General features: G+C 65.6%; 55 protein-coding genes and 1 tRNA gene (1 of these 56 running past the window's edge). 32 read left to right on the top strand and 24 right to left on the bottom strand.

Annotated features, from left to right (window positions below):
* Positions 1-357: 357 nt before the first annotated feature.
* From JI664_RS18910 to pyrH, 7 genes are all read right to left on the bottom strand, one after another.
* A complete protein-coding gene (locus JI664_RS18910) occupies positions 358-525 on the bottom strand; it encodes a hypothetical protein (RefSeq protein ID WP_207015337.1) in 168 nt (55 codons plus the stop codon).
* A 126-nt stretch (positions 526-651) separates the two neighbouring features.
* Positions 652-1,989, bottom strand: coding sequence for an RIP metalloprotease RseP (gene rseP / locus JI664_RS18905; protein WP_207015336.1), 1,338 nt, complete (start codon positions 1,987-1,989; stop codon positions 652-654).
* 14 nt (positions 1,990-2,003) lie between these two features.
* Complete coding sequence (dxr, locus tag JI664_RS18900) at positions 2,004-3,176, bottom strand: 1-deoxy-D-xylulose-5-phosphate reductoisomerase (protein WP_207015335.1); 1,173 nt, start codon at positions 3,174-3,176, stop codon at positions 2,004-2,006.
* Positions 3,176-3,964 (bottom strand): phosphatidate cytidylyltransferase, encoded by a 789-nt coding sequence (locus JI664_RS18895; protein ID WP_207015334.1) that lies wholly within the window; start codon positions 3,962-3,964, stop codon positions 3,176-3,178. Before JI664_RS18895 ends, dxr begins: the two co-directional genes overlap by 1 nt.
* A complete protein-coding gene (uppS, locus tag JI664_RS18890) occupies positions 3,961-4,677 on the bottom strand; it encodes a polyprenyl diphosphate synthase (RefSeq protein WP_207015333.1) in 717 nt (238 codons plus the stop codon). The genes JI664_RS18895 and uppS overlap by 4 nt, the downstream gene beginning before the upstream one ends.
* A 43-nt stretch (positions 4,678-4,720) precedes the next feature.
* Positions 4,721-5,284 carry a ribosome recycling factor gene (gene frr / locus JI664_RS18885; RefSeq protein ID WP_207015332.1) on the bottom strand — a complete coding sequence of 188 codons (564 nt, stop codon included), beginning with the start codon at positions 5,282-5,284 and terminating at the stop codon, positions 4,721-4,723.
* A gap of 183 nt (positions 5,285-5,467) precedes the next feature.
* The gene (gene pyrH / locus JI664_RS18880) at positions 5,468-6,190 is read right to left on the bottom strand and encodes a UMP kinase (protein WP_207015331.1); all 723 of its coding nucleotides are present in this window, start codon (positions 6,188-6,190) and stop codon (positions 5,468-5,470) included.
* Positions 6,191-6,353: 163 nt separating this feature from the next.
* Between pyrH and miaA the strand changes: the two genes are divergently transcribed.
* Entirely contained in the window at positions 6,354-7,262 is a 909-nt protein-coding gene (miaA, locus tag JI664_RS18875) for a tRNA (adenosine(37)-N6)-dimethylallyltransferase MiaA (protein WP_207015330.1), read from the top strand.
* Positions 7,263-7,399: 137 nt separating this feature from the next.
* Positions 7,400-8,236 carry an AraC family transcriptional regulator gene (locus JI664_RS18870; protein WP_207015329.1) on the top strand — a complete coding sequence of 279 codons (837 nt, stop codon included), beginning with the start codon at positions 7,400-7,402 and terminating at the stop codon, positions 8,234-8,236.
* Positions 8,237-8,314: 78 nt separating this feature from the next.
* On the opposite strand, the gene JI664_RS18865 is transcribed toward JI664_RS18870, so the two are convergent.
* Complete coding sequence (locus JI664_RS18865) at positions 8,315-8,896, bottom strand: lytic transglycosylase domain-containing protein (protein WP_207015328.1); 582 nt, start codon at positions 8,894-8,896, stop codon at positions 8,315-8,317.
* Positions 8,897-9,083: 187 nt separating this feature from the next.
* On the opposite strand from JI664_RS18865, the gene ssb reads away from it, so the two are divergent.
* Positions 9,084-9,620 (top strand): single-stranded DNA-binding protein, encoded by a 537-nt coding sequence (gene ssb, locus JI664_RS18860; protein ID WP_207015327.1) that lies wholly within the window; start codon positions 9,084-9,086, stop codon positions 9,618-9,620.
* Positions 9,621-9,791: 171 nt separating this feature from the next.
* Positions 9,792-9,865: transfer RNA gene (locus JI664_RS18855), tRNA-Gly, on the top strand.
* Between the two features lie 316 nt (positions 9,866-10,181).
* On the opposite strand, the gene JI664_RS18850 is transcribed toward JI664_RS18855, so the two are convergent.
* Positions 10,182-10,463: a hypothetical protein gene (locus tag JI664_RS18850; RefSeq protein ID WP_207015326.1), complete on the bottom strand. Its 282-nt coding sequence runs from the start codon at positions 10,461-10,463 to the stop codon at positions 10,182-10,184.
* A 467-nt stretch (positions 10,464-10,930) separates the two neighbouring features.
* Between JI664_RS18850 and JI664_RS18845 the strand changes: the two genes are divergently transcribed.
* Positions 10,931-11,455 carry a GFA family protein gene (locus JI664_RS18845; protein ID WP_207015325.1) on the top strand — a complete coding sequence of 175 codons (525 nt, stop codon included), beginning with the start codon at positions 10,931-10,933 and terminating at the stop codon, positions 11,453-11,455.
* A gap of 263 nt (positions 11,456-11,718) precedes the next feature.
* Here JI664_RS18845 and JI664_RS24265 read toward each other — a convergent pair whose 3' ends face one another.
* Both JI664_RS24265 and JI664_RS18835 read right to left on the bottom strand, forming a co-directional pair.
* Positions 11,719-12,147: a glutathione S-transferase N-terminal domain-containing protein gene (locus JI664_RS24265; RefSeq protein ID WP_207015324.1), complete on the bottom strand. Its 429-nt coding sequence runs from the start codon at positions 12,145-12,147 to the stop codon at positions 11,719-11,721.
* Positions 12,148-12,493: 346 nt separating this feature from the next.
* A complete protein-coding gene (locus JI664_RS18835; protein WP_349768744.1) occupies positions 12,494-13,318 on the bottom strand; it encodes a class I SAM-dependent methyltransferase in 825 nt (274 codons plus the stop codon).
* 166 nt (positions 13,319-13,484) lie between these two features.
* Between JI664_RS18835 and JI664_RS18830 the strand changes: the two genes are divergently transcribed.
* The 3 genes from JI664_RS18830 to JI664_RS18820 all read left to right on the top strand — a co-directional run bounded on the left by JI664_RS18830 (position 13,485) and on the right by JI664_RS18820 (position 16,457).
* Positions 13,485-14,582 (top strand): alpha/beta fold hydrolase, encoded by a 1,098-nt coding sequence (locus JI664_RS18830; RefSeq protein ID WP_207015322.1) that lies wholly within the window; start codon positions 13,485-13,487, stop codon positions 14,580-14,582.
* 100 nt (positions 14,583-14,682) lie between these two features.
* A complete protein-coding gene (locus JI664_RS18825; RefSeq protein ID WP_207015321.1) occupies positions 14,683-15,579 on the top strand; it encodes a DMT family transporter in 897 nt (298 codons plus the stop codon).
* Positions 15,580-15,983: 404 nt separating this feature from the next.
* Positions 15,984-16,457, top strand: a complete 474-nt coding sequence (locus JI664_RS18820; RefSeq protein WP_207015320.1) for a cupin domain-containing protein — start codon at positions 15,984-15,986, stop codon at positions 16,455-16,457.
* Here JI664_RS18820 and JI664_RS18815 read toward each other — a convergent pair.
* Positions 16,428-17,615 (bottom strand): cytochrome P450, encoded by a 1,188-nt coding sequence (locus tag JI664_RS18815; RefSeq protein WP_207015319.1) that lies wholly within the window; start codon positions 17,613-17,615, stop codon positions 16,428-16,430. The genes JI664_RS18820 and JI664_RS18815 overlap by 30 nt on opposite strands.
* Before the next feature lie 73 nt (positions 17,616-17,688).
* On the opposite strand from JI664_RS18815, the gene JI664_RS18810 reads away from it, so the two are divergent.
* Positions 17,689-18,597: a LysR family transcriptional regulator gene (locus tag JI664_RS18810; RefSeq protein ID WP_207015318.1), complete on the top strand. Its 909-nt coding sequence runs from the start codon at positions 17,689-17,691 to the stop codon at positions 18,595-18,597.
* On the opposite strand, the gene JI664_RS18805 is transcribed toward JI664_RS18810, so the two are convergent.
* Positions 18,594-19,364: a 3-keto-5-aminohexanoate cleavage protein gene (locus JI664_RS18805; RefSeq protein ID WP_207015317.1), complete on the bottom strand. Its 771-nt coding sequence runs from the start codon at positions 19,362-19,364 to the stop codon at positions 18,594-18,596. The two genes, JI664_RS18810 and JI664_RS18805, sit on opposite strands and share 4 nt — an antisense overlap.
* Positions 19,365-19,463: 99 nt before the next feature.
* A complete protein-coding gene (locus JI664_RS18800) occupies positions 19,464-21,488 on the bottom strand; it encodes a TonB-dependent receptor plug domain-containing protein (protein WP_207015316.1) in 2,025 nt (674 codons plus the stop codon).
* A 300-nt stretch (positions 21,489-21,788) separates the two neighbouring features.
* Here JI664_RS18800 and JI664_RS18795 point away from each other — a divergent pair, with 300 nt between their 5' ends.
* From JI664_RS18795 to JI664_RS18785, 3 genes are all read left to right on the top strand, one after another.
* A complete protein-coding gene (locus JI664_RS18795) occupies positions 21,789-22,931 on the top strand; it encodes a PQQ-dependent sugar dehydrogenase (RefSeq protein ID WP_207015315.1) in 1,143 nt (380 codons plus the stop codon).
* 134 nt (positions 22,932-23,065) lie between these two features.
* Complete coding sequence (locus JI664_RS18790) at positions 23,066-23,725, top strand: SDR family NAD(P)-dependent oxidoreductase (protein ID WP_207015314.1); 660 nt, start codon at positions 23,066-23,068, stop codon at positions 23,723-23,725.
* The gene (locus JI664_RS18785; RefSeq protein WP_207015313.1) at positions 23,719-25,245 is read left to right on the top strand and encodes a cryptochrome/photolyase family protein; all 1,527 of its coding nucleotides are present in this window, start codon (positions 23,719-23,721) and stop codon (positions 25,243-25,245) included. The genes JI664_RS18790 and JI664_RS18785 overlap by 7 nt, the downstream gene beginning before the upstream one ends.
* Positions 25,246-25,254: 9 nt before the next feature.
* Here JI664_RS18785 and JI664_RS18780 read toward each other — a convergent pair whose 3' ends face one another.
* Positions 25,255-26,010 (bottom strand): siderophore-interacting protein, encoded by a 756-nt coding sequence (locus JI664_RS18780; protein WP_207015312.1) that lies wholly within the window; start codon positions 26,008-26,010, stop codon positions 25,255-25,257.
* 26 nt (positions 26,011-26,036) lie between these two features.
* A complete protein-coding gene (locus JI664_RS18775; protein ID WP_207015311.1) occupies positions 26,037-26,537 on the bottom strand; it encodes a PadR family transcriptional regulator in 501 nt (166 codons plus the stop codon).
* A 142-nt stretch (positions 26,538-26,679) separates the two neighbouring features.
* Between JI664_RS18775 and JI664_RS18770 the strand changes: the two genes are divergently transcribed.
* The 5 genes from JI664_RS18770 (at position 26,680) to JI664_RS18750 (ending at position 31,009) form a co-directional block, all read left to right on the top strand.
* Positions 26,680-27,450, top strand: a complete 771-nt coding sequence (locus tag JI664_RS18770; RefSeq protein WP_207015310.1) for a glutaredoxin family protein — start codon at positions 26,680-26,682, stop codon at positions 27,448-27,450.
* A 57-nt stretch (positions 27,451-27,507) separates the two neighbouring features.
* The gene (locus JI664_RS18765) at positions 27,508-28,263 is read left to right on the top strand and encodes a LamB/YcsF family protein (RefSeq protein WP_207015309.1); all 756 of its coding nucleotides are present in this window, start codon (positions 27,508-27,510) and stop codon (positions 28,261-28,263) included.
* The gene (locus tag JI664_RS18760; protein ID WP_207015308.1) at positions 28,260-28,955 is read left to right on the top strand and encodes a 5-oxoprolinase subunit B family protein; all 696 of its coding nucleotides are present in this window, start codon (positions 28,260-28,262) and stop codon (positions 28,953-28,955) included. The genes JI664_RS18765 and JI664_RS18760 overlap by 4 nt, the downstream gene beginning before the upstream one ends.
* The gene (locus tag JI664_RS18755; RefSeq protein ID WP_207015307.1) at positions 28,948-29,895 is read left to right on the top strand and encodes a biotin-dependent carboxyltransferase family protein; all 948 of its coding nucleotides are present in this window, start codon (positions 28,948-28,950) and stop codon (positions 29,893-29,895) included. Before JI664_RS18760 ends, JI664_RS18755 begins: the two co-directional genes overlap by 8 nt.
* A 115-nt stretch (positions 29,896-30,010) precedes the next feature.
* Positions 30,011-31,009, top strand: a complete 999-nt coding sequence (locus JI664_RS18750; RefSeq protein ID WP_207015306.1) for a serine hydrolase domain-containing protein — start codon at positions 30,011-30,013, stop codon at positions 31,007-31,009.
* Positions 31,010-31,064: 55 nt separating this feature from the next.
* Here JI664_RS18750 and JI664_RS18745 read toward each other — a convergent pair whose 3' ends face one another.
* The 5 genes from JI664_RS18745 to JI664_RS18725 are packed head-to-tail and all read right to left on the bottom strand — an operon-like array spanning position 31,065 to position 36,605.
* Positions 31,065-32,093: an extracellular solute-binding protein gene (locus tag JI664_RS18745; protein WP_207015305.1), complete on the bottom strand. Its 1,029-nt coding sequence runs from the start codon at positions 32,091-32,093 to the stop codon at positions 31,065-31,067.
* Between the two features lie 32 nt (positions 32,094-32,125).
* Positions 32,126-32,926: an ABC transporter permease gene (locus JI664_RS18740; protein WP_207015304.1), complete on the bottom strand. Its 801-nt coding sequence runs from the start codon at positions 32,924-32,926 to the stop codon at positions 32,126-32,128.
* Complete coding sequence (locus JI664_RS18735) at positions 32,919-33,857, bottom strand: ABC transporter permease (protein WP_207015303.1); 939 nt, start codon at positions 33,855-33,857, stop codon at positions 32,919-32,921. Before JI664_RS18735 ends, JI664_RS18740 begins: the two co-directional genes overlap by 8 nt.
* A 4-nt stretch (positions 33,858-33,861) precedes the next feature.
* Positions 33,862-34,947: an ABC transporter ATP-binding protein gene (locus JI664_RS18730; protein WP_207015302.1), complete on the bottom strand. Its 1,086-nt coding sequence runs from the start codon at positions 34,945-34,947 to the stop codon at positions 33,862-33,864.
* Positions 34,944-36,605: an amidohydrolase gene (locus JI664_RS18725; RefSeq protein ID WP_286174174.1), complete on the bottom strand. Its 1,662-nt coding sequence runs from the start codon at positions 36,603-36,605 to the stop codon at positions 34,944-34,946. Before JI664_RS18725 ends, JI664_RS18730 begins: the two co-directional genes overlap by 4 nt.
* Before the next feature lie 262 nt (positions 36,606-36,867).
* Between JI664_RS18725 and JI664_RS18720 the strand changes: the two genes are divergently transcribed.
* The 3 genes from JI664_RS18720 (at position 36,868) to JI664_RS18710 (ending at position 41,039) form a co-directional block, all read left to right on the top strand.
* Complete coding sequence (locus JI664_RS18720) at positions 36,868-37,752, top strand: galactose mutarotase (RefSeq protein ID WP_207015301.1); 885 nt, start codon at positions 36,868-36,870, stop codon at positions 37,750-37,752.
* 130 nt (positions 37,753-37,882) lie between these two features.
* Positions 37,883-38,464, top strand: coding sequence for a hypothetical protein (locus JI664_RS18715; protein ID WP_207015300.1), 582 nt, complete (start codon positions 37,883-37,885; stop codon positions 38,462-38,464).
* A 1-nt stretch (position 38,465) separates the two neighbouring features.
* Positions 38,466-41,039, top strand: a complete 2,574-nt coding sequence (locus tag JI664_RS18710; RefSeq protein ID WP_207015299.1) for an HWE histidine kinase domain-containing protein — start codon at positions 38,466-38,468, stop codon at positions 41,037-41,039.
* A gap of 74 nt (positions 41,040-41,113) precedes the next feature.
* Here the strand turns inward: JI664_RS18710 and JI664_RS18705 are convergent, their stop codons facing one another.
* Positions 41,114-41,788 carry a PAS domain-containing protein gene (locus JI664_RS18705; protein WP_207015298.1) on the bottom strand — a complete coding sequence of 225 codons (675 nt, stop codon included), beginning with the start codon at positions 41,786-41,788 and terminating at the stop codon, positions 41,114-41,116.
* 133 nt (positions 41,789-41,921) lie between these two features.
* Positions 41,922-42,545, bottom strand: coding sequence for a MarR family winged helix-turn-helix transcriptional regulator (locus JI664_RS18700; protein ID WP_207015297.1), 624 nt, complete (start codon positions 42,543-42,545; stop codon positions 41,922-41,924).
* Between the two features lie 99 nt (positions 42,546-42,644).
* On the opposite strand from JI664_RS18700, the gene JI664_RS18695 reads away from it, so the two are divergent.
* From JI664_RS18695 to JI664_RS18650, 10 genes are all read left to right on the top strand, one after another.
* Positions 42,645-43,532 carry a hypothetical protein gene (locus JI664_RS18695; RefSeq protein ID WP_207015296.1) on the top strand — a complete coding sequence of 296 codons (888 nt, stop codon included), beginning with the start codon at positions 42,645-42,647 and terminating at the stop codon, positions 43,530-43,532.
* Complete coding sequence (locus JI664_RS18690) at positions 43,529-44,803, top strand: 2-hydroxyacyl-CoA dehydratase family protein (RefSeq protein ID WP_207015295.1); 1,275 nt, start codon at positions 43,529-43,531, stop codon at positions 44,801-44,803. The genes JI664_RS18695 and JI664_RS18690 overlap by 4 nt, the downstream gene beginning before the upstream one ends.
* A 46-nt stretch (positions 44,804-44,849) precedes the next feature.
* Complete coding sequence (locus JI664_RS18685) at positions 44,850-45,992, top strand: CaiB/BaiF CoA transferase family protein (RefSeq protein WP_207015294.1); 1,143 nt, start codon at positions 44,850-44,852, stop codon at positions 45,990-45,992.
* Between the two features lie 23 nt (positions 45,993-46,015).
* The gene (gene dctP, locus JI664_RS18680) at positions 46,016-47,035 is read left to right on the top strand and encodes a TRAP transporter substrate-binding protein DctP (RefSeq protein WP_286174173.1); all 1,020 of its coding nucleotides are present in this window, start codon (positions 46,016-46,018) and stop codon (positions 47,033-47,035) included.
* A 76-nt stretch (positions 47,036-47,111) separates the two neighbouring features.
* Positions 47,112-47,642, top strand: a complete 531-nt coding sequence (locus JI664_RS18675) for a TRAP transporter small permease (protein WP_207015293.1) — start codon at positions 47,112-47,114, stop codon at positions 47,640-47,642.
* A 1-nt stretch (position 47,643) separates the two neighbouring features.
* Complete coding sequence (locus tag JI664_RS18670) at positions 47,644-48,924, top strand: TRAP transporter large permease (protein WP_207015292.1); 1,281 nt, start codon at positions 47,644-47,646, stop codon at positions 48,922-48,924.
* On the top strand, positions 48,894-50,096 hold the full coding sequence (locus JI664_RS18665; protein ID WP_207015291.1) for a cytochrome P450: 1,203 nt from the start codon (positions 48,894-48,896) through the stop codon (positions 50,094-50,096). Before JI664_RS18670 ends, JI664_RS18665 begins: the two co-directional genes overlap by 31 nt.
* Positions 50,093-51,271, top strand: coding sequence for a cytochrome P450 (locus JI664_RS18660; RefSeq protein ID WP_207015290.1), 1,179 nt, complete (start codon positions 50,093-50,095; stop codon positions 51,269-51,271). The genes JI664_RS18665 and JI664_RS18660 overlap by 4 nt, the downstream gene beginning before the upstream one ends.
* 30 nt (positions 51,272-51,301) lie before the next feature.
* Positions 51,302-52,567 (top strand): flavin-dependent oxidoreductase, encoded by a 1,266-nt coding sequence (locus tag JI664_RS18655; protein WP_207015289.1) that lies wholly within the window; start codon positions 51,302-51,304, stop codon positions 52,565-52,567.
* Positions 52,568-52,755: 188 nt separating this feature from the next.
* On the top strand, positions 52,756-54,039 hold the full coding sequence (locus JI664_RS18650) for a flavin-dependent oxidoreductase (RefSeq protein ID WP_207015288.1): 1,284 nt from the start codon (positions 52,756-52,758) through the stop codon (positions 54,037-54,039).
* 21 nt (positions 54,040-54,060) lie between these two features.
* Here the strand turns inward: JI664_RS18650 and JI664_RS18645 are convergent, their stop codons facing one another.
* A complete protein-coding gene (locus tag JI664_RS18645; RefSeq protein ID WP_207015287.1) occupies positions 54,061-54,531 on the bottom strand; it encodes a GbsR/MarR family transcriptional regulator in 471 nt (156 codons plus the stop codon).
* 160 nt (positions 54,532-54,691) lie between these two features.
* Here JI664_RS18645 and JI664_RS18640 point away from each other — a divergent pair, with 160 nt between their 5' ends.
* Positions 54,692-55,915 carry an efflux RND transporter periplasmic adaptor subunit gene (locus JI664_RS18640; protein WP_207015286.1) on the top strand — a complete coding sequence of 408 codons (1,224 nt, stop codon included), beginning with the start codon at positions 54,692-54,694 and terminating at the stop codon, positions 55,913-55,915.
* Positions 55,912-56,280: the beginning of an efflux RND transporter permease subunit gene (locus JI664_RS18635; protein WP_207015285.1), read on the top strand. Its footprint extends 2,691 nt past the window's final position; only the first 369 of its 3,060 coding nucleotides appear in the window; the start codon lies at positions 55,912-55,914; the stop codon falls past the right edge of the window. Before JI664_RS18640 ends, JI664_RS18635 begins: the two co-directional genes overlap by 4 nt.

The following is a 56,280-nucleotide window of genomic DNA, read 5'->3' as shown; positions in this document are numbered from 1 at the left end:
AACCCCCCCGAGAGCGCGCGCATGCATATCCACGTGCGAGATGCGCATCCCAAAGCCCCGTGTTTTACCGCCGTTTGTTTTGACTCTTGCTAGCGACGCGGACGTGGAATGTCAAAGCGTTGCGTGCACCCCTGCCCGTTTTCGCATCATGTGGGGATTCATTGCACCGGATTAGCCCGCTGCAGGCCGGAAACCGGGGGCCCGGCCCGGACGGATCACGGCAGAGGGCAGGGGTTGTCCCCTGCCCCGCATGCAACCGGCCCGTGCGATTCGCGAAAGGCCGGAACCCTCACGGTCCGGCCATCCAGCTAGCGTCTTCAGGGGGGCGGTGCCGCGCTTATCGGCCGCCGGGGCGCGTCAGTAGCCGAGCAGGTGCAGCTCTTGGATGCTGTGGGTCATCAGCGCGTCGATGGCCTTTTCCGCCAGCAGCAGCCCGCCAATCGTCGCCAGCGCGAACCACACGCGGTCCGAGGACAGGGTGTACAGGTTGCGAAGGCCTTTCGCGGCGGGAAGGACGTAATTCATGGCAGGCTCCCATCGTCTGAGAGCGTCTGGTTGCCGGAAAAATGTGGCAAGACCGAGGCATCCGCAGGGCGCCTTGGCGGCAAGGTTTCCCCTGCCGAACCAATACCTTACGAACCACAGAATTGTTCAGCAGAACAGGTCATTTCCGAGCGCGAAGAGCATCAAAGCGCCCAGCAGGACCAGCCCGGTCGTCATCAGCGCCCCCATCACCCGCTCGCTGGGCGGGCGCCCGCGCACGGCCTCGTAGGCGTGGAACACCAGATGGCCGCCATCGAGGATCGGAATCGGGAACAGGTTCAACAGCCCCACCGCCGTCGAAAGGACGGCAATGAACCACACGAAACTCGCCAGCCCGTCCGACGCCATCTCGCCCGACGTGGTCGCGATGCCGACCGGGCCCGACAGGTTGCAGGTGCTGATCGCGCCGGTGATCATGTGCCACAGGCCCGAAATCGAGTTCGAGATGATGTCGCCGATCTGGCCCACCGCCATCGGCACCGCCTCGGTCACGCCGACCGGGCGTGTCGGATGCTCGAAGAACGTGCCACTGGTCAGGCCGATCAGCCAGCGGGTTTCGTAACCGCCATCCGGCAGCGGCAGGTCTGTGCGGCGCGGGGTCAGCGCGACCTCGGCTTCGGACCCGCCCGTATCATCCGCGCGCCAATAGGTCAGATCGACGGGCGCGCCCTGCGCGTCGGCCACCAGCGGCGGCAATTGCGAGAAGGCATAAACCGGCGCGCCATCCACGCTGAGGATCACGTCGCCGGTCTGCAACTGGGCGTCGCGGGCAGCAGAGTTGAGCGCGATGCTCGCCGCGCGGGCGGGCAGCGGATGCGGGCCTTCGACGCTCATCACCTGCCCGTCGCGCTCGACCGTGTAGGTCACGCTGGGGGCGGGTTCGATCTCGGCCGCGACGTTGTAGAAATCCGACAATGCGGGTGTTTCCTGCCCGTCGACGGCGGTGATCAGATCGCCCTCGCGCAGCTCGACCACGCCGGGCATCGGATAAATCGGCCCGACGCGCGGCATGTCGGCAGGAAGACCCTGCACGGCCAGAAAACCCGCGAAGACGACGATGGAGAAAAGGAAATTGAAGGCCGGACCGGCAAAGATCGTCGCCGCCCGCGCCCAGAGCGGCGCACCATGCATGGTGTGACGGCGCTCGGCGGCGTCGAGATGGCTCATCACCTCGTCATCGGCCCCCGCCGAGGCGGCATTGGCATCGCCCAGAAACTTGACGTAGCCGCCAAAGGGCAAGGCGGCGATCTGCCACTGCGTGCCGCGCTTGTCGGTGCGCTTCAGCAGCACCGGACCGAAACCGACAGAGAAGACCTCGGCATGGATGCCCGACCAGCGGCCAACGATGTAATGGCCGTATTCGTGCACCGTGACGATGATCGACAACGCCACGACGAAGGCGCCGAGGGTAAAGAACAGATTGCCGAATTCGGGCAGCATCCCCATGGGTCTTCCTTTGATCAGGCGCGGTGGCGGGTGGCGGCAGCCTCGCCCGCAAGGTCGCGCGCCATGGTATCGATCGCCAGAACCTCGTCCAGCGTCCGCGGTGTCGCAGCGATATCGGCCCGCGCGGCAAAGGTGGCCAGCGTATCCTCAACGACCGAGGCCATATCAAGAAAACCGATATTGCGGGCAATGAAATGATCGAGAGCGACCTCTTTGGCGGCGTTGAACACGCAGCCCGAGGCGCCGCCCGTCTCCATCACCTTCCAGGCCAGCGCCAGCGCCGGGTAGCGGTTGAGATCGGGCGCCGCGAAATCCAGCCGCCCAGCGGCGGCAAGGTCGAGCCGCTGGATCGGCAGCGCATCGCGCTGCGGCCAGTTCAGCGCGTAACCGATCGGGTGGCGCATGTCGGGCGCGCCGAGATGCGCCATGACGGCGCCGTCGTTGAAGGCGACAAGCGCATGAACCAGCGATTGCGGGTGGATCAGCACCTTTACCTGATCGGGCGCGAGGCCGAAGAACTCATGCGCCTCGATCACCTCCATCGCCTTGTTGAACATCGACGCCGAATCGATGGTGATGCGCTGGCCCATATCCCAGTTGGGATGTTTGCCCGCCTCGTCCGGGGTGGCATGGGCCAGCTTTTCCAGCGGCCAGTCGCGCAAGCCCCCACCCGAGGCGGTCAGCGTCACGGTCTCGACCTGTGCGATATCCTCGCCGGCAAGCGCCTGGAACACCGCCGAATGCTCGCTGTCGACGGGAAGGATCGTGGCACCGTGGCTGCGCGCCTCGGCCAGCAGCAGCGGGCCCGCGGTGACAAGCGATTCCTTGTTCGCCAGCGCCAGCGTGCGGCCTTGCGACAAGGCCGCGAAACCGGGCGCAAGCCCCGCCGCGCCGACGATCGCCGACATCACCCAGTCGGCCGGGCGATGCGCAGCCTCGACCACGGCATGGCTGCCCGCCGCGACCTCGATCCCGGTGCCCTCCAGCGCGTCTTTCAGCGGCTGATAGCATTCATCGAACGCGGTCACGGCCAGCGCCGCGTTATGCGCCCGGGCCTGTTCGGCGAGCCGCCGGACATTGCGCCCGCCCGTCAGCGCCACGACCTCGATATCGTCGCGCCGCGCGAGAAGATCGAGCGTGCTTTCCCCGACCGAGCCGGTGGACCCGAAAACCGCAACCCGCCGCATCAGCCCTGCGCCCCCGAGAAAGCCCCGAAATAGGCAAGGATCAGCGCCAGCGCCGAGACCGCGATCATCGCGTCGAAACGGTCCAGCACGCCGCCATGACCGGGGATCAGGTTCGAGCTGTCCTTGACGCCGACATGCCGCTTGATCGCGCTTTCAGCAATGTCCCCCAGCTGCCCCGCGAAGGCCAGAAGTGCCGAGATCGGGATCAGGCCCCATGACAGGTTGAAGGTCGACATGAAGCCCACCCCCACCAGCCCGGCCAGAACCCAGCCCGCAACGGTGCCCGACCAGGTTTTCTTGGGGCTGAAGCGCGGCCAGAATTTCTGCCCGCCAAAGACCCGCCCCGCGAAATAGCCCGCGACATCCGAGGCGATCACGATCAGCACGATCCACAGCACGAAAAGCAGCCCGTAGCTGCCGCGAAACACGATCAGCGAATGCGCGGCCCACAGGATCAGCGTGAAGTACAGACCGAAGATCAGCTTGTCGCGCGGCATGCGCCACGCCATGACGGCGGCGCCCAATGCCATGCCGGCCAGTGCGATCCAGCCCGATTGATAGAAGGTAAAGACCGTGACCAGCAGCACCGCGACCACGCCGGTGGCACCGCCCCGCCCTTCGGGCGCGTCGGGGTCGAGCATGCGGTGAAGCTCCCACCCCATCAGGCCCGCAAGCACCAGCGCCAGCGCGCCGAAAGCCAGTCCGCCCAGCCAGATCGCGCCAAGGCCGACAACGGCCATGACAAGCGCCGACGCCAGCCGCGTGCGCAGATCGGAAAAGCTGCTCATTTCTTCACACCGCCGTAGCGGCGGTCGCGGCCGCTGAAGCGGCTCAGGATCTCGGCCAGCACCTCGGGGGTGAAATCGGGCCACAGAACGGGGCTGAATTCGTATTCGGCATAGGCCGCCTGCCACAGCAGGAAGTTCGACACCCGCGTCTCGCCCGAGGTCCGGATCACCAGATCGGGGGCCGGGACATGCGCGGTATCGAGCGCGCCATCGAGCGTCGCCTCGTCGATATCCTCGGGCTGCAGATCACCCGCCGCGACCCGTTCGGCCAGCCCGCGCGCGGCGCGTACCAGCTCGTCACGGCCGCCGTAATTGATGGCGATGGTAAAGGTCAGCCGCGTATTGTTGGCGGTGCGCGTCTCGATCCAGGCCATCAGCTCTTGCAGCTTGGGATCGAGCCGTGTGCGGTCGCCGATAAAGCACATCCGCACGTTTTCCTTCGACAGCGCCTCGGCCTCGCGCTGGATGTAGCGCGCAAAGAGCTTCATCAGCCCCAGCACTTCCTCGGTCGACCGCTTCCAGTTCTCAGTCGAGAAGGCATAAACGGTCAGATACCGGATCCCCAGATCCGACGACGCCCGCACGATGGCCTTGACCCGCTCGGCGCCCTTGCGGTGCCCGACGAGTCGCGGCCATCCCTTGTTCGTCGCCCAACGGCCATTGCCGTCCATGATGATGGCGACGTGACGCGGCGTGCCAGACTCCTCAGGCATGTTCTCTCCGAAATAAGTGTCAGGACTCGCGCACAGGATGAATTCAGACCTGCATGATCTCTTCTTGCTTGGTCTCGAGCGCTTTGTCGATCATCGCGATATGCTTGTCGGTCAGTTCCTGCACTTCCGATTCCCAGAGCTTCTGGTCATCCTCGCCCATTCCGGCCGCCTTGGCCTTCTTGATCTGGTCCATCCCGTCGCGGCGCACATTGCGCACGGCGACACGGGCATGCTCGGCATACGAGCCGGCGACCTTGGTCAGTTCGCGGCGGCGTTCCTCGTTCAGTTCGGGGATCGGCAGCATGATGATCGTGCCGTTGAGCTGCGGGTTGATGCCCAGCCCGGATTCGCGGATCGCCTTTTCGACCTTGCCGACCATCGCCTTGTCCCAGACGTTGATCGTGACCATGCGCGGCTCGGGCACGTTGACGGTGCCCAGTTGGTTGATCGGGGTCATCTGGCCATAGGCTTCGACCTGCACCGGCTCCAGCATCGAGCCCGAGGCCCGGCCGGTACGCAGCGACGCGAATTCGGTGCGCAGCGAAGCAAGCGCGCCGTCCATGCGGCGGCTGAGGTCATCGATATCGATGTCGATCTCGTCGGACATACGCGGAAATCTCCGTCAGGCTCTGATCCACTGGCACGCGTTTTAGGGCGTCCGTGGGATTTTGTATACTGTGGGTTTTCTACCGCCGCCGGGCGCGGAAGGGAACCGCTGTTCGGGCGAGCGGGCGCATCCCCGCACGCGGCGCCGCCCGAGCGACGCCACGTGCGGGCCGATGCCGGCGTCTTAGCTGCCGACGCGGGTATAGGTGCCCTCACCCGCGAGGATCGAGCGGAAGCCGCCCGGCGCATCCAGCGAGAAGACGATGATCGGCAGCTTGTTGTCGCGCGCGAGTGCAATCGCGGTCGCATCCATCACGCCGAGATTCTTTTCCAGCGCCTCGTCATAGCTGACGGTATCGTAGCGCTTGGCGTCCGCGAACTTGTTGGGATCCTTGTCGTAGACGCCGTCAACCTTGGTGCCCTTGAACACTGCCTCGCAGCCCATTTCGCTGGCGCGCAGGGTCGCGGCGGTGTCGGTGGTGAAATACGGGTTGCCGGTGCCCGCCGCGAAGATGCAGACGCGCTTTTTCTCAAGGTGCCGGACGGCGCGGCGGCGAATATAGGGCTCGCAGACCTGATCCATCGGGATCGCGCTGATGACGCGGGTATGGATCCCCAGCGCTTCAAGCTGCGACTGCATGCCGAGCGCGTTCATCACCGTGGCCAGCATCCCCATGTAATCAGCGGTCGTGCGCTCCATCCCCTGCGCCGAGCCGGCAAGCCCCCGGAAGATGTTGCCGCCACCGATCACCATGCAGATCTCGGCGCCCATGTCGTGAACGGCCTTCACCTCTTGCGCGATGCGCGCCACGGTCGGCGGATGCAGACCGTAGCCCTGATCGCCCATCAGGGCTTCGCCCGAAATCTTGAGCATGACGCGGCGATAAGCGGAGGGGGTACGGTCCATGGTGGCCTTTCCTTGGCGCGCGCGGCCATCCCAGAGGCGAGGCCGACAAAGGGACCTTGAAGCGGGGGGCGGGCGTGCGGCAATCGGGTGGTTTCTTTCGCGCGCAAAATGTCGGAAAACCCCGACAGGATCAACGCCTAGATCACCCTCGGACGCGCGCCTCATGTTTTCGGACTTTCCCCTGCCCGATCCCGACCGCCCGGTGCTGATCGCCGGGCCGACGGCCAGCGGTAAATCCGCGCTCGCGCTGAAAATCGCGCAGGCGCAAGGGCGCGCCGTGGTCAATGCCGACGCGCTGCAGGTCCATGCGCCGTGGCGCGTGCTGACCGCGCGTCCCGACGCCTTCGACGAGGGGCTGGCGCCGCATCATCTGTATGGTCATGTGCCGATGGGGGACGAGTATTCCGTCGGTCACTGGCTGCGCGATGTGACGCCGCTGGTCGCGCTGAATCCGGTCATCGTCGGCGGTACGGGGCTGTATTTCACCGCTCTCACGCAGGGTCTGGCCGACATTCCCGCCACCCCGCCCGAGATCCGCGCCGAGGCCGATGCGCGTCTGCGTCCCGAGGATGGCGATGCCGAGGGGGCGCTGGCCGCTATGGTGGCCGAGCTCGACACCGAAACCGCCGCGCGCATCGACAAACAGAACCCCGCGCGGGTGCAGCGGGCATGGGAAGTCCAGCGCGCAACCGGGCGCGGACTGGCCGCATGGCAGGCCGAAACCCAGCCCCCCGTTCTGCCGCGCGACGCGGCGACGGCGCTGGTGCTGAAGCCGCGAATCGACTGGCTCAACGAGCGAATCGTTCGCCGTTTCGAGACAATGCTGCAGCATGGCGCGCTGGAGGAAGCTCGCGCCGCCTATCCCCACTGGCCCGAAGACGGCGGCACCGCGACCGGCCCCCTGTGGACAAAAGCGATCGGCGCGCCCGAGCTGATGGCCTATCTCGCGCACCAGATCACGCTTGAGAATGCCAAGGATTCCGCAAGCTTGGCGACGCGGCAATACGCGAAACGGCAGCGCAGCTGGTTTCGCAGCCGGATGTCCACATGGGATCCCGTCGTTATCCCCTGACTTATCCAGAGTCACCCAAAGGCCACGCTTCCCGGTTGAATCGAGGCCGGTCCCGCAGGCGCGGGTGATTCTCCTTCCGCTGTGTCCTTCCGGTTTCCTAGGCTTGAGCGGAAAGTTGCCGCTGCCACGGAGCTGTCATGACCATCATACCCGAATCCCCGTCCCAGCTACGGCTGACCCCGATTTCGCGTCTTGCGGCGGGCGGGCGCTGGCGGGTCGAGGCGATGCGGTCGCTGCGCGAGCCGGTGTTGTTGTGGTTCACCCAGGGACAGGGCCGGATCACCATAGCGGGAACCCAGCGCGGCTATGGTCCGAACAACGCGATCTTCATCCCGCCCGGCGTGATGCACGGCTTCGACTTCGCGCCGCGCGTGCAGGGAACGGTGGTGTTTTTCGGCCGCAATCACGGGCTGGATCTGCCGCAGACGCCGCAATACCTGCGTCCGCGCGATCCGATCAGCCAGAAAGAACTGATCGCCACGCTCGAAGCGATCCAGCGCGAGCTGGAAAGCAACCGTTCGGGCTCGCAGAAAGCGGCGCAGCATCATCTGGGCCTGCTGGGCGTGTGGCTCGACCGCCAGCTTGAGCGCGAGAAGCAGCTCGAATCGCTGGCCCAGCCGCGCCCCGGCGCCTCGCAACGGCTGGTCGCGCGGTATTCCAGCCTGCTCGAGCGTGATTACCGTTCGAACCGGGCCGTTGCGGATTATGCCGAGGCTCTGGGCGTGACACCCACGCATCTGACCCGCGCCTGCAAGGCCGCCTGCGGCAAGGGCGCGCATCAATTGCTCGAAGACCGGATCCTGTTCGAGGCCCGCCGCCTGCTGGCCGAGACGCGGATGCCGATCAAGGACGTAGCCGAGATGCTGGGCTTCAATTCGGCCGGCTATTTCACCCGCGCGTTCCAGAAATCGGCCGGCCAGACGCCTTCGGCCTTCCGCAAACGTCCGGCGGGCCCCGCCGTCCCGCGGATCTGAGGCGGGACTTCCGGCAATTCGATTTTCTGAGGAAAGAAAAAGCGGCATGGCTCTGGCGCCTGCCGCTTTCTTGATTTGTCAGCCCGCGCCGAGGATGACCTGCACGTAATTCGTCGTCTCATCGAAAGGCGGCACGCCGTCATGGCGCTCAACCGCGCCCGGCCCCGCATTATAGGCCGCCAGCGCAAGGCGCCAGCTTCCGAAACGATCATACATCATGCGCAGATAGCGCGCGCCGCCATCGAGGTTCTGGCCGGGATCGTTGATATCGACGCCCAGCAGCAGCGCGGTTTCCGGCATCAGCTGCGCAAGCCCGCGCGCGCCCGCATGAGACACCGCGCCGGGATTCCAGCGGCTTTCCTGATGGACGAGGCGCAGGAACAGCTCTTCGGGCACGCCGTAGCGCTGCGCGGCCGCACGGGCCACATCCAGGTACTCGCCCCGGTAACTGCCGGTATAGCTGACCATCGGCACCGTGCTTTCGGGTGCCGTGGCCGAATATTGGCGGGCCATCCGGCCCTCCATCAGGCGGGTCTGCGTGCGGAAGGTATCGGCGCGCGTCGCCTGCCCTCCGCCCGAACCCAGCCGCAATCCGCTGGCCTGCGCATCCATCGCGCCACATGTCACCAGAAGGCCAGCCGCAAGAAGCGCCCTGAGCATCTGTTACCCCTCAAAAGTCCCCAGTGCTGCGGATTATAGCCGCAAAAGCACGCCGGGCCAAGATTCGTGGACAGGCATGGGCAGCAGCCTGCCGGGGACTGCTGCGGGTATCGTTATCGGTTTCCTAACCATCATCTTGTGGTGTACCCATGCACGGCAAAGATTCGGCAAGTCCTGGGAGCGCAAGATGGCAGGTTCGGTCAACAAGGTGATTCTGGTCGGCAACCTGGGCCGCGACCCCGAGGTCCGCAGTTTCCAGAACGGCGGCAAGGTGTGCAACCTGCGCATCGCCACGTCGGAAAGCTGGCGCGATCGCAATTCGGGCGAGCGGCGCGAGCGGACCGAATGGCATTCGGTGGCGATCTTCTCGGAACCGCTGGCGAAAATCGCCGAGCAATATCTCCGCAAGGGATCGAAGGTCTATATCGAGGGTCAGCTGGAAACCCGCAAATGGCAGGACCAGCAAGGTCAGGACCGCTACTCGACCGAGATCGTGCTGCGACCGTATCGCGGCGAGCTGACGCTTCTCGACGGACGCGGCGACAGCGGCTCGGGCGGTGGTGGCGGCAGCTATGACGATCCCGGCTATGGCGGCGGATCGGGTGGCGGCGCGCGCGGGGGCTCCGGCGGCTTTGGCGGCGGCGCCTCGGGCGGCGGTTCGCGCGGGGGTAGCGGCGGCTTCGGCGGCGGCGCCTCGGACATGGATGACGAAATCCCGTTCTGATCCCTGTCGACACCCCGACATTCCCGCCCGGTGCAGCCTCTGCGCCGGGCTTTTTCGTTCCCGGTTTCAAAGGCTTGACGTGACCCGGATTTCGGCCTGCAATGACAGTGCGCATCTCGCCCGCCCTGCCCTCTTGACGGCTGCGGGCGGCACCGATACATCGCTGCCTGCGCGGGTATGATGTAATGGTAGCCTGTCAGCTTCCCAAGCTGAACGCGCGGGTTCGATTCCCGCTACCCGCTCCAATCTTTCAGAAAAATCTGTATTCATTTGCAACGGCTTGATCGGCGTGCCGCAGATTTCTCGCGTTTCCGCCAAAAGGAAAGAACGGACAAAATCGGACGATCTTGTTCAGAGAATCCCGAGGTTTCCCGAAGAAAGCCCCGACGTTTTTCACGCGGCGTTCACGAGACCGGCCCCCAACCTTCCCCTTTTCCCACCCGGCATTCTGCTCCTTGTCGCAGGACGGGATCCTCATCAGAACCTTTAGCCAGTGCAGCCGCTAAACTGTGCTGACAGCCGTGATTCTGCGCGAAGATCTGGCGGGGTTCAGGGGTTCGGTCAACCGCGCCCGCAGACGACGCGGGCATGCGGCGTCATCGCGCGGCGCTCCAGAAAGAACACCCCAAGCGGCGCCTGGATCACGGCGAAGTTGCCGACCTCGCCGATCATCTCGACCTGCATGCAGGCCGGCAGCGGTTGCATCGGGTTCTGATAGTCGGCGGTGAGATAGATCATCGCGTCCTGGCGCAGGGTCATCGTGCGCGCTTCGGCAGCGGACGGGGCAACGGTCGCGGCGGTGGTGGCGAGGGCGGTGAGGGTAAACAGGGCGTTGCGGATCATGGGCTAGGTTCCTTTTCGACCGGGGTTGGAGTGTGTCTTTCGATGCCTTCATCCTGCATCGAACCGCCTTCCCCGGCAGTTCCCCAAGGAACAGGGATCAAGAAGTGCCTGCCCTCACTCCGTCGCGCGCCCCACAACTGCCCCAAAAGCAGCCCCTTAAGAGGGGGCACGACCCGGCGCAGAACAAGGGAATATGCGTAGAAAGAGCAAACCCCAAGTCATTCGCCAGCTATGCCGGGCCTCGGCGAAAGGTGTATAGTGCCGTGATCAGTCTCTGTTGGTTGAGAGGCCTGCGAACGGCAGCCTCGGCCCGGACCGGACTTTCGGAGCGACCCCAATCGCTGCGGCGCAGCTTCGGCAAACCGGTCGTTCATGCAGAGCGCAGCATTTTCGAAACGCGCCGGTGTGCTCTGCGGACAAACCTGACATTGGATGTTAGACTGGTAGCGACCAGCGGGGGACATCAGATGCACTTGGGGCGCTGTCTTTGTAGCGAAATCGAGTACGTGGTCGAGGGGCAACCGCGCGATGTCATCAACTGTCATTGCGAGTTCTGTCAGAGAGCGACCGGTAGCGCCTACCTCGTGGAAACGATCTTTGAACAGGAAAACTTCCGCCTGCAACAAGGCAAACCGAAGATATATCGGTATACGAGCGCAGGAAGCGGAAAGAATATCCGCATCCACTTCTGCGCCGAGTGCGGAACGAAGACACATATGACCTTTGATCGCTTTCCAACGATCGTCGGAGTTTACTCTGGGACGTTCGACGAAAAGGATTGGTTCGAACGCAAAAGGGAAAACACGCTGCACTTCTTCCTCAGCACCGCTCCAAAGGGCACCGTGCTCCCTACCGGTTTCAAGATCTACGATGCTCATTTCTGGCAGTCGGAAGGTGTCGCAGCAAAACCGAATGTTTTCGACGCTCATACCTTGGTAACGGATGAGTTGAGGGCAGAAAGCAGACAGCGTCTGGATGATCTGAAATCCTAACTCTTGCCTTCATAGAAAGGAACGCCGTCCGCAGAATACCCAACGACATCGGGGTCCCACCACCTGATCGGGTTGGCGATAAAGCTGCTTCTTTCGTCCAGCCGTTCCAGAAGCGAGTTGCACTTGGGTAGCCGTCCCATATCAAGGTCCAGGCCGATTGGTCTCGCCTGGACAAACCGGATGTGGCGGGCAAGGAAGATGTCCTGCGCGGCTAACGTACCGGGCAGAAAGCCATGTTTGTCGTCTGGCAACCTGCTTTCGAGCTATGTGAGGATCCGGTTCGCGCGCTCAGCGCACCTTCGAAGGTGCGGGTTGTCTCGGATTGTGACGCCAGTCCAGGTCAGCTGTGAAATCGTCGTGACTGACGTTCCGAAAGTTTGGACGGTCCCGAAGAGGAGCTTGTCCGCCCATTCATGATTGGGACGCCACAACTCTGTGGCGAGACGAGGCTCTTCGCAGAAACGGCTCGAAGATGTCCGCATGAGATAGTCGGCGATGACGCCGCTCTCCCACAGAACGAGATCACCGTCCCGAAGCGTCGGGACCTGCATCGTCGGTGTATCTGCGCCAAGTTGTCTTGGCGTAGGCGCAAATTCTGCCTCGCGTCCCACATAGTCCATCCGCAGTTCGTGCAGAAGGACGCGGACAGCGCGAGCAAACGGCGAACCGGCAATGTATTCCAACTCGACCATGACAGCGTGTGACCTAATCCCTAGGTTCCATCTGGTGTTAATCTATAGCGCTCTGTCCGGTTTGTCCGCTCCGGGTTGATGGTGTTGAAAAACGTATCCCTCCGGCAGAGGAAGTCTGACGGGATTTCGGCGGCGGTGCTAAGTCCGACCTTATGGCCGACCATAACGTCAGACCCGAGATTGCAGTCCTCTATGCCGCGGATGCCCCGCGCCGTGCGCGTCAGCTTTATCCCTGACACCGTGGAAGAGAGGGGCAAGAACGACCACGTCCCAGCTTCAATAGATACTCGCCGGATCGTCAGGATCGGCCCACTCTGGATTTTCGCCGTGTGTATTCGTCGCCGGCTCAGGCGGCGCGGGCGGAAATGACGACGGCCGGCATCGGAATGGTCCACTCCGGGCCTTCACCATGATTTTCAAGCACTCGCTCGACCACCGCAGTCCGGATTGCACGGGCGTGCGCCTCGGGTTGCGGACGCAGGAGGGCGCCGCCGCGGGCCGTGCCGTCGCGGAAGAAGTCAAAGGCGAGGCCCGGATCGTCTAGCTGCCAGCAGGAGGCCACGACCTGACAATGGAAGTCGCCAAAGCCAGCGTCTTCCAGCACCGGATAGGCGATGTCCGGATCGGCATAGTCGTTGGCGCCGGGCCCGGGCGGCAGGACGATATCCGGCGATCCGTGTGTCCCGATCGCACCGAAGATATAGCCGAAGGCGCCATCCACCTCGGGGCCGCACCAGGTCGAGAAGGCGATCCGCCCGCCCGGTCGCAGGACTCGGCGTGCCTCCCTCAGGACCCGGGGCGGTTCGGGGATGTGCGGCATGCCGAAGCCGATGGTCACCGCGTCGAAGCTCGCATCCTGGAACGCAAGCTGCATCGCATCGCCATGGACGAAACGCGCCCCGGGCACCGCTGCACGGGCAAGGGCAAGCATGGCCGCGGAGAAATCGAGACCGGTCACCCGCGCTCCGGCCGCGACAAGCCCCGCCGAGACGTTGCCGTGCCCGCAACAGAGATCGAGCACATCCGTGTCCGGTTCCGCATCCACGGCGGCGACGAGGTGCGGTACGACCATGTCAGAGGCTCTTGCGAAGCCGCTTGCATAGGCACCGGCGACATCCGGTTCGGACCATTCCCGCTTTTCCATCTCCGCGAAGGCTTTCGTATCTCCCACGGGCCCGTCCTCCCATTCTGGCGCGAAGCGGAGCCAACCCATTGCTGTGCGGCGCCGACGAGTTCCTGATCGGAGGATACCACAGTTTTCCACACTCCGCCGACGACACTGGCACACACCAGATTCCAGATCACAGGATCGGTTCGATGCTGATATGCTTGGTGAGATGACCGACGCTGACCGCCTCCCGCGACAGGAGATTTCCTTCGTGTCGTCCGCCGACGGCACCCGCATTGCGGTGGCCGGGATGGGCAATGGCCCGGTCATTTTGCGGGCCGCGCATTGGCTGAGCCATGTGTCCAAGGATGTCGAAAGTCCGGTCTGGCGCCCGTGGCTGTCCCGGTTGTCGGCGCGCAACCGGCTGATCCGATATGATCTGCGCGGCTGCGGCCTGTCCGATCGTGACGTCGACAAGATCGGGTTCGACGCATGGCTGGCGGACCTGTGGGCCGTTGCATCCACCATCAGTGAACCATTCGTCCTCATGGGCATGTCGCAAGGGGCCGCACTTGCGATCGCCTATGCCTTGCGTCATCCGAACCGGGTCTCCAGCCTCATCCTCATCGGCGGATACGGTCGGGGTTTGCTGGCACGCGGCACGGACGAGGCCACGCGGATGGAGGCCGAGACGCTGGCGAACCTCATGCGGCTCGGCTGGGGCAAGCAAGGGTCGGCCTTCTCGCATGTGTTCACGCAGCTCTTCGTCCCGAATGGAACGGCGCAACAGGTCGGCTGGTGGGAGGACCTGCAACGCCTGTCCGCTTCGCCCGATGTCGCCGCGCGGACGCTGGACGCTCTGCACCGCATCGATGTCCTTGAGGAGGCGCGGCGTTTGGCGCTGCCGGTGCTGGTCATGCACAGCCGCCACGATGCGCGCATTCCGTTCGAGCAGGGCCGGCAACTGGCGGCAGCGATACCCGGCGCTTCCTTCGTTGCCTTGGAGAGCGCGAGCCACGTCCTGTTGGAGCAGGAGCCCGCATGGGAACAGATGTGGCGCGAGATCAACGCATTTCTGGGCAACGGCGCGCCAAGACCGGATATTGCGTCCCGCCCGGTCCAGGCGATCTTTGATCTTTCGCCGGCGGAGCGGGACGTGCTGGGATGTCTGACCGAGGGGCTGGGCAATTCGGAAATCGCGGCACGGCTGGGAAAATCCGAAAAGACGGTGCGCAATCAGGTCTCGGCCATTCTCGGAAAACTCGGAGCGCGGAGCCGATCCGAAGCGATCGTTCAGGTTCTGTCCGCACGTCAACGGGACTTTTGACCCCACGTCGCCCGAAATAAGCGGGCGCTGCGGGACACAGGCCTCATGACCCAAGCAATCCGATGCAGTCTCCTCGCTCACAGCAAAGGAGGAGACGACCATGCAAATGACAGAGGCACCCGACCGCGGTGCGATCCCGGCCATGACGGCCCTGACCTTCGCCGCATTCTTCTGGTCCGGAAACTTCATCGCCGGACGCGCCCTTGGCGGAATGATCCCGCCTCTGGAGTTGAACGTCATCCGCTGGTCGCTCTGCCTGGTCCTGCTCTTGCCTCTCGCCTTGCCCGGCCTGTTGCGATGCCGCGCCGAACTGGCGGTGCATTGGCGTTTGATCGTCCTTCTGGGGCTGACCGGCATCGCCGCGTTCCACACCATGGTCTACCAGGCGCTGACACTGACGCCGGCGGTGAATGCCCTGCTCATCCTGTCGCTCGCGCCGGTCGTCACCGTCATCGGTGGCGCGATTTGGAACGGGTTCCGACCGGGAAAGAAACAGCTGGCCGGACTTGCGATCTCGGCCGTCGGTGCAGGCATCATCGTGCTCTCGGGCGGCGGCGACATTCGTGCCGGCTTCGCGGATGCAGGGTCCCTCTGGATGCTGGGCGCGATCCTGGTCTGGGCGGCCTATTCCCTGTTGCTGCGCCGGCGACCCGCCTGCTTGCCGCAGGACGTGACACTGACGGCCAGCGTCATCGTCGGGCTCTGCGTCATGGCGCCCCTTCTTGCCATTGAGGGCATTCAGCCCGTTCCGATGACCGCGCCGATCATCGCGGCTATTGGCTATATCGCTGTTTGCGCATCGCTTCTGGGATTTCTGCTTTGGTCCTGGGGGCTCGACCAGATCGGGCCCGAACGCGCGGGTCAGTTCCTGCACCTGATGCCGGCTTTCGGTGCTGTGCTCGCCGTGACGCTGCTGGGTGAACGGCTGACATCAGCCCATGTCGCCGGAGGGGCTTTCGCCGTCTTTGGTATCGCTTTGGTCAATCGCCGACCATGAGATCGAGGTGTCCGTCGTCGGACTATTTGAAACAGCACGGTAACGATCAGATCCACGGGTCGGCGGACGGAAAAAAGTGAGAAACCAACGACTGAGGCATTCCCAAATCAAATAACAACTGTTGTCGCGCCGACCTCGACGAAGCGGCCATTCATGGGCTCGATAATGGATTCCCTGACCGGCGACTTTCGGCATTCCGGAAAGACATCGCTTCGAGCGTGGCGGCACAAGTCGACAGCCTGCGCGCCCTCTCGGCGGATTTGCCATGCAAATCGCCTGTCGGGTAACAGTACGTGGCGCTGCCATGACGAACTTGTCCCATAGTGCTTCCTTCCATTCCGTCGAATGGATCGCGCCCAAACACCTAGGCTCAGGCTGACAACGGGCGTTCAGAGAGACGGGACATGGGTCAAGAGACAGGCAAAACACCGATTTTCCTGATGCCTGGCGACGGCCGGGATTATGACATGGGCCGCATTCAGGCCCGTTTCAAAGCCGATGGCGACGAGCCCCCGGACCGGTCCTCGATCTCGGAATGGCGGATGGAGCCAAACACCAAAGGGATCGGCACGCATTCCCACGCACGTGAGGACGAGATTTCCTACGTTCCGGACGGCACGATGAGTTTTCTTGTCGGCGACGAATGGCGCAATGCCGGGCCGGTCAGTTTCGTGTTCGTCCCGGCGGGGGTGGTGCATGATTTCGAGAACCGAAGCGACCGGCGCGCGGGCGTGCTCAACGTGTTCGCGCCCGGTGCCTTCGAAGGCAACATGCCGATGATCGTCGACTGGTTCGCGCAGCATCCGCCAGAGGATGCTCGCTACGCCAGGATCGGCCGACGGGCACGGTTACGCCTCCCACAGAGCGGGGACCGATAGCGGCCCGCGGAACACCCAGCCGCCCCAGCGCGGCGGGTGGTCGGGGTCGAGCCGCAGGTTGGGCAGGTTTTCGAACAACGCCGGTACCGCCATATCTCCCACCAGCATCCGCGCCATCCACGCCCCGAGGCAGAAATGCGGACCCGAGCCGAAGGCCAGATGCGGCGCCTGCGGGCGATGCAGGTCGTAGCGGCCCGCGCCGGGACCGAACTTGCTTTCATCGCGGCAGGCCGACCCGGCCACGAGGCCGATCGCCGTACCCGCAGGCAGCAGCGTATCCGACAGAACCGTATCGCGCGCCACCTTGCGGGGATACATGCCGATGGGCGCGACCCAGCGCACCGCTTCCTCGAATGCCTTGCGCCGAAGCCCCGGATCGGCCCGCCATGCCGCCAGCTGATCGCGGTTTTCCAACAATGCCACGGTCAGCGTGCCGATGGCGTCGCGCGGCTCGTTCATGCCGCCGCCGATGGCCACCTTGATATTGGCGCGGATCTTTTCCATCGGGAACCCCGCCTGCAGCATCGCCGAAAGGGCCGAGGGGTTGGGCTCACGCCGCCAGTATTCGGCATGGTGGTCGATGGCCGCATCAATCCCCTCATTGGCGCGTGCGCAGCGCTCCCACGGTTCGGGCAGATCGGCATAATTGCCGGTGGCGTCGATCAGCGCCTGACTCCACCACAGCATGTCCTGCCACGACACTTCAGGGATACCGATCACCTCGGCCAGCGCGCGGCTGGCAATGGGGGCGCAATAGTCGCGGAACAGATCGCCGCCATTCTTGGTGCGCAGATGCGCGATCTGTTCATCGACGAAGAGCTGGAATTTCGGCGCCCAGTGGCTTTTGATCATCGGCGGGCTGAAGGTTTTCACCAGCGCGCGGCGCTCGGTCATGTGGTCATCGCCGTCGCGGCGCATCAGCGTGTGCCCCATCGACCGGAACATCAGGCTGCGCGGGTCGTTGGCGGGAAAGGTGATGTCGTCCTTCTCGATGGCGATGATGTCGTCAAAGGTGGTGATCAGCGCGATGTTGGCGGGCTTGATCCACGCGACCGGGGCCTCGCGCCGCAGGCGCTCGTAGATCGGATAGGGGTCGTCGAACATCGCGCCCAGCGCCACATCGTCGATCACCGGCAGCTCCCTGGCCGTAACCACCATAACATCCTCCCTTGGCATGGCTCGTGTTTCGAGCGATCACGTATCGACCAGAGGAAATCCAGCGATAACGGACATGCAGAAATTCGATATTCTGTCACTCGACCTGAAAGCGCTCACGCTTCTGTGCCGGATCCACGATGCCGGGTCGCTGTCGCTCGCGGCTGAGCGCAGCGGCATCGCGCAATCGACCGCCAGCCATACGCTCGAGCGATTGCGACGCGCGCTGGACGATCCGCTGTTTCACCGTAGCCTCGGCGGGCTCAGCCCGACGGCACGCTGCGACGATATCGTCGGACAATTGCGACCGATTCTGGACGCCATGCGCTCGATTGCGCCTGAGGCCGAGGATATCGCCCGCGACGGCGCGACGATCACCATCGCCGCGAATTTCTACGAACGCTGCCTGATCCTGCCGCCGCTGTTGCAGATTCTGCGGGCCGAAGCGCCGCTCTTGCGGGTTTCGGTGATCCCTGCGAATTTCGCGCCGCACCGGATGCTGCTGGAGCGTGACTGCGATCTGGCCCTGACGCCGATGCCGGCCGGGCGCGAGAAATTGCGCAGCGAGGTGCTGTTTGACGAGCATTACGCCTGTTTCGTCGATCCCGGCTCTGAGGTGGCGCGCGACGGGCTGGATCTGGAGCACTTCGCCGCCGCACAGCATCTGGGCATCGTCTATGCCGAGGGCTGGAGCCCGTTCTGGCAGGCCGATCTGGCACGGCAGGGGATCGCGTTCGACCCGGTGCTGCAGGTGCCGTCCTTCGGGGGTGTCGAGCGGCTCATGGCCGGGTCCGAGCTGGTGCTCACCGCGCCCGCGCGGCTGGGCCAGATGTTCAGCCCGGCGCTGACGGCGATCCCGGCGCCCTTCGACAGCCGGATGCAGATCCGCATGGTCTGGAGCCCGCTCTCGGACAGCTCGACGCGGCATCGCTGGCTGCGGGCGGCGGTACGGCGCGCCTGCGCGGCGATGGAGGCGCCGGGCTAAAGCAGCGCCGCGATCTCGGCCACACGGGCGGCATTGTCGGGGGCAAGGCTGCCATCGGCCATCCACAGGTTGTTTTCGAACCCCACGCGCGCACAGCCGCCCCGGCGCAGCCCGTGGGCCAGACACGCGGTCTCGGTCGGGCCGAAGGCGCAAAGCGCCCAGTCGCCGGTCAGGCCCAACGCGGCAAGCCGGTCGAGGAACGGGTCCAGCATCGCGGGGTCCGAGCGCTGGCCCTTCGTATAGCGGCCCAGCACGAAGAGCATCTGCAGATCGCCCGCCGGGATCGTGCCCGCCGCCTGTTCGCGCGCCAGCAAGTCGAGCTGATCGGCATCATAGAGGATATGCTGCACGGCGGTGCCCGCCTCGGCCAGCGCATGATAGGCGCGCTGCGCGGCCTTTCGGTCGCCGTCGGCCAGCATCTCGGTCAGCGCGATCGAGACGCCCTCGGGCCGGATGTCGCGCAACAGCGCGCGTTGCGCGGCGGGATCGTAGCGCCCGGCAGCCTCGGTGGTGATCTGCACCGGCAGGTCGGGTGCCACGCGTGCGATCTCGGCGATCAGTTCCCCATAGGCACCGGCATCCAGCCAATGCCGCCCGTCCGCATCGCGCAGATGGGCATGGATCGCGCCCGCCCCGGCGGCGTGGCAGGCGGCGGCACAGCGGGCGGTTTCGGCAATGGCAACCGGCAGCGCCGGATGATCCTCCTTGCTGCGCCGCGCGCCGTTCGGGGCGACCATGATCCGGGGCAGCGGCGAGAGACGGGACATCGGCGGGCCTTGTGCGTTGGGACGGACCTTCTCAGCATGTTTCCGCCCCAAGGCCAAGGGCGCGGAACAAGGCCTCACCCTGCCCCGCGCGCGCCCCGATCAGAACCGCATCGAGGCGGTCAGCGCGAAACTGCGCCCCGGCTCGTAAAGCGGCGTGACCGAAGCGTAATCCCCGCCATAGGTCGAGCGGTCGGCATAGCGCGTATCGAAGACGTTGTTCACTTCGGCGCGCAGAACCATACCGGGGATCGAGGGCGGCTCGTATTCCATGAACAGGTTGAACACGGTGTAGCCCGGCAGGCTCTGATCCGAGTCAACACCCAGACCGTCATAGGCCAGCGCCGCCTCGACGCTGCCACCGATCACCAGATCGCCGCCCCATGGCCGGTGCTGCGCCTCCAGCGCGATGACGCCGCCCAGAGGCGCGCCCAGATCCAGCGCCGAGTAACTGTCGGTCGGCGCGCCGTTCACGCGGATCTGGCTATAGGCGTAGCTTGCGCGCAGAAAGCCGTTGTCCCATCCAAAGCCCATGCCCAGATTGAAGCCCCGGCTTTCGGCATCCCCGGTCGCGTTGGCCGCATAGCTGCTCAGGCGCACATCGTTCAGGCGGGTCATGAAGACCTCGCCATCAAGCCGAAGCGATTGCTGTTCCCAGTCGAAACCAAGTGTCACGTTATCGGCCCGCGAGGCGCGCATCCCGGTGTAATCCCAGCCCGGATTGAAGATAAAATTGTCCTCAAGCGCCACCCCGCCGAAGACCGACGAGATCCCGCCGCGCAGCCGCAGCGCATCCGTTGCCTGATACGACACCGAAAGATTGCTGCTGAGGCCCGAAAAGCTCTCTTCCCAGCCATTCGTGCCGACGAAATCCTGCCGGTCCCAGCGCGCACCGAAAGAAAGCGACCACGCCTGACCGGGTTCCAGCCGGGCCTGCGCGAACAGGCCCCAGTTGCGCGCCGATTCCACGATGGGCCGCGTCGCGCGGTCGGAATACTGGCTGCGGCGGTCGTAGTAATCGATCCCCGCGACGATGGTGTCGTCGGGCGACAGGTGGAAGGTGTTCTGGAAACTGCCCGAATAGGTGCGGTTCTCGCCCAGACTGGGCGACAGGGCCGGATCAAAGGGTTGATCGACCGCCACCGTCACATCCGACAGACCAAGGGTCAGACGCGGATCCCAGTAGCCCGAGGCCTGCGTGTTCTCATAGGTGAAGGCAAAGGTCCGCCGCCGGGTTTCGTACAGGCGCAGCGGATCGGGGCGGCCGACGCTGCCAATATTGGCCCGGTAGGGACGCAGCGCGTTGTCTTCCATGCTCTGGGCCGAGAGTTCGAACCGGTGGCCGTTATCGCCGTGGAACGCCAGTTTCACCAACCCGGTATCGAGCGCCGCCGCGCTGCCCGCGACCAGATCGCCGGCCCCGTCGCGGTAATCGTCGCCCGTGGCGCGGCGGGCATAGGCCAGCCATTCCAGCGCGCCCATCCGCCCCGCCAGCGTCGCCGCGCGGCCCCAGGTCTGGCCGTTACTGTCGAAAGACAGCCGAACATCCCCGCCGAACCGGGCATCGGGGTCGAGGAAATCGACCGGGTCCACGGTTTCCATCACCACCGCGCCCGCCATCGCGTGGGGCCCCAGATCGGCAGGTGCCGCGCCCGCATCGACGCGCACGAAGCGCAACAGTCCGGGATCAAACGCATTGGCCGAGATATGGTGGAACAGCCGGTTGTTCTGTGACACGCCGTCCATCACCACGGCAAGGTTGAGCATGTCGATGCCGTTGACGAAGATCTTCTGCGCAATCGGAATGGCGCCCCCGACCGAAACCGAGGCGATGCCGGAAAACAGATCGCGCAGATCGCCCGTCCGCGCGCGTTCAAGCTCGGCATCGGCGACGTAATGGCTGTTGCCGCGATCGGCCGCCGTGCCTTCGGGGTCGCGGGCGCGGGCAAAGGCGGGGTCGAGCACGATGGTGCCCAGAAACTGCACCAGCGGCGAGGTCTGCGCAACGGCGGGCGCAGCCATCAGGCCGGACACCGAAACGGCGGACAGAAGCAGGGCCTTCAGGCCGGGAACCGTGACGGGCAGAGTGAGGGGCACGGGACAAGATTGGGGGGACAGTCGGGGCATCCAAAACCTCCTGATCGAATGGGGGATCTGGCTGGGCTTTGCCTCGCTGTGGGTCGGCAAATACCATATCCGCACCCGGGGGCCATGCCGGTTACGCATTTGCGCCAGAGCTTTGCGCGCTGTGAGAAATTTGTCCCAGCACGCATCGGCCGCGCGCTCGCACCGGTCGCGACGCCTGCGGCGCGGGGTCACAGGCGCGTGGGCGCGTGCCCCGGGCGGTGGTATTCGCGCCGTCGCGAATTAGATTAAGCGCGCCAGACGCATCCGTTCAGCCCGAACGCCCTGACCTTGGAGATGACTATGCCATCGCGCCTGACCCTCGTTGCCTCTCTGCTCGGCGCCGGAGCCGGGATTGCCACGATCGCCGCCGTCGCGCAGGGGATCAATGCAGGCGACCGCCCCGCTTTGCCCGACCTGCCCTTCACGGTGACCGAGATCGCCGATTTCGAGGCCCCGTGGGCCGTCGCCGTGTTGCCCGAGGGGCGCCTTCTGGTGACCGAGCATGACGGGCGGTTGTTCCTCGTCACGCCCGAGGGCCGGAAGACCGAGGTCGCGAATGTGCCGCGCGTGCAGGTTTCCGGGCAGCTGGGCCTGCACGATATCGCCCCCGCGCCCGATTATGCCGATAGCGGCGTGGTCTATCTGACCTATAACGCCCCCGGCGAGGATGGGAGCCAGATCGTGCTGGCCCGCGCGGTGCTGCGGCAAAGCGGCGGATCGGCCCGGCTGTCGGATCTGACCGAGATCTGGCGCCAGCCCGATGGCGGCGGCGGCGGCGGGCATCCCGGCGCGATCATCGCCTTCGACCCGGCGGGCGAGCATATTTTCCTGACCGTGGGCGAGCGCACGGAATCCGAGACCGCGCAGGACCCGGCAATGGCGCGCGGCAAAATCCTGCGGCTCAATCTCGACGGCTCGGCACCGGTGGACAATCCGTGGGCGGGCGAAGGGCCGGTGCAGTCGCTCACATGGTCGACCGGGCACCGCAACCCTTACGGGCTGGCCTTTGCCCCCGACGGCGTGCTGTGGGAGCACGAGATGGGACCGCGCGGCGGCGACGAGTTCAACCGCATCGAGCCGGGCGGAAATTACGGCTGGTCGGATGTCTCGGAAGGGACGAATTACGACGGCTCGGCAATCCCCAACCACGACACGCGGCCTGAATTCATCGCGCCGCCGCTCTACTGGACGCCGGTCATCGCGCCATCGGGCCTGTCCTTCTATACCGGTGCGATGTTCCCCGACTGGGAAGGCTCGGCGCTGATCGGCGCGCTGGCGGGGATGGCGCTGGTGCGGGTCGAGATCGACGATCAGGGCCAGCCCGACGAGGCCGAGCGCTTCGACATGGGCACGCGGATCCGTGACGTGGCGGTGGCGCCAGACGGCGCGGTCTGGCTGATCGAGGACGGCGATCCCGGTCGCCTGATGCGGCTGACGCCGTAAGAGCCGGGTGCCGGTGTGAGGGGGCTGTCTGCCCCCTCTGGGCCTGCGGCCCATTCACCCCCGAGGATATTTGAGGATTAAAGATGCGCGCGCGCGGCCTTGGCGGTTGATCGGTCCGCGCTATCCTGTGGGGGATGGAAAAAGCCCTGATCATTGGCGCCTCGGGCGGGATCGGCGCGGCACTGGGGCGCGCGCTGGACGCGCGCGGCGTCTCTGTCACTGGCCTGTCGCGGCGCGATGACGGGCTGGACGTCACCGACGCGGCGTCTGTCGAGCGGGTGCTGGGCGCGCTGGAGCCGGGTTTCGACACGGTGATCGTGGCCAGCGGCATTCTCGCCCCCGAGGGGGCGCGGCCCGAGAAATCGCTTTCCGAGATCGACGCCGATGTCATGGCGCGGGTGATGGCGGTCAATGCGATCGGCCCGGCGCTGCTGCTGCGCGCCCTGCCGCGGCTGCTGGCCAAGGGCCCTTGCAAGGTCGGCGTTCTGACCGCGCGGGTGGGTTCGATCGGCGACAACGCAATGGGCGGCTGGTACGCCTATCGCGCGTCCAAGGCCGCAGCCAACCAGATCGTGCATACCGCCGCTATCGAGATCGCCCGCAAGCGCAAGGAGGCCGTGGTCGTGGCGCTGCATCCCGGCACGGTCGAAACCGCGTTCACGGCCGGCTATCCCGGCCACCGCAAGGTCACGCCGGATCAGGCAGCGGCGAACCTGCTTTCGGTTCTGGAGGAGCTGGGGCCTGCCGATAATGGCGGGTTCTTCGACTGGGCGGGCAAGGCGGTGGCGTGGTGAGGCTGGTTCTGGTGCTGGGCGACCAGCTGACGCCCTCGGTCGCGGCGCTGAAGGCGGCGGACAAAGCCCGCGACCGGGTGGTCATGGCCGAGGTGGCCGACGAGGCGGGCTATGTCCCCCATCACCCCAAGAAGATCGCGCTTATCTTCGCCGCAATGCGCAAATTCGCTGAGGCGTTGCGTGCTGATGGATGGACGGTCGATTACACCCGGCTGGACGATATGGACAATGCGGGGTCGATCCCCGGCGAGTTGCTGCGGCGCGCGGATCAGCACGGCGCGTCCGAGGTGATCGCCACGCGGCCCGGCGAGTGGCGGCTGATCGAGGCGCTGGATGATGTGCCACTGGATCTGACGCTGCTGGAAGACGACCGCTTCATCGCCAGCCACAAGACGTTTGACGACTGGGCCGAGGGGCGCAAGGCGCTGCGGATGGAGTATTTCTACCGCGAGATGCGGCGCAAGACGGGCCTGTTGATGGACGGCGACCAGCCCGAGGGCGGTCAGTGGAACTACGACCATGAAAACCGCAAGCCCGCCTCGGACGACCTGTTCGCCCCGAAGCCCCTCTGGTTCGCACCCGACGACACGGTGCAGCCGGTGCTGGATCTCGTGAGCGAGCGGTTCGGCGAGAATTTCGGTACGCTGGAGCCGTTCGGTTTCGCCACCGATGCGGAACAGGCCGGTAAGGTGCTGGATCACTTCGTGAAACACTCGTTGCCGTCGTTCGGCGATTATCAGGACGCGATGCTGGCGGGCAACCGCTTCCTCTATCACGCGCTGATCTCGGCCTATCTGAATATCGGCCTGCTGGACCCGCTGGAGGTCTGCAAACGCGTCGAACAGGCCTATCGCGATGGGCATGCACCGCTCAATGCGGTCGAGGGGTTCATCCGGCAGATCCTCGGCTGGCGCGAATTCATGCGCGGGATCTATTTCCGCGAGGGGCCGGATTACCCGCGCCGCAATCAGCTGAACCACCAACGCAAGCTGCCACCGCTCTATTGGGGCGCCCAGACGCGAATGAACTGCCTGCACCTCGCCGTCGCCCAGACCCGCGACGAGGCCTATGCGCATCACATTCAGCGGCTGATGATTACCGGGAACTTCGCGCTGATTGCCGGGATCAACCCGGCTGAGGTGCATGACTGGTATCTGAGCGTCTATCTCGATGCGTTCGAATGGGTCGAGGCGCCCAATACGGTGGGCATGAGCCAGTTCGCCGATGGCGGGATCGTCGGATCGAAACCCTATGTGTCGAGCGGCAATTACATCGACCGGATGTCGGATTATTGCGGCGACTGCCATTACAGCGTGAAGGCGAAGACGGGCGACAAGGCCTGTCCGTTCAACCTGCTCTACTGGGCGTTCCTGATCCGCCACCGCGAGCGGTTCGAGGGCAATCCGCGGATGGCGCAGATGTACCGCACATGGGAGCGGATGGACGAGGACCACCGCGCGACGGTGCTGAACGAGGCCGAGGCCTTTCTTGACCGGATGTCGCGCGGTGAGACGGTTTAAGCCGGTGCCTCAGTCGAGCGCTTTGTCCGAGCTGTCGGCCTGCCCCATGATCCAATAACCGGCGGCCTTGATCTGCGTGCGCGGGTGCCCCCGGCTTTCAAAATGGTCACGCAGCGCGCGGGCGACCTTGGCTTCGGCGGCGATCCAGATGAAGCCCCGGCCTTCGGGCAGGGCGAGTTCTTGCGCGGCATCCAGAAGCGGAGCGGAATCGGCGGCCTGAGCGACCGGGCGGTGTACCCAATGGGCCTCGTGGCTTGCCTTGGTGGTCCAGTCCTGCTGATCCTCGGCGCCGGGCACCGCGCCCAGCGTAATCGCCTGCGTGCCTTCGGGCAGTTCCTCGACCCAGCGGCCCATGGCGGGCAGCCCGGTCTCGTCTGCGATGAGCATCCACCAGTCGAAGATCGGCGCCACGACCGCCGAGCCGCGCGGCCCGCCGACCATCAGCGTATCGCCGTTCTTGGCGTCCAGCGCCCAGGCGGTGGCGGGACCGGCGTCGTGGATGGCGAAATCCACCACCAATTCGCGCCGCGCGATGTCGAAGCTGCGGGGCGTGTAGTCGCGCATCTCGGGCTTGTCGCCGTCGCCCGGCAGCAGAAGTTTGATGTGGTCGTCGGGCGCAAGGCTGGTGAAATCGGCCAGATCCTCGCCGGTGAAGGTGAGGCGCAGCATGTGCGGGGTCAGCCGTTCGACCGAGGTCACGGTCAGCTCGCGGCGCTTCAGCTCGTGGCGGTGGCGGGTGATGATTTGTTCGGCAACTTGTTCCATGTCCGGATCCTGTAGAGAGGCGACGCTCACGACACGTCGTTAAGGCTCTCGGCCGCGGCGTGAAGCTTGGCGGCGATGGCGGTGATCCGCTCTGGCGTCGGGCTGGCGGAGAATTCTTTGCGCAAGGCGGCCTTGATGGCGTCCATGGCGTCTTCGACCTCGACCGGAAGCCCGTGGCGGCCAAGGGGCTTGCGGGTCTTGAGATCGGCGATCAGGGCCGCATTGGCAGCAAGGGCCGCGCGGCCCTGCGGGGTGATGGTGGACAGCTTGCGCCCCCCCTCGCCCGCCGACACGGCGACGAAGCCCTGCTCTTCGAGCCAGCTCAGCGCGGGATAGACCACGCCGGGGCTGGGGCTGTAGCTGCGGTGAAAGCGATCCTCGATGGCCTTGATGATCTGATACCCATGCCTCGGACGCTCGGCGATCATCGACAGGATAAGCAGCCGAAGCTCGCCATAATCGAACAACCGTCGCGTTTTGCGGCGGCTCACGGGGCAGGCATCGGACGAATCGGTCGGGGCTTTCATGGCCGAGAAATAAATCCCGATATATCGGCTTTCAAGATATATCGGGATTTATTTGCTCTCTGATGTGGAACCTTCCAGCGCTGGAGCCCCGTTATCCCTGCAGACGCATCTGCAACGAACGCCACGAGAAACGGAGGCCGCGATGCCACGCGACACCACCCAATCCGCCAAGCAGGCCGTGCTCTACCGCATGGTCATGCCCGAGCATACCTGCCCCTTCGGCTTGAAATCCAAGGACTTGCTCGAACGTGAAGGGTACGAGGTCGAAGACCACCACCTGAAGACCCGCGCCGAAACCGATGCCTTCATGGAGAAGCACGGCGTCGAAACCACGCCGCAGACCTTCATCGCCGGCGACCGGATCGGCGGCTATGACGATCTGCGGGTATTCTTTCACAAGGACCCGCCCAAGGAAGAGCAAAGCGATACCTCGTACCAGCCGGTGATCGCCATTTTTGCCTGCACCGCGCTTCTGGCGCTGGGCCTGTCGCTGCACCAATACGGCACGCCCTTCACGCTGCGGGCGTTTGAATGGTTCATCTCGCTGTCGATGGTCGTGCTGGCGATCCAGAAGCTGCAGGATGTCGAACAATTCTCGACCATGTTCCTGAACTACGACCTGCTGGCCAAACGCTGGGTGCGCTATGGCTATGTCTATCCGTTCCTCGAAGCGGGGGCCGGGATCCTGATGACGGCGGGCGCGCTGATCTGGCTGGCCTCGCCCGTCGCCATCCTCATCGGCGGGATCGGCGCGGTCAGCGTGTTCAAGGCGGTCTATATCGACAAGCGTGAGCTGAAATGCGCCTGCGTGGGCGGCTCGTCGAACGTGCCGCTTGGCTTCGTGTCGCTGACCGAAAGCGTGATGATGCTGGCCATGGGCCTGTGGATGGGCCTGAAAGTGCTGGCGTTCTAAGGGCTTGACCTTATGGGCGCGCCGGGGTTGGCTTGGCGCGCGCAGCGCGGAGGGGCCATGAAGATCGACCTGAATTCGGATCTGGGCGAAAGCTACGGCCCGTGGAGCATGGGCGACGACGGGGCGATGCTGGATATCGTCACATCGGCCAATATCGCCTGCGGTGGCCATGCCAGCGATCCCGAGACGATGTTCTCCACGCTCAGGCTTGCTGCCGAGCGCGGCGTGGTCATCGGCGCGCATCCGGGCTATGCCGACCGCGAAGGCTTCGGGCGCCGTGTCATCCCGATGTCCCCGGCCGCGGCCGGGCGCATGGTGGCGGCGCAGATCGGCGCGCTGGCGGGCGTGGCCGCTATGGCCGGGGCCCACATCCACTACGTCAAGCCGCATGGTGCGCTGTCGAATGTGTCGATGGACAACCGCGCGATGGCCGATGCCATCGTCGCGGCGATCAAGGCTCAGCCCGGCGATCTGGCCCTGCTGGCGATTTCTGGAACCGAGCTGGAAGAGGCGGGGCGCGCGGCAGGGCTGACCGTGTTTTCCGAGATTTTCGCGGATCGCGGCTATCTGCCGAATGGCCGTCTTGTCCCGCGCAGCCAGCCCGGCGCGATGATCCACGATGCGGGCGCGGCGGCGGAACGCTTGCTGGGTTTCCTGGAAAGCGGGCGGATGTCGGTGGTAGGCGGCGATCCCATCCCGCTTAAGGCACAGTCGGTTTGCGTGCATGGCGACAGCCCCGGCGCGGTGGCGATGGCGCGCGAGATCCGCACCGCCCTTGAATCGCGAAACGTCGAGATCGCGAGCTTCCTGTGACAGACAGCTTCCCCCGTTTCACGCCCGTGGCCGATCACGCGCTGCTGGTTGAATTCGCTGAAACGCAGGATGAGGCCGCGCATGAGGCCGTGCTGGCGCTCGATGCCGCGCTGTCGCAGGCCCCCTGCCCCGGCCTGCGTGAATGGGTGCCGGCCATCGTCAACCTGCTGGTCGATTTCGACCCGCGCGTGAGCGATCACGCGACGATCCGCGCGCATGTCGAGAGGCTGTTGCACCGCCCGCGCGCGCTCAGCGCCAAGCCCCGGACGCACAAGGTCGGTGTCTGCTACGAAGCCCCCCTAGCCCCCGATCTGGATGAGGTCGCACGCCTGACCGGGCTGAGCGCTGACGCCGTAATCGCCGCGCATCTGGGGGCCGAGTACCGCGTGACAATGTATGGCTTCGCGCCGGGCTATGCCTATCTGGCGGAGCTCCCCAAGGCCTTGCGGCTTGACCGCAAGACCGCGCCGGTGCGGGGCGTGCCCGATGGCTCGGTCATCATTGCGGGGGCGCAATGCCTTGTGACCACGCTGACCATGCCCACCGGCTGGTGGCGGCTGGGACGCTCGCCCGCGAGGATCCTGACCGGAGACGAGGCCGCGCCGTTCCTCTTCGATGTGGGCGACCGGGTTCGCTTCACGCGGCTGACGCTTGACGACTATTCCCGCCAGACGGAGCACGACGATGGCTGAGGCGCACTTTTCGGTGGCTTTCGCCGGTCCCCTGATCAGCCTGCAGGATTCGGGCCGCCCGGGGCATCTGCGCTTTGGCGTTCCGGCGTCGGGCGCGATGGACCGCCGCTCGCTCGCGCTGGCCAATATCGCCCTGAACAAGCCCGAGGGCGCGCCGGTGATCGAGGTGTCGCTGGGCGGACTGACGCTCGATTGCACCGAGGGTGCGGTCAGTCTGGCCATCACCGGGGGCGGCTTCGTGATCGAGCTCGACGGCCAGCCGGTGGCGCCGTGGAGCGTTCTGACGATCCGCGCCGGGCAGCGGCTGGTGGTGCGGCGCGGCCATTGGGGCGCGTGGGCCTATCTGGCCTTTGCGGGCGATCTGGAGGCGCCGCTCTGGCTGGGCAGTGCCTCGACCATCGCGGCCTCGGGGCTGGGCGGCGGCATGGTGACGACCGGCAGCACAATCCGCGTGCGTGACACGGCGCTTGTGCCGGACCGTCGCATGCCCCTGCCGGTCACAGCCCGTCCGCGCGCGCATCTGCATGTCGTACCCGGCCCGCAGATGCGCTGCTTCCGGCCCGAGGCGCTGGAAACGCTGCTGCGGGGGCCGTGGCATGTCACGCCGCAGGGCGACCGGATGGGCGTGCGGCTGAAAGGCCCGGCGCTGGAACTGGGCGACGCCTTGCAGATCCCGTCCGAGCCGATCCTGCGCGGCTCGATTCAGGTGGCGGGCGACGGCGTGGCGACGGTGCTGATGGCCGATCACCAGACGACCGGCGGCTATCCCAAGATCGCCACGCTGCTCGATGACGATCTGGACGGTTTCGCACAGCTCAGGCCCGGCGATGCGCTGGATTTCACGCGGCTCACGCCCGACGAGGCCGTTGAACAGGCCCGCTTTCACGCCACGCGGCTGGCGGATTATTTCGAGCACGCCAAACAGGCGGCGCGGCGCTAGAACCGGCGATCACGGCGCTGTGCAGCCCCTGTCCGTCACGTCGGCGTGAGGGGTGCTGCCGCTCGTTCGCACGGGCCGCTATCTGTCCCGGAAGACGACAGATTCCGAGGATCCCATGCCCCTGACGCGCCGCCGCTTTGCTGCCCTTGCGCTGACCGGACTGGCCGTGCCGCTGGCCGCGCCCGCGCTCTTGCGCGCGCAATCCGCCGCCGAAGAGGTGGCCGCAGAAGCCCGCGCCATGGACCAGCTTCACACCATCATGGTGCAGCGCGGCGGCGATCTGGTCGTGGCCGAGGCCCCGCGCGACCGGGGGCTCGATCAGGTCGCGAACATCAAGTCCTGCTCGAAAAGCCTGCTGGCGCTGCTGCTGGGAACGGCGCTTGCGCGGGGCGAGATCGCGTCGATCGACGCGACACTGGACGAGGTGGCGCCCCGCCTCATCCCCGACGACGCGACCGAGGGCGTGCGCGACCTGACGATGCGCGATCTGGTGACGCTGCGGATGGGCCTTCAGGGGACCTCGGGCGCGGATTACGGCGCATGGGTCAATTCGTCCGACTGGGTGGGCTACGTTCTGCGCCAGCCGCGCATCGCCGAGAATGGCGGGCGGATGATCTATTCCACCGGCACCACGCATGTGCTGGGCGCCGCGCTGACCGAGGCCACCGGCACAAGCCTGCGCGATCTGGCGCGCGCGCGTCTGGGCGATCCGCTGGGGATCGACATTCCCGACTGGCTGACCGATCCGCAGGGCTATTACTTCGGCGGCAACGAGATGGGCCTCACCCCGCGCGCAATGCTGCGGTTGGCCGTGACGATGCGCGATGGCGGACGCTGGGGCGGTGAACAGGTCATACCCGGTGACTGGGTCACGGCAAGCCGCCTGCCGCGCACCCGTTCGCCCTATTCGGGGCTGGACTACGGCTATGGCTGGTTCCTGACCGAGGACGGCTGGGTCTTGGCGCGTGGCTATGGCGGGCAGATCATAGCGGCGCTGCCGCGCTCGGGGCTGGCGGTGGCGATCACCTCGGACCCGACGCGGCCCGCGCGCTCGGACGGGTATTTCGGCGCGCTGCTGGCGCTGCTGCGCGGGCCGGTCGCAGCGCTGGCGTGACGCATGAAAACGGGGGCCCAGCGGCCCCCGTTTCCCGTTTTGCCTGATCCAGGCGTTATTGCAGAAGCTCGGTCCAGATCTGGGTGCGGATATCCTGAACCTCCTGCGGGCAGGTCGGGTTGAAGCGACCGGCCGAGACGAGTTCCTCAGGGATCGAGATCTCGGGCGCGGCGGCCATTTCCGGGTCCATGAATTCCTCGGACCCGGCGATGCCGTTGCCGTAGCGGGCGAAATCCGACAGCATGGCCGCGTGTTCGGGCTGCAGGATGTAGTTGATGAAGATCATCGCGTTTTCGACATTCTCGGCATCGGCCAACACCGCGGCGTTGTCCATCCAGACAGGATAACCGGTCGCCGGATAGCCGTAGGCCACGTCCGGGTTCTGCAGGCGCGCGCGCATCGTCGCCCCGTTCCAGTAAACCCCGGCCAGAATGTCGCCGGCGACGTAGTTGTCGATCGTGCCGTAATCGAGCGACAGCCAGTGCGGCTTGGCCTCCATCAGCATGTCGCGGGTCGCGCGCAGCACGTCCATGTCATCGGTGCACACATCGTCGCCGCCCGCCGCATAGATGGCGATGGCCATCACGTCCGACATTTCGGGGATGACGTTGATGCGACCATCGAGCGCCTCGGGCGGGTTGAAGATGATGTCGGCGGTGTTGATGTCGCCGTCATAGACCGAGGTATTCACGGCGATCCCGGTCGTGCCCCATTGCCACGGCACGGTGTATTCACGGCCCGGATCGAAATCGACATCGACCCATTGCGGCGCGATATTGCCGCGATCGGTGACGATCTCAGGGTCGAGCGGCTGCAGCAGCCCCTCTTCGATCCAGATCGGCACGTAGCTATGCGTCGGCACGACAATGTCGAAGCCGTGGCCGCCCTGACGCACGCGGGCGAGTGCGGTCTCGTTGCTGTCAAAATCGGTGATCGTGACCTCGATCCCGGTGTCGGCGGTGAATTGCTCGATCATCTCGGGGCTGGTGTAGTTGCCCCAGTTATAGATGTTGAGGACGCCGTCGGCATGGGCGATGCCCGCCGAGGCCAGCAGCGCCAGCGTCGATACCAGTGTCTTTTTCATGTGTTGGCTCCCAGTTGGTTGGTTTTATTGGATCACCCGCGTTTACGGGTGATCAGGAAGAACGCCGTCACGAACAGCAGCGACAGCGCCAGAAACAGGGTCGCGATGGCGTTCATCTCGGGCGTGATGACGCGGCGCAACTGGCCAAGCATGTAGGTGGGCAACGTGTCCTGCCCGGCCGATTTGACGAATTCGGTGATCACCACGGTATCGAGGGAAATCACGAATCCCAACATGAATCCGGCCGCGATCCCCGGCACCAGCAGCGGCAGGGTGATGTAGCGAAAAGCCTGCCACGGATTGGCATAAAGGTCGGCGGCGGCGGTCTCGAGCGTCGGATCCAGCGTTTCCAGCCGCGCCCGGATCGGCAGATAGGCGAAGGGGATGCAAAAGGCGGTATGCGCCAGCACCAGATAGGCCATGCCCGAATAGCCGGTATTCACCTTGACCCAGGCGACGACGATCAGCAGCGCGATACCAGTGACGATCTCGGGCACCATGAGCGGCTGGTTGATCAACGCGTAGATCATCGTCTGCCCCGGAAAGCGGCTGACGCGGGTGGTGGCCAGCGCCGCCGGCACCGCCAGCGCGGTCGCCATGCCCGCCGCCACGGCGGCAAGCCAGAGCGAGCGGATCGAGACGTCCTGCACCTGCTGATTGCCGAAAGCCGCGACGTACCATTGCAGCGAAAACCCGTCCCACTCCGATTGCGACGGGCCGGCATTGAAGCTGAACACCACCAGAACGAGGATCGGAAGGTAGAGCAGGATGAAGGTCAGAACGGCGATGGCGCCAAAGCCCGGCAGGCGACGCACGTCATAGGATTTAGCCACGGCGCTTGCCCTCCTCTCCGTTCACGGCGCGCAGGTAGAAGACCAGCGCCGCCATCACGATGATCAGAAGCACCATCGCCAGCGCCGCGCCCAGCGGCCAGTTGCGCCCTTGCCCGAATTGCAGCGCGATCAGGTTGCCCAGCATCATCGTGCGCCCGCCGCCCAGCACGCGCGGCGTGACATAGGCGCCGATCGACGGGATGAAGACAAGGATCGAGCCTGCGACGAAGCCCGGTTTCACCAGCGGCAGGATGACATGCCACAGCACGCGGACGCGGCTGGCGTAAAGGTCGTATCCCGCCTCGACCAGCCGGAAGTCCAGCTTGTCCATCGCCGCGTAGAGCGGCAGCACCATCAGCGGCAGAAAGACATAGGCCATGCCCAAGAGGATGGCGAAATTCGAGAACAGCAATTGCAGCGGCTCATCAACGATGCCGGTCGCCACCAGAATCGTATTTATCAGGCCATTGCCGCGCAAAAGCTCCTGAATGGCAAAGGTGCGGATCAACAGGTTGGTCCAGAACGGGATGGTGATCAGGAACAGCCACAGCGCGCGCCGCTCGGGCGGACGGGTGGCGATGAACCACGCGGTGGGAAAGCCCAGCACCGCGCAGATCAGCGTGGTCTGCAAAGACAGCGAGATCGTGCGCCAGAAGACGTTGAGATTGGCCCAGTTCCAGCTGACATTCTCGGGGTCGAAAATGTCGCGCGAAAAGAAGACGCGAAACCAGCCGTCGCCCGAGAAATCCCATTCCACCCCGCCGACATTGCCCGGGCTAAGGAAGGAATACACGGCGACGATCATCAGCGGACCCGATGCCGCGACCAGAAGCACCAGAAGCGCGGGCGTGCTGAGCAGCCATTTCCAGCCGTGGCTTTCCTTTTGCGGGTCGGGTTCGGGTCCTGTTGCGCTGTCGGGGGGCGTTGCCATGGCGTCAGTCCTTCAGGATGCGCAGCGTGCCCGCGCCCAGCGCGATGCCCAGCGTGCTGCCGGGATCGGGCGCGGCCAGATCGGCGGTGTTCTGACGCCGCAGCACGAAGCCCTGACCATCCGCCAGTTTCAGATGGATATGGGTATCGGTGCCAAAGAAGGTGCTGGTCTCGACCACGCCATCCATATCGCCCGCGCCCGGCTCGGCCAGTGTCGCCTGTTCAGGGCGGATCACGGCGGTGACCTCTTCGCCGGTGACGGGGCGCATTCCCTCGGGCAGCCGCGCCGCGGCCTGCGCGCCGCCGGGCAGCGTGACCGTCGCACCCTGATCGTCGAGCGCCGCAACGGGCACGGTCAGGAAATTGGTGTCGCCGATGAAATCCGCAACGAAGCGGTCGGTCGGTGCGTGGTAGATGTCGTGCGGTGTGCCGCATTGCAGGATGCGCCCGGCGCTCATCACCGCGATGCGGTCGGACATCGTCAGCGCCTCTTCCTGATCATGCGTGACGAAGACGAATGTGATCCCCGTCTCGCCCTGCAGGCGTTTGAGCTCGCTCTGCATCTCCTTGCGCAGCTTCAGGTCCAGCGCGCTGAGCGGCTCGTCAAGCAACAACACGCGCGGGCGCGGCGCCAGCGCGCGGGCCAGCGCCACGCGCTGTTGCTGGCCGCCCGAGATCTCCGAGGGTTTGCGATCCGCCATCGCCTCCATCCGCACCAGACGCAGCATCTCGGCCACGGTGCTGTCGATCTCGGCCTTGGGTTTCCCCAGCATCTTAAGACCAAAGCCAATATTCTGCGCCACGCTCATATGCGGAAACAGCGCGTAGTTCTGGAACACGGTGTTGACGGGCCGCGCATTCGGCCCCTTTGCCGCGACCTCGTCGCCGTTGATCTTCAGGCTGCCCATGCTGGGCGACTCGAACCCGGCGATGACGCGCAGAAGCGTGGTCTTGCCGCAGCCCGAGGGGCCCAGAAGGGTAAAGAATTCCCCGGTGCCAATGCTCAGATTGATGTCCGACAGCGCGCGAAACGCAGCCGCGCCCTGACCGAAGATCTTGCCCAATCCGGTGATTTCGATCTCGACGCTCATGCGGCCTCCCAGACGACGCGACCGCCGCAAATGGTCGTGGCGACGTTCATGGCACCGATACGCTCAGGCTCGGTCGTTTCGATATCGCCCGACAGGATGACCAGATCGCCCAGATAGCCGGGTTTGAGCATGCCCTTGCGGTCCTCGGCATGCTCGGTCCACGCCCCACCGATCGTATAGGCTTTGAGCGCCTCCATCAGCGTGACGGACTGGTCGGTTGCGCCTTCGTCATAGACCGGGCGGGTGATCGCCGCCTGAATCGAGCGCAGCGGGTTGATGTCGGCGACCGGCCAGTCCGAGGCAAAGGTCAGATGCGCGCCCGCATCGGCAAGGTCACGCGCCAGATAGGCGTCTTTCCAACGATGGCGCGGGATCTTGTCCATGGTCGGGAAGATCGGAAAATCCAGACTGCCGGGCGGGTGCGAGGGCTGGATCGAGGCGACGACGCCCAGTTCGGCCAGCCGGGGCACGTCATCGCGGTGAATAAGCTCGATATGCTCGATCCGGTGGCGGGAATCGCGCGGACCGTTGGCCTTGCGCGCGGCCTCATAGCCATCGAGCACGCGCCGCACCGCGCCGTCGCCGATGGCGTGAACGGCAATCTGCAGTCCGCGGCGGTCGGCTTCGATGGCGATCTCGGAAAACCGCTCGGCGCTGTGCAGCGGATCGCCCTTCCAGCCGGGCGTCTCGGGGTAATCCTCCAGACAGACTGCCGTTTCGCTGTCGATCACGCCGTCCATGAACAGCTTGACAAAGCCCGAGGCCAGCCAGTCGTCGTTGAACTCGGCCGACAACGTGGTTGCGCCCGCCAGATCCGCGACCTCGCGATGCGGGCGATAGTGGAAGGGCACGCGCACGCGGGCGGTCAGACGCCCCTGACGGCGCAGTTCGGACAGAACCAGCAGCGTGTAGCGGTTCCCGTCCATGTTCACGAGCGACGTAAAGCCGTGGCGCGCGCAATACTGGAGCCCGCGTTCCATCGGTTCGAGATCGGCCAAAAGCTCGTCATGCGTGGGCAGCGGCACGGGCTCTTCCCCGGTGGCGATGCCCGCATTGATGCGGTCCTGCCCGGTCAGCTGAAGCACCGGCTCGAACGCCTTGAACTCGCGCAGCTCGCCCGTCGCCGTGCCATCCTCGGCCATGACGATCTCGTTGCCGGTGGGCAAGTCGCGACCGTGCAGGATGCCCGCCAATTCCAGCGCCTTGGTATTGGCCCAGGCGGTGTGGTGGTCGGGCGCCGTGAACAGGACGGGCCGGTCGGCGATGATCGCGTCGATGTCCTGACGGGTAAGCGAGCGGTCATAGATGCCGTAATCGCAGCCCTGCCCCAGCAGCATCGGCGCATCGGGATGAGCGGCGGCATAGTCTTTCAGCGCCTTGGCCAGCGCCTCGGGTCCATGCACACCCAGCAATTGCAAATGCGCCAGCTCGTTGCCGCCCATGAACAGATGCAGGTGGCTTTCGATGAAGCCGGGCAGCACGGTGGCGCCCTGCGCGTCGATGATCCGGCAGCCCGGCCCGGCCAACTCCTGGATCGTGGCATTGTCGCCCAGGGCAAGGATGCGCTCTGACTGAAGCGCAACGGCCTCGGCGCGTGGTTGGGTATCGTCCATGGTCAGGACCCGCCCGTTAATCACGATCAATGTTGCCAGACCCATGGTTCCCCGTCTTGCGAACTGTGCCGATAAGACTCACTTGAGCAATTATTTGATCAAATTGCAACGATCCCGTCTTGCCCCAAGGCGCCCCGCCCCCGTGTTGCGCAGCCCCGCGCGGGAACGCGGCGAAATTGGGCATCGGCGAAACCTAAGGGCGGGCGAGCGGCGGTCAGCCGCCTGCCGCCCCGACCTCTGGCCTTTCGCGCATGGCTGCGCGACAAGAGGCGCGGCGGGCGACCCCGGACAAAGGCAGGAGCAGATCATGGACATCGTGCAGCTTCAGGATGGCGAGACCCGCGTGTCGCTTCTGTCCTATGGCGCGCGCACGCAGGATTGGGTGATCCCGTCCGACAAAGGTCCGCGCTCGGTGATCCTTGGCCATAGCGACCCCGACGACTATCGCCGCGACCCGTATTTTCTGGGCGCCATCGTGGGCCGGGTGGCGAACCGGATCGGCGACGCGGCCTATGGCGGGCACCGGCTGGTCGCCAATGACGGAAAGCATCAGCTGCATGGCGGGCCGGGCGGGCTGTGGGCGGTGGATTGGCGGCTCGAGGCCGATGGCGAACGGCGCGCGCGCTGGTCCTATCGCTCGCCCGCAGGCGAGATGGGGTTCCCCGGAACGGTCGATATTTCCGTGACCGTGACGCTCGCGGCTACCACGCTGACCTATGACATGCAGGCGCAGCCCGATTGCGAAACGCCGATCTCGCTGGCGCAGCACAATTATTACCGGCTCGGCCCCGCGCCCATGGCCCGCATTCAGGCGGATCGGCGGCTGGAACGCGACGGCGCGGGCATCATGACGGGCGCGATCCTACCCGCCGGGACACTCGATTTGCGCACGGGTGCCGCCATGCCCCGAGAGGCCGACGATTTCCTGCTGTTCGACGAAGCTCGCGATCCCGACATGCCCGTCGCCGACCTGAACGGCGATGGATTGCGGCTGCGCCTGTGGTCCGACCAGCCCGGCGCGCAGCTGTATTCCGGCCACGGGCTGGGCGCGCCGTTCGCACCGCGCGCGGGGTTGTGCCTTGAACCTTCGGGCTATCCGAACGCGGTGAATATCCCCGCTTTCCCGTCGATCATGGCAAGCCCGGACCGGCCCTATCGGCAGATCCTGCGCGTTGCGGTCGAGGCGAGCTGACTGGCGAAAATACGCGCGTTAACCGATTTTGGAGTTTTCGGTTTCGTCAGGGAACCGAACCGGCGTTTATGCGTTCTTTACCGTTATCAGAACTGCCTGATGACCATTTTAGAAACGATGGCGATACAGTTTGCTCGATCCTATTACCGCACCGGCGGATGCTGCAGCGCCGACGCTGCGTGCCGCCCTCCGATCCCAGACCCGGCCTGCCCATGAGGCCCTGGACAACCGGATCTCTCCCCTGAACCTGCTGATCGCTGAACGTCGCAAAGCGTTTTGCCGCGTTCACCGCCTCGGTTTCGCCACGCTGGGACGCGCCTGCGACGGCAACGCCTCTGAGGCGACGCCCAGCCTGCACCGCATCATGGCCACGCTGGACGAGGCGCTGGCGAATGTGCCCGCCGACGCCCCCTTGCCCGCGCCTTTTCTGCATCCCGACGCGGTTGCGTATCTGGTCCTCGGCTCGCAGATGGGGACCGAGATGATGCGCCGGGGCCTGCCTGACGATCAGCAGACCGGCTATTTCGGACAAGACCCCGACATGACGGCGTGGCGCGCGTTCTGCGCCCGAATGGGGGCCATGGACAGCACCACACCCGAAGCGCAACGCATCCTGTCGGATGCCAACCGCGCCTTTGCCATCTTCACTGCCGCTGCAGACAGCATCCTGATGCTGGACGGGCACGCGTCCCCGCTGGCGCGGGCGAGCTGACATGGCAGAGAGGTTCATTTCCACCGATACCGCCGTCGACCTGACCAATTGCGACCGCGAGCCGATCCACTTGCTGGGCAATGTCCAGAGCTTCGGCGCGCTGATCGCGATTTCGGCCGACTGGATCGTGCAGCATGCCTCGACCAATGTGGACCGGATTCTGGGGCTCGAAGGCGAGGATCTGATCGGCAGGCCCCTCGGCGACCGGCTTCCGCGCGACATCATGCAACGGCTGAGCGCGATGATCGGCACCGCCACGCACGAGAACTCGGTGGTGCGCGCCTTTGGCATCGATCTGCTGGGCGATGGCCGGCATTTCGATATCGCCAGCCACATGACCGATAACAGCTTCATCTTCGAATTCGAGCCGACCGAACGCGAATACGGCCATGACGAGATGGCGCAGGTCACGGCCATGCTGCGCAAGGTGTCGAACCAGCCCGACACGCTCAGCGCCGCGCAGGCCGCAGCCGAGCAATTGCGCGCGCTGACGGGATTTGACCGGGTGAAGGTCTATCGCTTTGGCCCCGAAGGCGACGGCACGGTGATCGCCGAGGCCCGCGACGAGGCCGATACCGAATCCTATCTGGGCCTGCATTTCCCGGCCTCGGACATCCCCCGGCAGGCGCGCGAGCTTTACAAGCGCAACCTGATCCGGCTGATCATGGATGTGGACGATACTGTCTCGCCGATCGTGCCGCAGGTCAGCCCCGAAGGCACGCCTCTCGACCTGTCGATGTCGATCAGCCGCGCGGTCTCGCCTATCCATCTGGAATATTTGCGCAATATGAATGTGCGCGGTTCGATGTCGGTGTCGATCCTGCAAAAGGGCGAATTGTGGGGCCTGTTCGCCTGCCACCACCGCACGCCGATCCATGTCGATTACCAGCGCCGCACGGCTGTCGAGCTTCTGGCCCAGTTCTTCGCCTATGAGATCGAACGGCAAGAAGCGCGCGCGTTGTCGGACGCATCGGGCCGCGCCCAGCGCCTGCATGACCGGCTGATGGTCCGGCTGAGTTCGGGCGAACGGCTGGAGCAGGTCTTTCCCACCATCGCCGAGGAAATCGCCAAGGTCGTGGGCTATGACGGGATCGCGGTCTATTCGGACGGCACCTATCTGACGCGCGGCGCGGTGCCGACGCAATCGCAGTTCGAAGGCATCGCGCGGTTCCTCAACACCGCCGCGGCCAGCCGGGTCTACGCCACTGACAACCTTGTCGCGCGCCTGCCCTCGATGGCCGAGCATGCCGATGTCGCAGCGGGGATCCTTGCGATCCCGATCTCGCGCACGCCACGCGATTACATCGTGCTGTTCCGCTCGGAAGTGGTGCGGCAGGTGAAATGGGCGGGCAATCCGGAAAAGGCGGTCGAAGTCGGCCCCAACGGATCGCGCCTGACCCCGCGCAAGAGCTTCGAGACGTGGAAACAGGATGTCGGCAACCGATCCGAACAATGGTCGGTCACCGCCCTTCGCGCCGCCGAGGCGATCCGTGTCACCCTGCTTGAAGTCGTGCTGAAGCTCTCGGACGAAGTGAACGCCGAGCGCAAGCGCGCGCAGGATCAGCAGGAATTGCTGATTGCCGAACTTAATCACCGGGTGCGCAACGTGCTGGGCCTGATCCGGTCGCTGGTCAGCCAGTCGCGCCGCACCGCCAGCTCGATGGAGGATTTCACCGCCGCCATCGACGGGCGCATCCATGCGCTGGCTCAGGCGCATGATCAGTTGACCCGCACCGAATGGTCGCCCGTGGCATTCCACGATCTGCTGACCAAGGAACTGGACGCCTATATCTCAGGCGAGCATGATCGCGTCATCGTGAGCGGCCCGCGCATCCTGCTGGCGCCCGAAGCGTTCAGCAGCGTGGCGCTGGTGTTCCACGAACTGGTGACGAACTCTGTGAAATACGGCGCGCTGTCGGTGCCGTCGGGCCGCGTGTCGCTCGACATCGCCCAGCTGCCCGATGGCCGCACGCAGCTTCACTGGTCGGAAACCGGCGGCCCTGCCGTGCGCGCGCCCGAGCGGCGGGGGTTCGGCACGACGATCATCGAACGCTCGATTCCCTTCGAGCTGAAAGGCACCGCCGAGACCCGCTTCGCGGTTACCGGGTTCGAGGCCATCTTTTCGATCCCCGAGCGGTTCGTCACCCTTCTGCCCGAAAGCCCAGAGGTCGCGACCTCAGCCCCGGCAGAACTGCTCACACCGCCCGCGCTGTCGGGCGTGGCGATGGTGGTCGAGGACAACATGATCATCGCCATGGATGCCGCCGACATTCTCGAAACGCTTGGCGTGCAGACGGTTCACATCGCCGGATCCGTGGCCGAAGCGCTGCGCGTGGCCGAGGCAAACACGCTGTCGCTGGCGGTGCTGGACGTCAATCTGGGCGCCGAGACCAGCCTGCCGGTCGCGCAATACCTTGCCGCGCAGGAGGTGCCTTTCCTGCTGGCGAGTGGCTATGGCTCGAATGACGGCTCGCTCGCGCGCTATCCGCAATCGACGGTGATCGCGAAGCCCTTCACCATCGAGTCGCTCTCGAAAGGGCTGGCCGCGCTGAACCTCGACGCGAAAAACGGCTGAGCCGCGCCGCCGGGGCCGATCCGTGAAACGATAACGCCGGGCAACAAGCTACGTCCCGGCGTTTTCGTGTCGTTCTAATGCGAAGTCAGATCGGCGCCGAAGGGCGGTTGAGGCAACGCGCCGGGATGCGCGCCGCCGTCAAGGGGCCGCAGCAGGTCCGAAAGTTTCTGAATCGCCTCGGCCGCGCGGGTGCCCGCATCGTCGAGCGCTTCGGCCAGCGCCGCCGCGCGATCCTCGCCGACGCCGCGACGCAGGATATTGGCGCCACTGGTCGCGATGGTCGAGATATTGGTCAGCGTGTGCAGCACGTCGTTCAATTGCGCCGCGAAGCTCTGGGACGGCAGGGCTGGCTCTGCAGAGTTTTCGGGCGCTGCCGTTTCGGGCGCCGAGACGACAAGCACCTTGGCGACCGCGCCGTCCTGCCATTCCAGCGGATAGACATAGACTTGCCAGCCACGCAGCATGCCACCGCTTGCCGCGTGCGCCGTGAACGACGCCGGACGCCCGTCCATAGCGCTTGCCACCGCGCCCGCCGCCTCTTCCGCCGCGTCGCCGTCCCACATCAGCGACCACGCTTCGCCGCAGACATCCTGCGCCTGTTTGTCCAGCAATTCGAGCCCGTGACGGTTTATCGCGACGATAAGACCCTCCGTATCGATGACCTTCGCGCAGACATTGGCATGCCGCGCGATATGCCCCACGACCGCGGCCAGAACGTCCGCATCCAGAGATGTATTTTGCAGAATCATGGGCCCAACCCGACATCAGTCAACTTGCCGCCAAGTTTAGTTGAACTCGGGGAATTTCCAAAGGAAAATATCATGCCGGTCGCGAGGACAGAACACAAACCGCTCGCGAGACACCATTGATGCGAGATCGTGGTTAATCGTCGTCCTCGTCAGTTGCATCACCCGAATGGGTTTCAGCCAGACGGTCCACCAGACGGAACAGGACATCGAAAAACACCGCGCGCTCATCGGGGCTAATTCCCGTGAACCACTCGGCATGACGCGCCGCCGCCGCTTCGCGCACGCGGATCGACAGATCCATTCCCGCCTCGGTCAGGTTGAGCACATTCGCCCGGCGGTCCACGGAACTGCGCGCGCGGGTCAGCAGGCCGCGCGCCTCAAGCCGCTGAACCACCCGCGTCACCGCCGATTTCTTCAGCACCAGCGACGCCGCGAGGTCGTTCTGTGTCACGCCCGGATTGGATTGCAGCACGCCCAGCACGCCGATATCGCCGCTTTCCAGCGCGAATTCCCGCCGCAGCTCACCGCCCTGACCGCGCAGAAGATAGCGCAGCGAGCGGTTGAGAAACGGCAGATCCTCGGCCAGCCAGCCCGCGCGGATCACCGAGCCGGATTTGAACCGGAACGCCCGGTCGCCCGGCGCCGCGCCCTCGGGCAGACGGTCAGGGGACACAGAGGTATCGCCCGGCGCAGACGCCTGAACGATGACCTGTTCCCGCGCGGGATTATGGGGCGCCGGAACGCTATCCTTGCTCATCGGCACAATCTGCCCCCGGCATCTGGAAGGCGCAAGACTTCGTTTGACGGCTGCGTTAATTGGTTCATAAAATGAACCTCCTTGCGGCGGAGAATACATTTGTCCGATCTGAATGTCCCCTATTGCCTTATATTCGGCCATGGCGCGCCGCTGGACCATCCGGCACTGGCCGGGTTGGCACTGCGCGATGTCACACGCATGGCACATGAGCCGCCCTCGCCCAGCGCCGTCGCACCAATGCTTGAGCCGTTCCTCGATCCTTTCGTGCGTAACTTCCTGTTCGGGCTTGAGCGGGGCGCGTTCGACGGGGCTGCGTTGATCGTGGTCTGGCGCGCGGGCCCCGGTGCGCTGCACGCCTTCCGCTATGCCAGCGAACTTCGGCGTCTGGGCCTTCTGCCCGACGGACCGCCGCTTTTCCTGTGGTCGCGCGCGGACAGCACAGGCGGCGCCGCGCAAGCCTTCGACGCCGAACAGACCGGCCGGTTGACGCGGGCTCTGACGGGCTTGCAACGGGGCGCTGTCGCGGACCGGGCCGGGCCGCTGGCTGCCTTGCACACCTTGCAACGCGACGGCGCGATCACGGGCGCCGAAGCCTTTGCCCGGCATCTTGCGGCGCGCGAAACCGGCACCGCGCACGATCTGGCCCCCGGCACAGCGGCACGACCCGGCCCCCGGCTGGCGCTGGCGGGCGCGCCGCTGGGCGGGGACGGCCTGCATCGCTGGCTTGATGCGCAGGGCGCGCTGGTGCTCGATCTGCAGGGGCCGGACGCGCCGCAGGATCCCCTCCTGCCCGACCTTCTGAAAACCCACCGGATCGACACGCTCGTCTGGCAGGTCGATCCGCAGGACGATCTGCATGGCTGGCGCAAGCCGCAGATCGCGCGCGACTGCGCGGCGGCGGGGGTCGCGTTCGTCGATCTGGGCTTCGTGCCCAGCTGGCCCACCCCCTCGGACCTGCCCCTTTCCCTGCCGGAGCCCGCCGCATGACCCCCGCTTTGCCCTGCACCGCCGAGGCCGCCGCCTATCAGCGCGACTGGGCCAAGAGCCTGCGCGCCCGGCTGGCCGGGGGCGAGGCCTATGCCTTTGCCAATGCCGACACGCCGATGGAGGTGTTCCACGCGCTCGACATGCCGGTCGTGGTCAATCAATGGTGGTCTTCGGTCATCGCCGCCAAGAAGCTCAGCGGGCTGCATCTGGACGCATCCGAGGCGATGGGCTTCCACGCCCGGCTGGCCAAGTATTCCGCCCTGCCGCTTTTCGCCGCGATCGATGGCCGACCCGAAACGCAGCCATGGGGCGGCCTGCCCGCGCCGGGGCTGCTCTGCGCGCGGGCTTCGGCAGACGATCACCCGCTGATCTTTGCCGAATGGGCGCGGCTGACCGGCGCGCCACTGAAGATCCTCAGCGCGCCGGGCCATCCGGACCCTGAGCCCGACTGGTGGACACCACTGCGTCGCGACTGGGAGGCCACGGTCGGGGCCGACCGGCTGGATCTGATGGCGGGCGAGATCGCTGAACTGACCGAGATGGCCGAACAGGTGGCGGGCCGCCGCACGCCAGATGGCGCGCTGGCGCAGCTCATGGAGCGGATCGACCGGCAGGAGCGGATTTTCGAGGCATGCGCGCAGATGATCGCCGAGGCGCCGCGCCTGCCCGTGCGGATCTCTGAGATGATCCCCAACGTGATGATCCCCCAATGGCACCGTGGCAGCGACTGGGCGCTCGCCCATGCACAACGGTTCCGCGACGCGCTGGCCGCGCGCATCGCCTCGGGTGCGGCGGTCTGCCCGGATGAGCGGGTGCGGATGATGTGGATCGGCGCGGGGCTGTGGTTCGACACCGGCTTCTACACCGCGTTTGAGGACCAGGGCGCGGTCTTCGCATGGTCGATGTACCTGCCCTTCGCCGCCGATGGCTATGTCCGCGCGAATCACGGTGACCCGGTGCGGGCGCTGGCCGCGCGGGTGAGCGACATTAACGAGCATCTGCACCAACCGCCCTGGGCGGGCGCGTGGCATGTGAAAGAGGCACAGGCGAACCGCATCGACCTTGCGGTGATTATCGTGCCCTCGGCGGATCGCCCTTCGGGCTACGGAACGCGCTTCATCGCGCGGGCGCTGGAAGAGGCGGGCGTGGCGACGGTCATGCTGGACGCGGACATGGTCGATGCGCGCGGCTGGGACGGCGCCGAGGCCCGTGCGCGGGTTCAGGCCGGGATCGACCGGGTCACGGACGGGCATCGCGCAAAAGGTCGTTGACAGAACTCCAATTTAGTTCATTCTATGAACTACAGGGAGGATGTCGATGACGCAGCGCGCATTGACCGGTATCAAGGTCGCCGATTTCAGCCATGTCGTGGCCGGGCCGCTGGCGACGCATTTCCTCGCGCTCAACGGCGCCGAGGTCACCAAGATCGAATCCCCGCGCGGCGACAACCTGCGCAATTACACGCTCGACCCTGCCCAGCGTGGCCTGTCGCCCGCTTTCGCCGGGATCAATGCGGGCAAGGGCTCGGTCGTTCTGGACCTCAAGACGCCCGCGGGGCGCGCCGAGGCCGAAGCGATCATCGCGGCCTCGGACGTGGTGGTCGAGAATTTCCGCCCCGGCGTGATGGCACGTCTGGAGCTTGGCGCCGCCGAAATGCGCGCGCGCTATCCGCATCTGATCTGGTGCGCGATCTCGGGTTTCGGGCAGACCGGCCCGCTCGCTGATGTCGCAGCGATGGATCAGATCATCCAGAGCCTGTCGGGCCTGATGTCGTTGTCGGGCCTGCCCGAGGATCCGGCGATGCGCGTGGGCTTTCCGGTGGTCGATACCTTTACCGGCCTGCTGGCCGCCTTTGCGATCCAGACCGCGCTGTTGCAACGCGAGCGCGGGCTGTGCGCGGGGCAGGAAATCGACGTGGCGATGCTGGACGCGGCTCTGGTGATGATGCTGTCAGTGGTCAATCCGCTGTTGATCGCGGGCGAGGCGCCTGTGCGCACCGGCAACCGGGGCTTCAGCCGCGCGCCGACCTCGGATACCTTTTCCTGTGCCGGGGGCAGCGCGATCACCATCGGCGCGGTCGAGGATGGGCATGTGGCCAAGGTCCTTGCGGTTCTGGGGCTTGAGCCACTGCTGGACGATCCGCGCTTTGCCGACCGGCGCGCGCGGGCCGAGAATGCCGATGCGATGGCGGACAAGATGGCCGAGGTTCTGCAGACCCGCCCCGCCGCGCATTGGGAAGAAGCGTTGCGCGCCCGGGGCGTGCCCGCCGCACGGGTGCAGGATCTGGCCGATGCCGTGGCGATGTCGCATCTGACCGGGCGTGATCTGTTTCTGGACCTGCCCGCGCGCGACGGCGGGCGGCAGCGCATTTTGAATGCCGGGTTCCGGTTCGCCGAGGGCGGGCCGGGAACCGCGTATCCGGCGCCGGAACTGGGCGCGGGACGACAAGCGACATCGTGAACAAATCGGGAGGAGGATGCGACATGATGATGAGGAAAAACCTGCTGGGATCGGCGCTGATCGGCGCCGTAATGGCCGCCGCGACGGCGGTTTCGGCGCAATCGGTCAATCTGCGGCTGTCGGTGGAAACCCCGCCGGGCCATGTGCGCAACCTTGCCGCCGAGCATTGGGCCGACGCGATCGGCGAACTCTCGGACGGCGATATCGCGGTCGAGATCTTCCCGGCCGGGCAGCTCTATAACTCGGCCGATGCGATCCGGGCGCTGGCTTCGGGCGCGCTGGACCTGTCCATACAGGCCTCGCCCACGCTGAGCCGCCTTGAGCCCAATCTGAGCGTCATCACCCTGCCGATGTTCTTCGGTGCAAGCGCCGATGATATCCGCGCGATCCTCGATGGCAATCTGGGCGACGAGCTCTGGGCGATGCTGGAGAGCCGGGGCATCATGGTGCCTTCGGGCGGGCATTTCGAATTCGCCCCCAACAACACCGCTTACACGGTCGAACCCGCCGACAGCTATGCCGCGCTCGAAGGCCGCACGCTGGCCACACCGCCCAGCCCGGTCGTGGTGGCGATCATGAACGCGATGAACATCAACGGCGTCGCCACGCCGCGCACCGAGATCGTGCTGCAGCTCACGCAGGGCCAGATCGAAGGCATGGGCTCGGTCACCGATCTGACCATCTCGGGCGGCAGGCTCTGGGAAGCGGGCATCGCCTATGCGTTCAACGACAATGCCGGCTGGGGGGTCTATATCCCGCTGATGTCGGCGCGCGTGATGAACGGGCTGACCGATGAGCAGCGCCAGATCATCGACGACGCGTGGTCGCAGACTGTGGACTGGGCGCGCGACTATGCGGCCGAGGAACTGGCCCATGCGCGCGAAACGAACGAGGCAAACGGCATTACCTATGCCGATCCCTCGGACGAGGCGGTGGCCGATATGCGCGAGCGGATGCTGGCGGTGCAGGACGATATCGTCGAGGCCTCGGGCATGAACGCCGATTTCGTGGCCCGCGTCGCCGAAGCCCTGCAAGGCGCGTGACAGCGCGACTGACAGGGCAATTGACCAGACAGGCGGGGGCGCCAGCCCCCGTCGCACTATCAAGACGGACGGGTTCATGATCGACACGATCCTGCGCATCTGGTCTCGGATCGAGACGGTGCTGATCGGCCTTCTCGTGCTATGCGCGCTGTTCACCTTCATGGGGGGTGCGGCGGTGCGGGTGCTGACGCCGCAGCACGCGGTCGACTGGGCCGACGAGGTGGCGCTTTACTTCATCGTCTGGGCCTCGGTCATCGCCGGGTCCACGCTGGCCGCCGAGGGGCGCCACATCAATACCGAGATCATCGTGGGCGGCCTGTCTGCACGCAAGCGCCGCGCCGCCGCAGGCTTCACCTTCGCGCTGACGCTGGTTTTCTGCGCGGTCATGGGGTGGCTTGGCTGGGAGGCGTTCGAATTCTCGCGGATGCTCGACGACCGCTCGGCTTCGAGCCTGCGCACGCCGCAGGCATGGTTCCTGTTCCTCGCCCTGCCCACCGGCATGGGGCTGATGGTGCTGAAAATGATCCTGCTGGCCATCGCCGGACGCGGCATCACGACCAGCGCGGAACCCGCCGAGATGGCGGAATTCACCAAGAAGGCCGAATGACATGGAAGCGGTAATCGGACTGGGCGGCATGCTGGCCCTGATGGCTCTGGGCGCACCGATCTTCGTGGCGCTGGGCGTCGCCGCTTTGGTCATGCTGGCCTTTGAAGGGCGGCCCCTTTTCGACGCGGCGATGACCTCGGTATCGGGCATCAACTCGACCACGTTTCTCGCCGTGCCGTTCTTCGTGATGGCCGCGACCTTCATGCAAAGGGGCGGCATCGCGCGGATCATTATCGACGCGGCCGAGGCCTGGGTCGGGCATTTCCGCGGTGGGCTGGGGCTGGTCTGCGTGCTGGCAACGACGCTGTTCGCGGCGATCTCGGGCTCGTCGGTGGTCACGGCGATGGCGATGGGCACCTTCCTGATCCCCGCCATGGTCGCACGCGGCTATCACCGGCCTTTCGCGCTCGGCACGGTCGGCGCGTCCGGGACGCTGGGAATGCTGATCCCGCCGTCATTGTCGATGATCCTGTTCGGCCTCATTGCAGAAGAATCCGTGCCGCGCCTGTTTCTGGCGGGCGTGGTGCCGGGCCTGATACAGGCGGTCATTCTGGCGACGGTGGTGATGGTCATCTCGCGCAAGCGCGGCTATGCCTCGGGCGAGCGGCTGTCGCGGCAGGAATTCATGCGCCGCAACCTGCGCGCCCTGCCCGCCCTGTTCATCCCGATCTCGGTCTTCGTGGGCATCTATTCGGGCATCACCACGGTCACGGAGTCCGCCGGTGTGGCGGCGATATCCTCGGTGCTGATCGCGGTGCTGGTGTACCGCGAGGTCGGCTGGAAAGACGTGTTCAGCATGACCGCCGAAGCGATGAAGGCGGCCTCGGCCGTGACCTTCATCGTCATGTTCGCGATGCTGTTCGCGCATTGGATCACCGGCTCGGGCATCCCGACCCAGCTTGTCCGCTGGGCGACCGCGACAGGCCTGGAGCCGTGGCAATTCCTGATCGCGCTCAACCTCATCATGCTGGTTATGGGCATGTTCCTTGATGCCGTCGCGGTGCTGCTGATCGTCACGCCCATCGTGCTGCCGCTGCTGCCGATCCTTGGCATCGACCCGATCCATTTCGGCATCCTGCTGATCGTCAACATGGAGATCGCGTTCCTCACGCCGCCCATCGGGCTCAATCTCTTCGTTCTGTCGTCCATCGCCCGCGCGCCCCTTTCCGAGGCGATCCGCGGCGTGCTGCCCTTCGTGGCGGCGATGCTCGGCTTCCTGATCCTTGTCACCTATGTCCCGGAGGTCTCGCTATGGCTGCCGACGATGGTCTTCGACCGATGAACCCCATTCCGCATGACTGGGACCCGCATGGCGCGCAGACGCTCGCCGATCCGCAGGCCGAGCTGGCGCGGCTGCGCGCACAATGCCCGGTCGCGGGGTCGCAGAACTGGGGCGGGTTCTACACGCTGACGAAATACGACGACGTGGTGCAGGCGTCGAAGGATTACCAGACCTTCACCGCGACCAAGCAAACGGTCATCCCCACCTCGCCCCGCGCGGGGCTGCCCCGGCTGCCCCTGCAAAAGGACCCGCCCGAGGCGCTGCGCTATCGCAAGGGGTTGAACCTGTTCTTCAAGGAAAACCGCATCCGCGCGATCGAGGGCCCGCTGCGGGCGCTGGCGGGCGATCTGGCGCAGGCGCTGACCGCCAGCGCGGCGCCCGAATTCGGCGAAGGCTTCGCCGCGCCCTTCACCGTGGGGTCTTTGTGCATCCTTGCCGGAATGGACCTGTCGGAATCCGAAGAGCTGGGCCAGCTCGGTCACGATTACGTCGCCGCCGTTCAGCGTCAGGACCTGCCGACGGCGGGCGGGATCAGCCGGCAGATCGACGGCTTCGCGCTCAGGCTGGTCGAAGACCGGATGGCCAACCCGCGCGATCCCGAAACCGACATCGTCTCAGGCCTGATGGCACATCAGCCCGAGGGCGGGCCCTATTCTTTCGAGGAACTGGCGGGCATGGTGCGGCTCATGCTGATCGGCGGCCATGTCGTGCCGCGCAACTTCCTGTGCTCGATGGCGTGGCATCTGGCGCAGGACCATGACCTGCAAACCCGGCTGCGGCAAGGCGCGCTGGATCAGCGCCTGCTGATCGAGGAAATGCTGCGCTGCTATGCCCCCAATCAGGCGCTGGTCCGCGTGGCGACGCAAGATACCGAGATGCGCGGCACCGCGATCCCCGAGGGCTGCCCCGTCGCGCTGAATTTCCTGTCGGCCAATCGTGACGCGGATGTCTTCGACGACCCGATGCGGTTCGACGAAACCCGCAACCCCAACCGCCATATCGCCTTCGGGATCGGCCCGCATATGTGCATTGGGCAGTCGGTGGCGAAACTGCAGGCGCGCATTGCGCTCGACACGCTCGCCGCCCTGCCCCCGTTCCGGCTGGGCGAGCCGGTGCAATGGGCGCGCTGGACGGAATATGGCGTGACCAAGCTGGGACTGGATTTCACATGACCCACGACCCCGATTTCATCGTCCCCGAAACCGAGGATTTCGACAGCCCGCACGCGCTGTTCAAGGACCTGCGTGGCCGCTGCCCGGTCGCCTGGGCCGACGAGATGGGCGGGTTCTGGGCGGTCACCAAGCACGAGGATATCTGCCGCGTGCTGACGGACTGGAAGACCTTCACCACCACGGTACAGAACGTCGTCCCCCGCGTCGCTACCACCCAGCGCCGCCCGCCGCTGCATCTGGACCCGCCGGGCAACATCCCCTACCGCAATGCGATCCTGCGCTTTCTTAGCCCAGCGCGGATCGCCGAATGGAAACCCGTGGTACGCACCATGGTGGCCGAGCATCTCGACCCTTATCTCGCGCAGGGCGAAGGCGATATCTGCGCCGATTTCTCGTTCACGCTGCCCATCGCGTTGCTGGCTGCGTTCTTTCGCCTCGACGCCGAAGATGCCGACGAGATCCGCCGCGTCGGCGCCGAATTCAACATGGCCCTGCAGCGGCAGGATTTCGACACGCTGCGCGAGCGCTCGGACGCGCTTTACGACATCGCCGCGCGGTTGATCGAAGAGCGAAAAGTCAGGCCGCAGGATCCCGATATCGACCCGGTTTCGAACCTGCTCGCCGTCCGGGTCGAGGGCGAGGCCCTGCCCGATGACAAGATCCTCGGCGCCTTGCGGCAATTCCTGTTGGTGGGGATCATCGCGCCCACCACCTTCATCGGCTCGATGGCCATCCATCTGGCCCGCCATCCCGAGCATCACGCCGAGCTGACGGAACGCCCCGATCTGGTCCCTGTCGCGCTGGAAGAATTGCTGCGGCTCTATACGCCCTATCGCGGGTTTGCCCGTACCGCGAGCCACGATGTCGAGCTGGGCGGAAAGCAGATCCGCGCGGGCGATCCGCTGGCCGTGGTCTTTACCTCGGGCAACCGGGACGAGACCGTTTTCCCCGACGCCGATTCCTACCGGCTGGACCGGGGTGAGACGGATCTGGTCACGTTCGGGCGCGGCCCGCATATGTGCCCGGGCGCGCCGCTGGCCCGGCTGCTTCTGGCGGAAACCCTTGAACAACTTACGCAAAAGACCACCCGCCTGCGCCTGACGGCCGAGCCCGAGATGACCCGTTGGCCGGAATACGGACCGCTCTCCGTTCACCTTGCGTTGACTCTCCGTTGATAGCTTCCGGTCAGACCGACCGGAGGGATCATGTCAGACGTGCTCATTGCAGGGGGCGGAATCGCGGGCCTTGTTACGGCTCTGACCCTGCATCAGATCGGTGTGCCCTGCACCGTGTTCGAAGCTTTCCCCGACGGCGAGCCGCGCGGCGTGGGCATGAACCTTCAGCCCAATGCCGTGCGCGAACTCTATGAGCTGGGGATCGGCGGCGCGCTGCTCAACAGCGTCGGCATTCCGCTACGCGAATGGGCGCTCGTCAGCCTGAACGGACGCGACATCTATTCCGAAGGGCGCGGGATGGATGCGGGCTTTCACTGGCCGCAATTCTCGGTCAACCGGGGCCAGCTGCATGCCCTTTTGCACCGCACAGTCCGGCGTCGGCTGGGGAACCATGCCCTGGTGATGGGCAACCGCGTCGCCGGGTTCGATCAGGATGCCGACGGGGTGACGCTGTATCTCGACAACGGACGCCGGGCACGCGGCGCGCTGCTGATCGCGGCGGACGGGCTTTTCTCGACGATCCGCGCGCAGATGTTCCCCGATGAAGGGCCGCTCAACTGGGGAGAGACGGTGCTGTGGCGCGGCACCTCGCGGGCAAAGCCGCTGCGCACCGGCTCGAGCTATGTGTCCATGGGGACGCCCGACAAGCATTTCCTGATCTATCCGATTTCGCATCCCGATCGCGACGGCAAGGCGCTGATCAACTGGGTTGCCGCCGCGAAGATCGAAGAGCATCCCGCCCGCTATGCCGACCGCTGGATGCGTCAGGTCCCGGCATCTTCGTTCCTGTCCTATTTCGACGACTGGCGCGATTTGTGGATTGATGCGCATGCGCTGATGGGGGCCTCGGCAACCGCCTATGAAACCCCGCTCGTCGATCGCGTTCCGATACCCACCTGGCATCAGGGACGCGTCGTGCTTCTGGGCGATGCTGCGCATCCGATGTATCCCACCGCCGCCACCGGGGCGTCGCAAGCGATCATCGACGCGCGGGTGCTGGGCGCCAGCCTGATCGAGGAAGGCGTGACACCCGGCGCCCTCTATGCGTTCGACGACAAGCTTTGCGCGCCGGTCTCGGCCCTTGTCACGCGCAACCGCTCGGACGGGCGGTTCGAATTGCTGCGTATCGTCTATGAACGCTGCGGCGGACACTTCACCGATCTCGACAGCGTCGTACCACCGCGCGAGCGCGAGGATTTCATGCTGCGCTATACCCGCGCGACCGAATTCGCGGCGGAAATGCTCAACACCGCGCCACCGATCATTCCCCCCGGCGCCCGGGCGGCGGTGGCCTGACCCGGTCGGCCTCGATCCCAAGGAAGGGCGTGGCGCGCCCGCTGCCGGGGGCTTTTGCCACAGCGCGCCCGGCGTAAATTGAAGCTTGGAAACCGTGTCCACGCAGCAATCTGCCTGCAGGCGCGCCTTGCCCTGCCGCGCAATGTTTGCCAGAACGCCCGCGACGGTCGAGGCACGAGAGGTTTCCCATGACGCGCGTTCTGATAGCTGGCGGCGGCATCGCCGGGCTGGCCACGGCCCTGACCCTGCACCAGATCGGTGTCCCCTGCACGGTGTTCGAATCCGTGCGCGACCTCAAACCGCTGGGCGTCGGGATCAACCTGCAACCGAACGCGGTGCGCGAACTCTACGAGCTGGGCCTCGGGGCCGAGGCGCTCGACAGCGTGGGCGTGCCTGCTCGCGAATGGGCGCTGGTGGGGCTGAACGGCAACGACATCTATGCCGAACCGCGCGGACTTGAGGCCGGGTATAATTGGCCGCAATACGCCGTCCATCGCGGCGATTTCCACATGCTTCTGTATCGGACGGTGCTGGAACGGCAGGGCCCCGACAGCGTCCAGCTGGGCGCGCGGATCACCGGCTACCGGCAGGATGCCGAGGGCGTGACCGCGCTTTTCGAAGACGGACGCGAGGAACGCGGCAGCCTGCTGATCGGCGCCGACGGCATCCATTCGGCCATCCGCGCGCAGATGCATCCCGACCAGCCGCCGATCCACTGGGGCGGCGCGGTGATGTGGCGCGGCGTGACACGCGCGAAACCCATTCGCACCGGATCGAGCTTCGTGGGGCTGGGCACGCATCGGCACCGGATGGTGATCTACCCGATTTCGCATCCCGATGCGGACGGTCTGGCCTCGATCAACTGGATTGCCGAAGTCACCTATGACGACCCCTCGGCACGCGAGAATACCGGCTGGTTCCGGCAGGTGGGGATCGACGATTTCGCCCATCATTTCGACGGCTGGACCTATGACTGGCTCGACGTGCCGTCTCTGATCCGGGGTGCCGAGATCGCCTATGAAAACCCGATGATCGACCGCGACCCGGTTGAGACGTGGCGCGACGGGCGCGTGCTGTTGCTGGGCGATGCGGCCCATGCGATGTATCCGACCGGCTCGAACGGCGCGTCGCAGGCGATTGTCGATGCGCGCGAACTGGGCGTGGCGATGGTCGGTCACGGCGCAACCGACGCGGCGCTGGCCGCGTTCGACACCACTTTCTGCGGCCCGGTTTCGGCGCTGATCCTGCGCAACCGGGGGGCGGGTCCCTTCGGCTTGCTGAACATGGTAAACGACCGCTGCGGCGGTGAGTTCGACGCCATCGACGATGTGATCCCGGCGGCGGAGCGGGCCGACTTCATGGCGGGCTACAAGAAGGCCGCGGGATTCGCCATCGAAGCGCTCAACGCCGCGCCCAGCAAACTGGCCGAGGGCGCGAAAGCCCGGCCCGGGGAACCTGCGGCGGCGGGCTGAGCCGCCCGCGCCAGCCGTCGGCTACTGGTCTTGATTGAGGTGGTTCTGCGCCTGCCGGACGCCCAGCGCGATCGCCTGATAGAAATTCGACAACCCGTCCAGACGGCGGCGCGCGCCCGCGCCGTCGGCATCGCCTGACGGGATGCGCTCGGACAATTCGTGCACGCGGCTTGAGATGTCGAGCATCCTTTGCGTCAGCGTCTGCAGGATGATTTCGAAGCTCTGATCCGAGATCCGGAAATAATCCTGCCGGTCGCCGGGACGGTTTTCCTTCATGATGCTGCCGCGCGCGACCAGAACCCGCGCATTCGCGCTGATGCTGCCCCGGCTCACCCCCAGCTCGGTCGCCAGATCCGAGAAGGACCGTGCCTCGCCATCGAAAATCAGAAGCCCCAACATGCGCCCCGAAATGGGCGACATGCCATGCGCTTCCACCATCTGCCCCATCAGGGCAATGAAGTCGTCGCGGATTGTGGAAATCGTATCTGACATGCCGTATTCATGGACCTGTGGCGTTAGAGCGTTATCGTAAACCCCGTGTATCGGCATTCAAGGCGGAACGCACCTTGACGGGCCGTCGCCCCGTGCCTATCTGCGTTCAATTCGAACTGAACATTCATCGGCGCCCCGGCGCCCCAGCCGGAGGCCCCGGATGCGCATCCTGCCCCCCTATTCGTTGTGCGCGCTGGCCGTTCTGGTCGCGGCTCTGCCCTTTTCGCTGTCCGCACAGGCGCAGGACAGCGCGCATGTGCCCGCCGTGACCACCGCCGAGGCCCGGATCGCGCCGCTGATGCAGGTGGTGACGGTTTCGGGCACGCTGATCCCGCGCAGCGAGGTGCTTGTCTTTCCGCATACCGGCGGTTTCGCGATCACCGAGCTGAACGCCGAGCCGGGCGACCACGTATCGGCGGGCGACGTGCTGGCGCGGATCGACGACCGGACCTTGCAGCTGCGGGTGACGCAGGCCGAGGCGCAGCTTGCCAATGCCGAAGCCGCGCGCCGTCAGGCCGAAAGTCAGGTCTCGGCGAATGACGCGCAATTGCAGCAGGCCAATCAGGTGCTCACGCGGATGCAGAGCCTGCGCGCCAGCGGGACCGCGACGCAAACCGCGCTGGACGAGGCGCAGACCGCACAGCTCAGCGCCGAGGCGGCGCTGCAATCGGCGCGCGACGGCGTGCAGGCCGCCAGCGCGGCGCTGGAACAGGCGCGCGCAACGCTGGAAGTCGCGCAGCTCGATTACGAGAACGCCGATATCGTCGCGCCGGTCGATGGCATCGTCAGCGCCCGCAACGGCCAGCTCGGCGCCATGGCCGCGACCGGCGGCGAGCCGATCTTTCGCCTGATCGAGAATGGCGAGGTTGAGGTCTCGGCCGAGGTTATCGAAACCGAGCTTGTGCTTCTGGACCGGGGCCAGCCCGCGCGGCTGGAAATCGCCGGGCTGCCGCCGGTGACCGGCGAGGTCCGGCTGGTCTCGCCGGTGGTCAGCGCGACCACCCGGCTGGGAGAGGTGCGCATTTCGCTCGCTGACAGCCCGGGGCTGCGCCCCGGCCTGTTCGTCAGCGGTCGCGTGATCGTCGCCGACCGTGAAGGACTGGCAGTACCGCTCTCTGCCGTGTTGCGGGACAATAATGGCAGCTACGTGCTGGTTGTGGACGACGACAACGTGCTCGCGCATCGCGACGTGTCGGTGGGTCTTGCCTGGGACGGGTTGCAGGAAATCACCGACGGGCTGACCGAGGGCGAAACCGTCGTCGCCCGCGCGGGTGCCTTCTTCGCAAATGGCGACCGCGTGCGTGCAATCGACGAGACGGCGGAAAGCGACAGCGCCGCGCCCGACGATATGGCCGCGACGCGTGATGACGGAGCCACGGAATGAACCTGTCCACATGGTCCATCCGCAATCCGGTTCCGCCGATTGCTGCCTTCCTCGTGCTGTGCATCGCCGGGCTCGTCAGCTTCAATCGCCTGCCCGTCACCGAGATGCCGAACGTGGACCTTCCCGTCGTTCTGGTGTCGGTTCCGGCTTCGGGCACAGCGCCGTCCGAGATCGCCTCGCAGGTGATCCAGCCCATCGAGGACGAGGTCAGCGACATCGCCGGGCTGCGTCATATCGAGGCCACGGCGCAGGATAGCATCGGCCAGCTGACCATCCAGTTCGAGATGGGCACCGATACCGACCGCGCGCTCAACGACGTCAAGGACGCCGTGACCGCCGCGCGCGCGCAGATGCCCGATACCACC

This window comes from Rhodobacter sp. NTK016B (assembly GCF_017303295.1).
Taxonomy (GTDB): Bacteria; Pseudomonadota; Alphaproteobacteria; order Rhodobacterales; family Rhodobacteraceae; genus Pararhodobacter.
This window is presented reverse-complemented; position numbering and strand designations above follow the sequence as displayed.

Coding starts and splice junctions, on each gene's coding strand:
- JI664_RS18910 (WP_207015337.1), bottom strand. CDS start 525: ATGAATTACGTCCTTCCCGCCGCGAAAGGCCTTCGCAACCTGTACACC.
- rseP (WP_207015336.1), bottom strand. CDS start 1,989: ATGGGGATGCTGCCCGAATTCGGCAATCTGTTCTTTACCCTCGGCGCC.
- dxr (WP_207015335.1), bottom strand. CDS start 3,176: ATGCGGCGGGTTGCGGTTTTCGGGTCCACCGGCTCGGTCGGGGAAAGC.
- JI664_RS18895 (WP_207015334.1), bottom strand. CDS start 3,964: ATGAGCAGCTTTTCCGATCTGCGCACGCGGCTGGCGTCGGCGCTTGTC.
- uppS (WP_207015333.1), bottom strand. CDS start 4,677: ATGCCTGAGGAGTCTGGCACGCCGCGTCACGTCGCCATCATCATGGAC.
- frr (WP_207015332.1), bottom strand. CDS start 5,284: ATGTCCGACGAGATCGACATCGATATCGATGACCTCAGCCGCCGCATG.
- pyrH (WP_207015331.1), bottom strand. CDS start 6,190: ATGGACCGTACCCCCTCCGCTTATCGCCGCGTCATGCTCAAGATTTCG.
- miaA (WP_207015330.1), top strand. CDS start 6,354: ATGTTTTCGGACTTTCCCCTGCCCGATCCCGACCGCCCGGTGCTGATC.
- JI664_RS18870 (WP_207015329.1), top strand. CDS start 7,400: ATGACCATCATACCCGAATCCCCGTCCCAGCTACGGCTGACCCCGATT.
- JI664_RS18865 (WP_207015328.1), bottom strand. CDS start 8,896: ATGCTCAGGGCGCTTCTTGCGGCTGGCCTTCTGGTGACATGTGGCGCG.
- ssb (WP_207015327.1), top strand. CDS start 9,084: ATGGCAGGTTCGGTCAACAAGGTGATTCTGGTCGGCAACCTGGGCCGC.
- JI664_RS18850 (WP_207015326.1), bottom strand. CDS start 10,463: ATGATCCGCAACGCCCTGTTTACCCTCACCGCCCTCGCCACCACCGCC.
- JI664_RS18845 (WP_207015325.1), top strand. CDS start 10,931: ATGCACTTGGGGCGCTGTCTTTGTAGCGAAATCGAGTACGTGGTCGAG.
- JI664_RS24265 (WP_207015324.1), bottom strand. CDS start 12,147: ATGGTCGAGTTGGAATACATTGCCGGTTCGCCGTTTGCTCGCGCTGTC.
- JI664_RS18830 (WP_207015322.1), top strand. CDS start 13,485: ATGACCGACGCTGACCGCCTCCCGCGACAGGAGATTTCCTTCGTGTCG.
- JI664_RS18825 (WP_207015321.1), top strand. CDS start 14,683: ATGCAAATGACAGAGGCACCCGACCGCGGTGCGATCCCGGCCATGACG.
- JI664_RS18820 (WP_207015320.1), top strand. CDS start 15,984: ATGGGTCAAGAGACAGGCAAAACACCGATTTTCCTGATGCCTGGCGAC.
- JI664_RS18815 (WP_207015319.1), bottom strand. CDS start 17,615: ATGGTGGTTACGGCCAGGGAGCTGCCGGTGATCGACGATGTGGCGCTG.
- JI664_RS18810 (WP_207015318.1), top strand. CDS start 17,689: ATGCAGAAATTCGATATTCTGTCACTCGACCTGAAAGCGCTCACGCTT.
- JI664_RS18805 (WP_207015317.1), bottom strand. CDS start 19,364: ATGTCCCGTCTCTCGCCGCTGCCCCGGATCATGGTCGCCCCGAACGGC.
- JI664_RS18800 (WP_207015316.1), bottom strand. CDS start 21,488: ATGCCCCGACTGTCCCCCCAATCTTGTCCCGTGCCCCTCACTCTGCCC.
- JI664_RS18795 (WP_207015315.1), top strand. CDS start 21,789: ATGCCATCGCGCCTGACCCTCGTTGCCTCTCTGCTCGGCGCCGGAGCC.
- JI664_RS18790 (WP_207015314.1), top strand. CDS start 23,066: ATGGAAAAAGCCCTGATCATTGGCGCCTCGGGCGGGATCGGCGCGGCA.
- JI664_RS18780 (WP_207015312.1), bottom strand. CDS start 26,010: ATGGAACAAGTTGCCGAACAAATCATCACCCGCCACCGCCACGAGCTG.
- JI664_RS18775 (WP_207015311.1), bottom strand. CDS start 26,537: ATGAAAGCCCCGACCGATTCGTCCGATGCCTGCCCCGTGAGCCGCCGC.
- JI664_RS18770 (WP_207015310.1), top strand. CDS start 26,680: ATGCCACGCGACACCACCCAATCCGCCAAGCAGGCCGTGCTCTACCGC.
- JI664_RS18765 (WP_207015309.1), top strand. CDS start 27,508: ATGAAGATCGACCTGAATTCGGATCTGGGCGAAAGCTACGGCCCGTGG.
- JI664_RS18755 (WP_207015307.1), top strand. CDS start 28,948: ATGGCTGAGGCGCACTTTTCGGTGGCTTTCGCCGGTCCCCTGATCAGC.
- JI664_RS18750 (WP_207015306.1), top strand. CDS start 30,011: ATGCCCCTGACGCGCCGCCGCTTTGCTGCCCTTGCGCTGACCGGACTG.
- JI664_RS18745 (WP_207015305.1), bottom strand. CDS start 32,093: ATGAAAAAGACACTGGTATCGACGCTGGCGCTGCTGGCCTCGGCGGGC.
- JI664_RS18735 (WP_207015303.1), bottom strand. CDS start 33,857: ATGGCAACGCCCCCCGACAGCGCAACAGGACCCGAACCCGACCCGCAA.
- JI664_RS18730 (WP_207015302.1), bottom strand. CDS start 34,947: ATGAGCGTCGAGATCGAAATCACCGGATTGGGCAAGATCTTCGGTCAG.
- JI664_RS18725 (WP_286174174.1), bottom strand. CDS start 36,605: ATGGGTCTGGCAACATTGATCGTGATTAACGGGCGGGTCCTGACCATG.
- JI664_RS18720 (WP_207015301.1), top strand. CDS start 36,868: ATGGACATCGTGCAGCTTCAGGATGGCGAGACCCGCGTGTCGCTTCTG.
- JI664_RS18710 (WP_207015299.1), top strand. CDS start 38,466: ATGGCAGAGAGGTTCATTTCCACCGATACCGCCGTCGACCTGACCAAT.
- JI664_RS18705 (WP_207015298.1), bottom strand. CDS start 41,788: ATGATTCTGCAAAATACATCTCTGGATGCGGACGTTCTGGCCGCGGTC.
- JI664_RS18700 (WP_207015297.1), bottom strand. CDS start 42,545: ATGAGCAAGGATAGCGTTCCGGCGCCCCATAATCCCGCGCGGGAACAG.
- JI664_RS18690 (WP_207015295.1), top strand. CDS start 43,529: ATGACCCCCGCTTTGCCCTGCACCGCCGAGGCCGCCGCCTATCAGCGC.
- JI664_RS18685 (WP_207015294.1), top strand. CDS start 44,850: ATGACGCAGCGCGCATTGACCGGTATCAAGGTCGCCGATTTCAGCCAT.
- dctP (WP_286174173.1), top strand. CDS start 46,016: ATGATGATGAGGAAAAACCTGCTGGGATCGGCGCTGATCGGCGCCGTA.
- JI664_RS18675 (WP_207015293.1), top strand. CDS start 47,112: ATGATCGACACGATCCTGCGCATCTGGTCTCGGATCGAGACGGTGCTG.
- JI664_RS18670 (WP_207015292.1), top strand. CDS start 47,644: ATGGAAGCGGTAATCGGACTGGGCGGCATGCTGGCCCTGATGGCTCTG.
- JI664_RS18665 (WP_207015291.1), top strand. CDS start 48,894: ATGGCTGCCGACGATGGTCTTCGACCGATGAACCCCATTCCGCATGAC.
- JI664_RS18660 (WP_207015290.1), top strand. CDS start 50,093: ATGACCCACGACCCCGATTTCATCGTCCCCGAAACCGAGGATTTCGAC.
- JI664_RS18655 (WP_207015289.1), top strand. CDS start 51,302: ATGTCAGACGTGCTCATTGCAGGGGGCGGAATCGCGGGCCTTGTTACG.
- JI664_RS18650 (WP_207015288.1), top strand. CDS start 52,756: ATGACGCGCGTTCTGATAGCTGGCGGCGGCATCGCCGGGCTGGCCACG.
- JI664_RS18645 (WP_207015287.1), bottom strand. CDS start 54,531: ATGTCAGATACGATTTCCACAATCCGCGACGACTTCATTGCCCTGATG.
- JI664_RS18640 (WP_207015286.1), top strand. CDS start 54,692: ATGCGCATCCTGCCCCCCTATTCGTTGTGCGCGCTGGCCGTTCTGGTC.